The sequence below is a fragment of the Sphaerisporangium dianthi genome (assembly GCF_042654065.1).
Taxonomy (GTDB): domain Bacteria; phylum Actinomycetota; class Actinomycetes; order Streptosporangiales; family Streptosporangiaceae; genus Sphaerisporangium; species Sphaerisporangium dianthi.
In genome coordinates this window covers 1-48113 of record NZ_JBHSFP010000046.1, presented here as the reverse complement: position 1 = coordinate 48113, position 48113 = coordinate 1, and the positions used below count along the sequence as shown (strand labels likewise).

The following is a 48113-nucleotide window of genomic DNA, read 5'->3' as shown; positions in this document are numbered from 1 at the left end:
CCCGGCCAACCAGCGGGGGCACTGTCTTTCGGCAGGACTCGAAGTCCAGGACACGCAAGTGCTCACCCACCGGACGGCTACCAACACCGAGTCTGCCGCAAGGCGACTCGCTAACACTGATTAGGACGCGTGAACGGCTGGAAAGGGGTGGTTCGCCATTGCGATCGACACGGGCGGAACCGTGGGCGGCGCTCTCGTCCGGGCCCCCGGCGTCCTAAGCCGCCGGCTCCCGTCGTCCCCAGCTTCCGCCGTGCTTGAACCCGTTGAGCGCGGGGCGGGCGGCCCGGTGGCCGCCCGCCCCGTCTTACCACGTCCAGTTGCAGGCCGTGTCGTACATGCAGGTGTCCTGACAGGGCCACCGGCCGGTGTCCGGGCGGCTCGCCGGCAGGGCCTGCAGCGCCCGGACGTCGGTCTCCATGGTCACGGTCGTCCTCCTCGGTGCGGGCCACGCCCCAGGTGGGGCGTGTGCCCCGGATGTGTCGTGCCGCGCGTCGTCCTCCGCCTCCGCGGCCGTCGTGATGGCGCCGGACACGGGGCCGGAGGGGCGGGCGCGGGCTCAGGCGTTGGTGTCGCCGGTGACCGAGTAGCAGCAGGGAATGGTCTCCCAGCACGGCCACCGCCCGGAGCGGGGCTGCGACTCCGGCAGCGCCTGCAAGGCGTTCACGTCGATCTCCATCGTTGATCACCTCCTCTCCCGTTCATGAGGGCATGGTCGGTCCGCCGCGCCCCCCGGCCGCACCTGGCCGGGTGATCGGGCGCGGACGATCAGGGAGCGGCCGGGCCGGCGAGGACTTCCGGCAGCCACATGCGGGGCCCGCCGTCGCGCAGCCTCAGCAGCAGGGCCACCACTCCGGACAGGCCGACGTTGAAGTCGGCGAACACCTGGGTGCCCTTGTCCGGGGCGATGACCATGCGCCCGTCCCGCAGGGCGTGGCGCAGATATATCGCGGTGGCCAGGTCGAGGGCCCACCCGCGGTGGCGTTCACCGGCGCCCGCCTGGGCGAGGTCCAGCAGGAACTCCGCGTCGCCTGACAGGCCGTGGCACTGGCCGGTGTCGGCGTGCCACCGGGAGCGATGGATCGCGACCGCGGCGCCGGACACCAGCCGCAGGAGCGTCTCATCGCCCGTCTCCCGCCACATCCGCACCAGGAACGTCCCGACGCCGGAGGATCCGCTGCACCAGTGCGTCAGCAGCCGGTCGTCGCCCTCGCCGCTCGGCCAGTACGCGGCGTCGTCCTCTACGCGCGCGACGCGGGTGAGCGTGCCGGCCGCCTCGGCCGCCAGTTCCCCATAGGCCGGCTCGCCCAGCGCCCGTCCGGCGGCGAGCAGAAAGGCGCCGGTCCCGGCGACGCCGTGGGCGAAGCCGTAGTGCGTGAGGCCCGCCAGGGTGGAGGCGAAGTCCCGCGGGACGGGCCACAGCAGGCGCCCGTCCACGCGCACGGCGGCCTCCGCGACCGACGCGGCGGCCTGCCGCGCCCGGGACAGGAAGACCTCCCGCCCGGTGACCTCCCAGAAGCGCAGCTGGGTCATACCGGCGCCCGCCATGCCATGGCAGATGTCGGGATTGGGCCAGCGCACCGGAACCCGCAGGGCCAGGTCGGCGGCGAGCCGATCCAGCTCCTCGTCGCCGAGCACCCGGCCGGCCTCCAGCAGGGCCCATGCCGTGCCCGAGCGGCCGAAGTACAGCCCGGGCAGCATGCGCGGCTCGCGCAGCACCCGGCGGCCGATCCAGCCGGCCGCGGCGGCCACCGCTTCGCGCAGTTCCGGGTCCGGCCGGGCCTCGTACGCCCGGACCAGCACGCCGAGCACGCCGGCGGCGCCGTGCTGGACGTTGAAGGGGTCGGTGGATCGGCCGAATCCCCCGGTCGGCCACAGCCGTTCCGGATCCGAGGGGTTCATGGACGCGACCAGGTGCGCGAGCCCGTCGTCCAGCAGCCTCCCGAGATCGTCCTCCCCCTGCCCGATGTCCGCCCGACCGGACTCGTCCGGCCCGATGCGCGCGGGCGGAACTGCGGCCCAGGAGGGAACGCCGGACGGCGCGGGAGCAACGAACAAGGCGGGGCCGCCGGCCGAGGCGGAGTCACCGGCCAGGGCGGGGCCACTGGCCGAGGCGGGGCCATCGGCCAGTGGGGGATCAGCGGGTGCCGCGGGGCCGCCGGCCGAGGCGGGCGGGGCGGTGGAGGCGGGCGGGGAGGCTAGGGTGCGCCGGACGAGGCCGAGGGCGGGGCGGCGGCCGGGATCCTCCTCCAGCAGGGCGAGAATGAGCGGGGCCAGGCGGGCGGCGGCGGGGTTGCCGCGGGACATGTGGGCGAGCCAGGCCCCGAGGCGCCCGCGCGAGGTCCGTCCCGGCGGGTCGTCGGCGGGCAGGTGCGGGTCGGCGCCGGTGGCCAGGTGGAACAGCGTCGCGCCCAGCCCGTACAGGTCGGCCGACAGCTCGGGGGCGGGACCGTACCCTGGCCGCGCCCCCTGCTCGGGGGCGCCGTAGCCGGGGGTGCAGGCTCGCATCGCCGGCTCGCCGGGACGGGCGAGCAGTTCGAGGTCGATGAGCCGCAGGCCGCCGTCCTCGGTGACCATCACGTTGTTGGGGTTGAAGTCCTGAAGCACCAGCCCCTGGGCGTGGACGAGCGCCACAAGGCGGGCCAGCTCCGAGGCGAGGCGCTGGGCGTCGGCGGGAGGCGGGCCCCAGAGGCCGTCCTCGCCGAAGGCCGTGTTCGCGTGGACCCATTCGCGCAGGGTGACCCCGGCGATCGACTGCTGCACGAGGAACAGGTCGCCCTGCTGCTCGAACAGGCCTCCGGTCAGCGGCGTGACGCCGGATGGCTCCATCAGCTCCAGCATGGCCGCCTCGTGGCGGAGCGTGTCACGGACGTCCAGGCCGCCGGGGGTCGCTCCCACGTGCCTGCGGGCCTGCTTTACGATCACCGGCGCGCCGGTTCGGTCGTCGACGGCCTCGAACACCCCGCCTTTGAGCGCGTGGCGGATCGCCTTGCGGACGACGTACCGCCCTCCAAGCAGCACCGCCGCGACGGTCCCGCCGTCCCTTTCCGACGGCTCCCCCGCCGGTGCCATGACCGCCGGGGCCGCTGCCGGCGCAGCGGACGCGGGCGCCGGCGGGGCCGGGCGTGCCGGCGGCGTCCTCGGTCCCCCTGGTGCGGTCTGGGAGGGAACGAAGGGGTCGCGGGGCGCCCAGGGCGGCGGGCTGTACCAGGGCTTGCGCTCGTCGAGGACCAGGGATCCGTCCGGGGCGACGAGCATCGCCTCGCGCGAGCCGTCGTTGCCGAGCATCACCAGGCCGCGGAAGGCCCCGTACCGGTAGTGCACCAGGCTCCCGGGACGGTAGGGGCGGTCGGAGAGGATCCCCGGCCCGGGCAGCCCTTCGGTCGCGCGGTGCAGTTCCCCGGCCAGCTCGCGTAATCGCTCGTCGTCCACGTCCGGGTAGGCGGTGATGAACTTGCCGCCCCCGGCGCGGTCGTAGCGCGGCGAGGTCAACTCGGCCACCCGTTCCAGGGTGCCGGCGAACTTGAAGGGGCAGCCGTGCCGCGCCAGCACCGCGGCGGCCCTGCCGAGCACCAGCGGGGCCGACAGCGGGGTGGCGGACAGGTGCAGCTTCCATCCCTGTGCCCGGGAGCCGGCCTCGCGCCGCACCGAACACCAGAACTCGCCGGGCTCGACGCGCCAGCCGCCGGCGCCCTCCCGCGCGAGCACGGCCCGGACGATGTCCGGCAGGATCGTCTCGCCGGTCACGTCGCCGCGTGCTGGTCCGTCGCCCGCTGACGGGCCGGGCAGGACGACACCCGCACCCGCTGACGGGCCAGGCAGAACGGCCCCGGCACCCGCCGACGGGCCGGACAAGACGGTGCCAGCTCCCGCTGACGGGCCGGGCAGAACGACGCCGGCACCCGCCGACGGGCCGGACAAGACGGTGCTGGTGCCCGCCGCTCCGGCCGTCACCGGGCCGGCCCCGTACCCCGGCGATGGACCGGCGGCGTTCACCGGCGGCGGGACGGCCTCGTGCCTCGGCGACGAGCCGGTGCCGTTCACCGGCGGCGGGACGGGCCTGTTCCCCGGCGGCAGGTGCACGGCGTCCGGTGTCCCCTGACGGGCGTTCACGAGGCCTCCCCCGGGACCAGGTGGACCGGCGGGCGGGGACGGCGAGGCGGCGAGCCCCCTGCGACCGGCGCGGCGAGGTCCGGGCGGCGGGCGATGCGCTCGCGCGTCTCAGGCGAGCCGAAGCGGCCGTCGATCCGCCGGGTGGCGCGTGCCCATTCGGCCATGGTGCGCACGCCGGACAGCTCCGCGGTCACGAACGGGTCGTCCCAGCGGGCGACGGCCCGCTCCCACAGCACGGTGACGGGCTCGGTCAGCACGTTGCCGACGGTGCCCTCGTACATCGGCATGGCCCGCACGGCGCCGTCCGGCTCGATCTGCATGGCGGAAAGGACCTTCCCCGCCGCCACCCATTCGGGGTGCATCTGCAGGACGCGGTTGTCGGTCATGGTGACCCGCACCGAGGCCGGGGCGAGGTCGCGCAGGCGGCTCATCAGATCGGGGTCGGACAGCCGGCCGGCCTGGTCGTCGGTGAGCAGCTCATGGACGGCGAACCCGGGCCGGCTGGCGAGCCCCGAGGGCACCGCGGCGCCGAAGGCCAGGAAGTCCATCCGGGGGAAGCGGGGCGCGATGGCCGTGCACAGCTCCTCCATCTGGCCGAAGTTGCTCCGCACGAGCGTGCAGTCGATGCCGAACCGGAACTCTCCACCCGCCCGCGGCCCGCCCGGCCCGGCCCGGCCGGCGCCGTCGACCGTGGCGTCGAGGACGCCCAGGGCGTTCATCGCCCGCTGGAAGGACCCGGCGCGTCCTCGGACCCGGTCGTGCACCGCGGCCGTGGCGCCGTCGAGGCTCACGGTGACCTGGGCGCACACCCGGGCCAGCTCGCGCGCCATCGCCGGCCGCAGCGACCACCCGCCCGTGTAGAGGGTCACCGGCACGCCGGCGCGGGAGAGCCGCTCGGCGACGCGCACGATGCCCCGGACGGCGAGCGGCTCTCCCCCCGCCAGGGCCACCCCCTCGGGTTTCAGCTCCGCGAGCGCGTCCGCGACGCGCAGCATGCCGTCGAGGCCGAGCCGGCGAGACTCCCGCCGCCCCGACTCCGAATAGCAGTGCACGCACCGCAGCGGGCAGGCGTAGGTGACGTCCCAGATGACGTACGCAGGGCAGCAGGAAACGCCCATCATGGATCCCCGTTCGTCAGCGTGCGGCCCTCACGTGCTCCCCAGCACCGTGTCAGGGCCGTCTCGAGAACTCCGCCGGCGTGACCCCCGTGAACCGTGTTCCCCGCACCCGTGGGCCCGCCGCACTCATGGAACGCCCCGCCGCCCTCCCCTGTCTGCGTACTAATACCGGCAACCGCACGGCATCTCCGGCCCGGGTGGCGAAGCGGTCAGGAAGCGGTGACGTGGGGGACGGTGTCGTACAGGGACCAGTCGGTGCTGATGGCGCCGGCGGTCTTCAGCAGCAGGGGCAGGTGCTCCTCGGTGAGCTTGTCCACCGAGGTCTCGGCGGCGTGCGCGTTGACGTTGACCGCGGCGATGACGTTGCCGAGGCCGTCGCGCAACGGCGCGGCCACCGAGCGGATGCCGGGGGCGAGTTGCTCGTCGGTCAGCGCCCACCCGCGGGCGCGCACGGCGCGCAGGGCCGCCTCGCGCTCCTGTGGGGTCGGCTGCCAGCGCGACTGGATGCCCGACCTGCTGGGCTGCGCCAGGACGCGTTCGACCTCGGCGGGCGGCAGCGAGGCGAGCAGCACCTTGCCGAGGGAGGTCTGCAGGGCGGGGAACCGGGTGCCGATCTGCACCGACAGAGCGACGATCTTGGGGACGGCCACCCGCGCGACGTAGACGATGTCGGAGCCGTCGAGCTGGGCGATGGAGGAGGACTCGTGCGTCTGGGCGACCAGCCGTTCGAGGTGGGGCCGGGCGACCTCCCACAGCCCCATCGAGCGCACGTAGGACACGCCGAGCTCCAGCACGCGCGGGGTGAGCGCGAAGCCGCGTTCCTCGACTCTCGCGTACCCGAGCTCGCGCAGGGTGAGCAGGATGCGGCGCGCGGTCGGCCGGGCCAGCCCGGTGGCGGCGGCGACCTCGGTCAGCGACATGACGGGGCGCCCCGGCTGGAAGGCCCTGATGACGTCCAGACCGCGGGCCAGCGCCTCGATGAAGTCCGGTCCGGTGTCGCCACGTGCCATGAAGCGCCCTCTCCTGCTCGGATCCACTGGTCCGACTCTAGACCGCCCGCGTGGCCGTCTGTCCGCCTGGCGGCGATCCCGGGCGTATCGGCCACCCCCGCCGCGGCGGGGGTGGCCGCCGGGTTCACCGGGTGTGCGTCGAGGCGCTGTGGTAGTCGGTGTAGGTGTAGGGATTGTCGAGGATGGTCGTCTCGGGGATGTCGGGGTTCATCCCCTTCTGCCAGGCCTCCTCGCCCATGCTCTCCCGCAGGTGCTCGACCGTCCGCTCGACCTCGCGGCGGGCGGCCGCGAGGTCGACGCCGACCAGCCGGTGCTCGTGCTTGACCACCCGGCCGTCGACCAGGACGGTGTGCACATCCCCGCGCTGCGCCTGGAAGGCGACGTGGCCGAACGGGTTGAGCAGCGGGAAGGAGACGGGCGAGGCGTCGTTCTTGATCAGCACGATGTCGGCCTTCTTGCCGGCTTCGAGGCTGCCGAGGTCGTGGTCGCGGCCGATGGCGCGGGCCCCGCCGCGGGTGGCCCAGCCGACGACGTGCTCGGCGCGCAGGCCCGAATGGGTGACGGTGCCGCCCTTGGCGTGCGCCTGCATGTGCTCGCGGGAGCGGTCGGCGCCGAGCGTGGTGCGCATGGCCGAGAACAGGTCGCCGCTCCACCACACGGAGGTGTCCATCGACAGCGACACCGGGATGCCGTGGGCGCGGATGGCCCAGGTGGGCGGGTAGCCCTGCCCGGCGCTCTGCTCGCTCTCGGTCGACACCGAGATCGAGCCGCCGGTGGCGGCGATGCGGTGGTAGGAGTCGGCCGACAGCGAGGCGGCGTGCACGTACACCGTCTCGGGGGTCATGTGGCCGTGGTCGTACATCAGCCGGATGCCGTCGTCGCCGGTGGCGCCCCAGACGCCGGCGTGGGTGGTGACCGCGACGCCGAGCTCGCGGGCGGCCTCGAAGGCGGGCTTCTCGGGGAAGGCCGGGTCGCCGGTGACGTCGAAGGCGAGCTGGAAGCCCAGCATGTCGTCGCCGGAGATACGGCTCACGAAGTCACGGAACTCCGGCGCGGCGGTCCACTCGGCGGGCGGCCGCTGGATGTTGCCGTAGGCGAGCACGAAGCGCCCGGGCACCGAGCGCAGCGCGTCGACGGCGGCGTCGGCGTGGTCGACGGTCCGCAGGCCGTGCGACCAGTCGACGACGGTGGTCACGCCGGCGTCGATCGCCTCTATGGCGCCGAGCAGGTTGCCGGCGTGGACGTCCTCGGGGCGGAACAGCCTGCCGTGCTCCAGGTAGTACCAGACGAAGTACTGGGTGAGCGTCCAGTCGGCGCCGTAGCCGCGCATGACGGTCTGCCACATGTGCCGGTGGGTGTCGATCATGCCCGGCATGACGATGCCGCCGGTGGCGTCGATCACGGCGGCGTCGCCGGGCACCGCCAGGTCCGGCCCCACCGCGGCGATCCGGTCGCCGGCGACCAGGACGTCCGCGCGTTCGAGCACCTGGTGCGCGCCGTCCATCGGCAGCACCGTGCCGCCGCGCAGGACGACGGGCCGTCCCGGCTCGAACCCGGTCCGCTCGTTCATTGGTGAGCTCCTTACCGACCGAACGCGGGCACGGGCAGATTTTCCGAACCATTGTCCGCTGTACGGTCACCTCGTTTGCTTCGCCACTGTGATGACCGGGAGACCGTGTGTCAAGGGCGTGTTTCACGCGGATTTCGCACCTGTACGGCCAGGCATGGCTATGCCAGAATCACGCCAGCGGACATCTGTCCGTCACATGGGCGGGAGGGTGAGGCCGTATGACACTGGACGCCGCGCAGGAGAGGCCGGCCGGGGGCGGGCCGCTGTCCGGCGTGCTGGTGGCCGACTTCTCCCGCGTCCTCGCCGGCCCCTACGCGACGATGCTGCTGGCCGACATGGGCGCCGACGTCGTCAAGGTCGAGGGGCCGAAGGGCGACGACACGCGCGCCTGGACGCCTCCGGTGCGCGACGGCGTGTCCACCTACTACCTCGGCGTCAACCGGGGGAAGCGGTCGATCGCGCTGGACCTGCGCGACGAGGCCGACGCCCGGGCGGCCCGCGAGCTGGCGCGCCGCGCCGACGTGCTGATCGAGAACTTCAAGCCCGGCGGGCTGGCCAAGTACGGGCTGGACTTCGGCGCCGTCTCGGCCGCCAACCCCGGCATCGTGTACACCTCCATCAGCGGCTTCGGCTCCGGCACCGGCAGGCGGGTGCCGGGCTACGACCTGATGGTCCAGGCGATGTCGGGTCTGATGAGCCTCACCGGCGACCCCGGCGGCCCGCCGTACCGGGCGGGCATCTCGGTGTTCGACGTCATGGCCGGCAACCACGCCGTGATCGGCGTCCTCGCCGCGCTGCGGCACCGCGACGCCACCGGGCGGGGACAGCACGTCGAGGTCAACCTGCTGTCCTCCGCGCTCACCGGCCTGGTCAACCACAGCTCCGCCTACGTCGCCGGCGGGGTCGTCCCCTACCGCATGGGCAACGCCCACCCGAGCGTGTTCCCCTACGAGCCGCTGCCGACCGCCGACAACGACCTCATCGTCACCGCCGGCAACGACGGGCAGTTCCGCAAGCTGTGCGAGGTGCTCGGCATCCCCGAGATCGCCGGCGACCCGCGCTTCGCGACCAACGCCGCCCGTACCGAGAACCGCGAGGAGCTGCGCCCGATCCTCGCCGGGCGGCTCGCCGAGCGCGGCGCGGTCGAATGGTTCGAGCTGCTGGTGGAGGCGGGCGTGCCCAGCGGGCCGATCAACACCATCGACGGCGGCTTCACGATGGCCGAGCGGTTCGGGCTCGACCCGGTCGTCGAGGTCGGCGAGGGCGAACGCGCCGTGCCGACCACGCGGCACCCGATCCGGTTCTCCGAGACCCCCGCGGGCTACCGGCTCCCGCCGCCCGAGCTGGACGAGCACGGCGAGGAACTGCGCGCGTGGCTGGCGACCCCGCAGGAGGACGACCGTGACTGAGCACGACGCGCCCGGGCCGGAGCACGGCGAGGACGGCGGGCGGCCCCGCTACCCCACCGCCCTCGGCGCCTCGTCGCCGACGTCGATCACCCTGCTCGGCCACGACCTGGCGCGGGACGTCATGGGCGAGGTCGGCTTCGGCGAGCTGGCCTTCTGGCTGGCCACCCAGCGCCGGCCCACCCGCGGGGAGACCCGGGTGTTCGAGGCCGTGCTGGCCGCGCTGGCCGACCACGGGTTCACGCCCACCGCGATCGTCACCCGGCTGACGTACCTATCGGCGCCCGACTCGGTCCAGGGCGCGCTGGCCGCCGGGCTGCTCGGCGGCGGGTCGCGCTTCCTGGGCGTCACCGAGGACTGCGGCCGGTTCCTCAACGACGTCCTCACCGCCTGCGAGGGCCCGCTGCCCGCGGACGACGCCGGGTGGGACGCGCTCGCCCTCGCGACGGTGCGGGCCCAGCGGGCGGCGGGGCGGCTCATCCCCGGCCTCGGCCACCACGTGCACAAACAGGGCGACCCCCGCACGCCGCGGCTGCTGAGCATCGCCGAGGAGGAGGGCCTGTACGGCCCGCACCTGTCGCTGTTCGCCGCCATCGGCCGCGTCCACCCCGAAGTGCTGGGCAGGACGCTGCCGCTGAACGGGGCCGGCGTGTGCGGCGCCGCGCTCGCCGACCTCGGCCTGCCGCTGGAGCTGCTGCGCGGCTTCGCCCTGCTGGCCCGCACCGCCGGGCTGATCGGTCAGCTCGCCGAGGAGCTGCGCCGGCCCGTGGGCAACGACATCTTCCTGTCGGTGGACCTCAACAACCGGCCCGTCGCGCCCGAGCCTTACACCCCCGCCTTCGATCCAACTGGAGGTTCGCATGGCTGAGCTGGTCGCGGTGATCGCGTCCACCCACCATCCCTTCTACTACCGGGCCAGCACCTCCACCGGCGAGGACCGCCCGCCGTTCGCCGACGAGTGGGTGCGCAAGGTGGAGGCGTTCCGCGAGACGCTGACCAAGGCGCGCCCGGACGTGCTGGTCATGGTCGGCTCGGACCACTTCCACCAGCTCTGGCTGGACAACATGCCGCAGTTCCTGATCGGCAAGGCCCCGTTCTACGACGCCAACTGGTACAACGAGGAACGCGAGTTCGGCCTGCCGAGAATGCTGTTCACCGGCCAGGAGGACCTGTCGGCGTACATGCTGCGCGAAGGGCTGGACGCCGGTTTCGACCTGGCGTTCTCCAACGAGCTGCGCATCGACCACTCGATCACCTGCCCGATCATCACCCTGCGCCCGCAGAACGACCTGCCGATCGTGCCGGTGTACACCAACATCTTCGCCCCTCCCCTGCCCCGGCCCGGGCGGTTCGTCCAGCTCGGCCGCACGATCAGGGAGATGGTGGAGTCCTGGCCCGAGGACAGGCGGGTGGCCGTGATCGGCACCGGGCACCTGTCGCTGGAGCTCGGCGGGCCGCGCCAGTTCGGCCCGCACGGGCCCGACCCGGAGTTCGACCGCAAGGCCGTCGAGTGGATCTCCTCGGGGGACATCGAGGGCTGCCTGGCCGAGGTGACGCTGGACAGCCTGCACCTGCCGGGCAACGCCACCCACGGCTTCATGGACTTCATGCTGATGATGGGCGTCGCCGGCGAAGGCCGCAAGGCCGACTACGTCGACACCTACGACCTGTTCCACACCATGGAGGCGTACTTCACCTGGTACCCCGAGGGAGGCCCGGCGTGAGCAAGTACCTGCTGAACAAGTTCCTGTTCACCGTCGACCGCGACCCCGAGCTGGTCGAGCGCTACCGGGAGGACCCGGCCGGCACGGTCGCCTGGTGGGAGGGCGAGCACGCGGGCCGCATCCTCAACTCGGTCGACGGCGAACGCTCCACCTGGCCGCGGCTTTCGGACGCCGAGCGGGAGGCGCTGGCCGCCCACGACCACCCCCGGCTGTTCGAGCTGGGCGCGCACCCGTTCCTGACGCTGACCCTGTTCATCGCCATGTTCGAGCGCGACCACGAGCCGATGGGGTTCCAGCTGGAGTACGCCAGGCGGCTGGCGCACATGAACCTGCCCTATCCCGACATCGCCACCTGAGCACGGGCACCCCCGAGACCCCCGGCCACGACGCGCGCGGCCGGGGGCGGACGATCGGCACCCGACGGCGAGCCGGCCGCACGGCGAGGCCGGGACCGGGGCCCGGGGCCGACGACGAGCATCGCGGCGTCTTCGCCCGTGCCGGTCTCACCGGTCCAGCAGGCTGCTGATCGCGTTGTTCAGGCGGGCGGTGCGCCCGGCCGGGGTCCTCGCGTTCAGCAGCGGCAGGATCATCCGGTAGCGGCCGGTCTTGCCGAGCGCCTCGAAGCGGGCGGCTGCCTGCGGATTGGCGGCGAGCGCGGCCGCCAGGTCCGGCGGGACGGTGGCGTCGCGCTGGGCGGCGTAGGCCGCCGCCCAGCGGCCGTCGGCCTGGGCCGCGGCGATCTGCGCCAGGCCGGGCGGGCGCATCCGCCCGGCGGCGGTCAGCGCCTCCACCCGCCGGACGTTCGCCTGCGACCAGGGGCCGCCCTTGCGGCGGCGCGAGTAGCGTTGCAGGAAGCAGTGCTCGTCGAGGGCCTTGCGGTGGCTGTCGATCCAGCCGTAGCACAGCGCGACGTCCAGCGCCTGCTCGATCGTGACCGCGGCGACGGGCGACCCCTTCTTGGCGATCCTCAGCCAGACGCCGTCCTCGCTCTGGTGGTTTCGGGCCAGCCATCGCTCCCAGCCGGCGGCGTCCGCGAAGCGCATCATCGTCGTTCCCTCCCGGATCGGTGACGTGTGACCATCCTCCCGCTTGAAGTGCTCATCAACTGAGCACTTTTCCTGAGAGGCTTGCCGGCATGCGAGCCGACCGTCTTGTGGCCGTCCTGCTGCTCATGCAGGCCCGTGGCAGGGTGACCGCCGCGGAGCTGGCCGCCGAGCTGGAGGTGTCCGTCGCCACCGCCCGCCGCGACCTTGAGGCGCTGTCAGCGGCGGGCATCCCGGTCTATCCGCAGCCCGGACGCGGCGGCGGCTGGTCGCTCGTCGGCGGCGCCCGCACCGACCTCAGCGGCCTGTCGGCGGCCGAGGCGCAGGCGCTGTTCCTCCTCGTCGGCCCGGCCGCGGCCGTCTCCGGCGAGGCCAAAGCCGCGCTGCGCAAACTCGTCCGGGCGCTGCCGCACACTTTCCGCGCCGACGCCGAGGCCGCCGCGGACGCCACGCTGATCGACCCCTCCCGGTGGGGCGAGCGCGACCGCGAGCGGCCGCCGATGGTCGATCTGCTGCAGACCGCCGTGATCCGCCGGCGCAAGGTCCGCCTCACCTACGCCGGCCGCGCGCGGGAGCCCGGCGAACGGCTGGTCGACCCGTGGGGCGTCGTCGGCAAGGACGACGTCTGGTACCTGCTCGCGGGCACCGAACGCGGGCGGAGGACCTTCCGGGTCGACCGGATCGCCGAGGCCGAGCCGACCGGCCTGCCCGCCGAGCGCCCGGACGACTTCGTCCTCGCCGCCGCCTGGGACGAGGTCGTCGGCGAGGTGGAACTGCGGCGTTCGCGCACCTGGGCGACCGTGCTGGTCGAGGCCAGGTTCGTGCCGGTGCTGCGCGACCAGTTCGGACGGCACTGCCACACCGGCGGCGACGCCGGCGACGGGCGTGCCCGGGTCCGCCTCGGCGCGCCGACCCCGCTGGACATCGCCCGCCACCTCGCCGGCTGGGGCGCGATGATCGAAGTCGTCGAACCGCCCTCCGTCCGAGCCGAGCTCGCCCGCATCGGCGCCGAACTCCTCGGCCGCCACACCGGCGGGGACTGACACCATGGCGAGGGCGGCCAGGGGCTTCGAGAAGGCCGGCATGCCGGGTGGCCGCCGGCGGCTCGCTCCCTGGCGGCCGCCATGACCCGCTTGCCCCGATGCGGGGCGTCGCGCCCGTCTGCGACGGGGCCGTCCGCATAGGCGACACCCCAGCTCAGCCCCGCTTTCCCCGGCCCGGAATTGTCGGTGCCGCCCGGCATGATGGACCCATGAGCGACGCGCCCCCGATCACCCTTCTCGCCGACCAGACCGCCTACGCCGAAGCGGTCCAGCTCGCGGTGGACGCCTCCGCGGCCTACTACGGCGACGGCACCTCCACGTTGGACGACGACGCCTACGACCGGCTGGTGCGCGGCATCGCGGCCTACGAGCGGGCCCACCCCGGGCAGGTCCTCCCGAGCTCTCCGACGGGCAAGGTCGCCGGTGGCGCGGTCGCCGGCGACGTCCCGCACACCGTGCCGATGCTCAGCCTGGACAACGTGTTCGGCGCCGGGCAGCTGGCCGACTGGGCCGCCTCCCTTGAGCGCAGGCTCGGCCGCCCGGTCACCGCCTTCAGCGTCGAACCCAAGCTGGACGGCCTGGCGATCTCCGCGCGCTACCGCCGCGGCCGCTTGACCCAGCTGGTCACCAGAGGGGACGGCGTCGCGGGTGAGGACGTCAGCCACGCCATCGGCACCATAGTCGGCCTGCCCGGCCGGCTGGCCGAGCCGGTCACGGTCGAGATGCGCGGCGAGGTGATGATGACCATCGCCCAGTTCGAGGCGGCGTGCGCCAAGCGGACGGCGCACGACGGCACGACGTTCGCCAACCCGCGCAGCGCCGCCGCCGGCACGCTGCGCGCCCAGGACCGGCCCTACGTCTGCGAGCTCACCTTCTTCGGTTATGGGGCGCTCCCCCTCCCCGGCGACGACTCCGAGCTCGCGGCGCGGCTGCGCGAGCTGCCGCACGGCCAGGTCATGCACTGGGTCGCCGAGCAGGGGGTGCAGACCACCGCCGGCACGCCGGTCGCGGGCATGGTGGCCGCCAACGTCGAGGAGGCGCAAGAGCGCGTCGAGCAGATCGCCGCCGCCCGTGCCGGTCTGCCGTTCGGCATCGACGGCATCGTCGTCAAATGCGATCTGGCCGAGGACCAGGCCCAGGCCGGGTCCGGCTCCCGCGCCCCGCGATGGGCGATCGCCTACAAACTGCCGCCCACCGAGAAGATCACCAAACTGGTCGCGGTCGAGTGGAACACCGGCCGCACCGGCGTCATCGCCCCGCGCGCCGTGCTCGAACCGGTCGAGCTGGACGGCAGCATCGTCACCTACGCCACTTTGCACAACGTCGCCGACATCACCCGGCGCGGCCTGATGCTCGGCGACAGCGTGGTCGTCTACAAGGCGGGCGATGTGATCCCGCGTGTGGAGGCCCCGGTGGTGCACCTTCGCACCGGGGCCGAGCAGGCGATCACGTTTCCGCAGGCCTGCCCGACCTGCGGTGACGCGATCGACACCTCCCAAGAGCGATGGAGGTGCGTGCGCGGCCGCGCCTGCCGGGTGATCGCCTCCGTCGGCTACGCCGTCGGCCGCGACCAGCTCGACATCGCGGGCCTGGCCGTCAACCGCATCCAGCAGCTGCTCGCCGCCGGGCTCATCGCCGACTTCGCCGACCTGTTCTTCCTGACCCGCGACCAGCTGCTCGGTCTGGAGCGCATGGGCGAGGTCAGCACCGACAATCTGCTCGCCGCCCTCGAGCGGGCCAAGTCCCAGCCACTGAGCCGGGTGTTCTGCGCGCTGGGCGTACGGGGCACCGGCCGCTCCATGAGCCGCCGCATCGCCCGGCACTTCGGCACGATGGAGGCCATCCGCGCGGCCGACGCCGAGGCCATCCAGGCGGTGGAGGGCATCGGCCCGGAGAAGGCGCCCGTGGTGGTGGCCGAGCTGGCCGAGCTCAGCGACCTCATCGACAAGCTCGTCAGGGCCGGAGTCACCATGACCGAACCCGGCGCCACCCGCCCCTCCGGCGGTGAGCCCGGCGCGACCGGCCCGTCCACCGGTGAGCCGGTCGACTCGGCGGCCCTGCCTCTGGCCGGGATGTCCGTCGTCGTCACCGGCGCGATGACCGGGCCGCTGGAGGCACTGTCGCGTACCCAGATGAACGAGCTGATCGAGCACGCCGGAGGCAAGGCGTCCTCCAGCGTCTCGGCCAAGACCGCCCTCCTGGTCGCCGGCGACAAGGCCGGCTCCAAGCGGGCCAAGGCCGAGAGCCTCGGCGTGAAGATCATCACCCCTGAGCAGTTCGCCGAGCTGCTCGCCGCCACGCCGGAGTCCGGCCGACCGGCGGAAGACCCCCTCCCCTGACGCGGCCGCCGGCCCATCTCCCCCAGCGCCGGCCTGTGGGGCGCGCCAGCTGGTCAGTGGAGAGTTGGCCCGGCCCGCCGGCCTCGGGGCCTCGGCCCAGGCCGTGAACACCACCGCCGCGCCGTACGCCAGGCCGACGGCGACGCCGGACGCCGTCGCGGCGCCGAGTGCCAGCAACAGACCCGCGGTGGTCGACCACATGATCACCCCCATCACCAGGCCGGCGGCGAGCCCGCGCATCAGGCCCGCCGACGGCCTGGCCGCCGGCAGAAGCCGATGATCACGCATGCGCAGGTCGGCGAACCCCGGCGCCTGTTCCGCCCACGAACGCGCGCTGAACGCGACGACGAACCCGGCGATGACGCCGAATGCCATGCCGTAGCCAAGCCCGGGGGCGAGGCCGGCCGCGGCACCATCCGCGATCACGGTCGAGACCGTGGCGGTGAGCACGATCGGCAGCATGACGCAAAGGCCGATGACGAGCCTGATCGTCCGCGTGATGACGTGGCCGTCGGCGGCCAGCCGCCACCAGGCGAGGTCGCGGGTGCGCGGGGAGCCGTCGGGATCGCGGGGGTAGGTGAGCAGTAGGGCCAGACGGGCGAGGCGACGTCGCATCAGTTCCGGGTCGTGGCCGCGGCGAGGCCTGAACAGGTCGGTGGAGCGGGCGCTCGGCGGCCGGCTCTCGATGAGAGCCGGGATGAGCCGGTCGAACAGGTGCGCGCGCAGCGTGGCCGCATCGGGAAAACGGTCCGGGGCCAGCAGCGCCGCGGGGTCGGCGGCCGGGGAGACATAGACGGTGCGCAGCAGCCACAGACCGAGCGGGGTGGCCGTGACCTCGGCCAGCGCGGCGATCGCCCCGGCCGGCCGCGTGGGGGCGGCACGCAGGCAGGCGAGGATCTTCTCCCACTCGGGGCCGGGCCGCGGCGGCAGGCATCGCCGAAGGTATTCCGCCGCGTCGGCCGGCGACAGGGGATCGGGTTCGATCACCAGGCCGGAGGTGAGCACGTCTCCCGCCGCGTGCACCGCGTCGGCGTAGTCGGCGGTGCGACCGGTCACGATCAGCTGGTCGGCGCCGCTCATGGAGCGGTTGAGCGCGACGATGACCTCCGCCCGCGCGGCCGGGGCAGCTCGTCGAGCCCGTCGAGCACCGACAGGATCTTCCCGCGCCCCGCGAGCGTGGCGGGCGCCTCCGGGCCCAGCGCCGTGGCGCGTAACGCGGGATAGTCCTGAGCCAGCCGCTCGGCCAGCCAATCGTGCAGGAGGGGAAAGGCCGCCGTGTCCCAGCCTGCCACCGACAGCAGTACCGGCACCGGCTCGCCGGGGTGCTCGTGCCGGGTGGCCAGCAGCTCGCGCAGCAGCTGGACCGCCAGCGTGGTCTTGCCGGTGCCCGGCCCGCCGAGAACGACCAGCCGGCGACGGCGCATGGCGCGGAACTCTCCCGCGAGGGCGGCGATGTCGCCGCTGGAGGAGTCGAGCAGCAGGGAGGCGGGAGTGAGGTTCCCCGGATGGTCCATCAGACGGTCGTCGCCGGTGAGGCGCCATCGCACCGGGATGGGATCGGGATCGTCCAGCGAGCGCAGTGTCGCCTCGGTCCGCCACTGCTGGTCGACCAGCCCTGCCAGCGTCTCCATGGCCGACGCCAGGACGTCCTGCGTCACCGCCACCGGCGCCCGGCGCCGCCACGGCGAAGGCGTGGTCGCGGCGACCATCGTGGCCTCGGGGTTCGCGCGCCGCAGCCCGGTCACCGTCTCCTCGGACGGCCACCCGGCCGCCGGCCCCTTCGGCGGCCGGGTGGCCTCCGGATCCTTCGGCGGCCGCTCCACCATCGGATCCTTCGGCGGCTCCGCCGCCGCGCGCTCCGGCATCGCCTGTATCCGTCTGGCCGCCTCCGCCGCCAGCCGGTTGTCGCCGCGCACGCCGGCCAGCCGCAGCAGCAGCTCGCGGTAGGCCGCGTCCCACGCTTCGCGCTCACCCAGGCCGCCGGGAAGCGGACGGCCGGACTCCGCCGCGATGCGGAGGCAGGTGTCCACGAAGGCCTCGAAATGCTCCTGCTCCGGACACACCGGCCGGGTTCTGCTCGTCATCCCGGCGATCGTGCTGCGCTTCAGCCGTAGTGGCCGGCGGTCGCCGCGCCGCCGCGGCGTGCGGGCACTGGCGATCTCCAGGTCGCGGAACGAGACGGCGGCGGCGGCCTTCAGCGCCCGGAGCCGCTCGGCGAACTGCGACCGTGGATCCATTTCCTCACGCACCTGAGCACCTCGCCCAAGAAAGCCCCGACCCTCCAGATGCCCGGCGGCGCAGAACATCCCTCGCGATCCGCAGCATAGGCCGCCACCTGCGCGATCACCGGCCGGTTTCCCGAATATGCCCGCCCCCGACCGCCGGACGGGCGCCGGCACACCGGCCGCGCATCCGGCAGGCGATGCGCGGACCGAGCCGGCCATCGCAGAGCGTGGTTCTCACTAGGGAAACTCGGTGAACCGGCGACAAGAAACAATCGGGTGCGGGCGCATCTTCTGCCGCATACTCGGCAGCACGGGGAATTCGTCTGCGAGGAGTCGTCATGGGCTGTGCCTTCGCTGTCGGCGGGCTGGTCGGAGACCGATGGAATGCGCTGGGGGCCGAGAACGGCCCGTTCGGCTGTCCGGTGGGGCCGGAAACGGATCTGCGGGACGGCGCTCGCGGCCGGAGACAGCCGTTCGAGCGCGGGGAGATAGCGTGGATGCCCGGCCAGGAGATGGTCATCAGCGTCTTCCGGCTCGGGAACGAGGCGTGCTTCGAGTGGGCCCTGCTGCCGGAATCAGAATTGCATTACGACTATTTCCGGTTCGACATGCTGTACCGGCGAGACGCGGGAGCGCCGTTCGCGGGGCACGGGCACGCGAACATGAAGATCCATGAATCGAAAAAGGGGCGGCAGTGGCTGTACCTGCCGGCGTTCGGAGAATACGCGTTCCAGGTCAAGGGATGTGACAATCCGCTGGTCGGTTCCGAGCGGAGCCGGCAGGGGTGGACCGGCCCGGTCCACCTGACCGTGGGCGCGGCGAGCACCCCTGCCCCCGGCGACCCGGCCGTCCTGGGCGCGATCGCCGACCGGTGGCAGCTTTTCGGCGGCCTCGAAGGCCCGCTCGGGCGTCCGATCGACACGGAGTCCGACGGCGGCGACGGGGCGCGCACGCAGACCTTCGAGCACGGCGTCATCACGACCTTCCCGCTGATCGGCCCGCAGATGGCGATCGTCGCGCACCAGACCGGCGAGTCCGTCGAAGTGCACTGGGGGCACATCCCGGGCACCATTTCCATGGAGACGCGCTTCGAGGCGACGCCCGCCGACAGCGAGCACCCCGATCCCGAGTTCGGCTCATGGGTCAGGCCGACGGATCTGGACGCCTTCCGCTGGGCCTTCGACGGCTACAGCTCGGGCTACTCCCGGTTCCATCCTGACCGGGGCGGGGTCGGCCCGCGTACTCCGGGGACGCCGCGGCCGTATCGGATCCGGATCACCGACTTCGCCGGCCGCGTCTTCCAGGCGCGGGTCCCGTTCGTCTTTCGCGCCTTGGACGTGTGGCTCGATCCGCCCGCGGTCGACAAAACGCCCCAGCACGCGTTCGCCGCGCATGGCGACCGTCTCGACGCGGTGGCCGAGCACTACCTGCGGACGCGCCCGCTCGACTGGAGGGCGGTGCCGGACGGCGAGGATGTCACGTTCCATCTGCTCGCCCTGTTGCACCGCATGACGCGCGATCCGGCGCATCGCAGCCCCGGACGGCCGCGCAGCGGCATCCTGGTGGCGTTGTGCCTGCGTGCGATCGTCGTCAAGAAGATGGGCACCGACGGCGACTACGACATGACCCTGAAGGGCTTGATGACGGTCGCCGGGCGTTACTCGGCGCTCCTGTCCTCCGGCCAGCTCGCCCACATCATCGACGAACTGGTCCCTGAGGGGCATTACGGCGGCCACGACATCACGACCGAGACCCACCTGGTGACCGGCGGCGGGATGAGTTTCCTCGGCGCGGAGACCGAGAACCACCAGCTGATGATGGAGTCGTGCCGGTTCCTGGTGAACCAGGCGCTGTTCGAGCGCACAGGCGAGCCGATCCACAACAGCCTCGAGAACGGGCTGACCGACTGGCTGCTCACTTTCATGCACAAGATCGCCAAGCATGACTTCATGGAGTTCAATTCGCGCAGCTACCAGCGACTGTCCGTGCACGCGCTGCTGAACCTGTACGAGTTCTCGAAGGACTTCGCCATCAGGACGGGGGCGCGGAACCTGCTCGACTTCGCCGCGGTGAAGTTCGCCGTCTCCAGCAGCCGGCTGCGGCACGTGGGCCCTTTCCGCCGGCAGAAGGAGAATCTCAACCGGCCCGACGTCTGGGATTTCAACGACCTCTACGCGAACAAGGGGCACCCGCAGACCGGTTTCTTCCTCATGTATCTGGGCTTTCCCGAGGCCTCGGGAAAGCCTTCCCAGTGGTTTCCCAACGGCTGGGTCCCCGAGGCGCTCATCGCGGGGACATCCTCCTACCGGCCGCCGGCCGCGGCCTACCTGCTGGCGCTGACGCCCTACCCGGCGAGTCAGCATGTCTTCTTCCAGGGCGGCCGTCCGACATTCACGCTGGGCGAGGAGACCGACCCCGGCGTCGAGATCTACTACAAGTCGCCGTCGTTCGTGGTCAGCGCGGGCGGGATGTTCCTCAACAGCGGTTACGGCAGCGACGAGCACGTCCAAATCGCGACGGGAAGCAACGGCGTCGCCATCGCCCAGTCGACGGCATTGCTCCCGACCCAGGCCGACGTGACGTTCGCCGACCTCATCCGGTTCGACCGCTACCCAGACGTTCAGGACAAGCGCCGTCCGGTCAACACCGGGGTGCACGAGGGGTTCGCCTGCGGGGCCAACCTGCGCATCCCCGACAGGTGGCTGAACGCCACGGGCGTCTCGCCCGCGGGGCCCTGGTACGTGCTCAACCTGAACGCCGACCTGCCGGGCATCGGACCGCTCGGCTTCTACGTGGCCGCCTTCCGGGCGCCGGTCTCCAACGGAATTGACCTGCAGTCCCTGTTCGGCGTGGCCCCCGAGAACGCCGGCTTCTTCTACGCCGTCGAGGCGACCACCGTCGGCATCGACTTCGAGACCTTCCGGCAGCGCACCCTCGGCCAGAACTCCTACCCGGGCGAGCTGGAGTACGGCGAGAAGTACACCTTCCACGCCCCGGACGGGCCGAGATTCACGTTCGTCCTGAGAACCGAAGGCGACAAGTACCAGGCGCGGGTCCTGTCGAAGGACGGCGACGTCCTGCCGGACTTCTCCCAGCGGCTCCGGCTCGTCGACGGGCCGCATCTGCGCTCGCCGAACGGACACGACGGGTACATCGAGATCCTCAACCCCGGCGAGTGCCGGACGCCGCTCGTCCTCGACTACCGCAATCCCGTTCACCCGGTCCGCACCGGCAACTCGGCCGCGTGCCCGCAGTGGGACCTCGACACGATCGCCGCGTTCGGCGAACGGGCCCGTTCCCTGTTCGAGAAGGGCCGCTACGACGACGCCCTGCGGACGACGAAGAACGGCGTCGCCCATTTCCTGGACGTCATCGCGGTCAATCCCGGCATCACCATCGAGCCGTTGCGGACGACGGCCGAGATGTGGCTCGGCATCGCCTCGGCCGCGCATCCCGGAAACGTCCCCGTGCAGCGCGCGGCGGCGGACAACGCCTGGGAGATCCTGCGTTATCTGGCGACCCGGCCGGGCGCGGACGACGCGCAACGCGCGCTCCTGGCCTCGCGCATCGCCGTCCTCACCGGCCTGCTGGCCTTCGGATCACCCACGACGCGCCTGGCGAGCGAGGCCGCCGCGCTGGTCCGCCGCCTCTACGGCGGGCTGACCGACCGCGACCACCGGCTCGACATCGCCGCCTCCTGGACCGGCGAATCCCTCTTCCACCACGAAGTCTCCTTCAACCCGGGCAATCCAGATCCGAAGGCCGAGCAGCTCCTGCAGCGGACGACCGCGGCCGAAGCCGCCGCCGTCGTCTTCCCCATGGCCCGCGGGCTGCCCGACCCGTCGCTGACCGTCCCGGACCTGGAACGCATAGCGGACATGCTGACCCGCCTGCTGGGGCTGCTCACCTTCGGCGGCCCCGACTCGGCCCCCAGCGTCGAGGCGGCCGAGCTGGCCCGGATCGTCTACGCCCACCTGACCGGCCGCGATCACCGCCTGGACACCGCCGCCACCTGGGCCGCTCTGTCCAAGCGCCACCACGAGACCTCCATTCATCCCGACAACCCCGACCCGGGGGCCGAGCAGCTCCTGCAACGCCGAGCGGCGGCCCAGGCCGCCGCCCTCCTCATCCCCCTGGCCGAGGCGCTCCCCGACCCCTCCCTCACCGTCCCCGACCTCACGCGTATGGCCGACATACTCAACGAGCTCACCGGCCTGCTCACCTTCGGCGCCCCCACCCCGCCCGACCCCGAGACCACCACCCTCCAGGCGCTCTCCACCCGGGCGGCCGCCCTCCGCGACCGCATCCGCACCCTCCTCGGCGCCCCCTGAGTCCCTGCGTGGACCGGCCGTTCCAAGAGGCGGCCGGTCACGCCGAAGGCGGTCCGTTCAAGGTCTTCAGCGCGCTGTCGAGACGGAGGGCGTCCGAGGTCTCGACGTCCCAGCCGCGTTCCTTGAGCCGTCGCAGGAGCGGCAGGAGCCGAGGATCGCCGAGCTCCTCCGCCGCCTTCACGTAGAGGTTCCCGACGTCCGGGCCGGCGAGCCTCTCCTCGAGCACGGGAAGCACTCGGGGATCGCCACGTTTCGCGAGCGCCACCGCCGCCTCACCGGCGGTGTCCCCCAGCCGGTCCTCCAGGGCCGCGGCGAGAGCTTCGCGGATCTCGGGAGTGTCGTTCTCGGCCTGGACGCCGAGCGAGAAGGTGGCCCAGTCCCGGACGTCGGGGTTGGTATCGCGCATGAGACCCAGCAGCACCTCGACCGCCTCGTCGGGGAGCAGATCCAGATCGCTCGGCGAGGCTCCGGCGGCCACCTGCCAGCGCACGTCGGAGTCGGGGTCGCGAGCGAAGCGCAGGAGGGGGGCGAGCGCCCGCTCGTCATCGGCGACTCCGAGCGCATGGGCGGCGGACCAGCGGAGATTCTCGCCGGCCGTCCGCAGATCGAGTGCTCCGGCGGCCTCGATGAGCGAGGTGAGCTGCCAGGAGACCTCGGGTGAGCCGATGGCGAGCAGGTCGAAGCCGATCGCTCGCATCTTCTCGTCGGGATCCGTCCACAGCCTCCCGGCCAGGCCGAGGACGGCGGCCGGGCCGTCGAGCGACTCACGCAACCGCCCGATGGCGTCGAAGTACTCGTCGAAGAACTCCTCGCTCCAGGGACCGGGCTGGTCCAGCCGCGTGAGGATCTCCTCCGGGACGAGCGGGAACGTGGGTTCGGACATGACAGAAGTGTCAGCTTCCGAACATCCCACCTACAACAGGTTTACCTCGGGCTTCGTGCCCACACCGGCGTCGCGCTCTCGCCGCCGCGTGACCCCGTGCCGCGCTCGGGTGTGCCGGTGGGGCGCCCCATGCGCCAAAGCAGCCACACGAACCTCCCCGCCCGTAAAAATGACGATCGTTTTCCTTAAAGGGGGATAAAACCACTCACAACGGCATGGCAGCCTGAAGCTCGTGCGTGAACGCAACGTCATCACCGGCATCTGCGGGGCCGTGTTCGCCCTGGTCACAGGGCTCTCCTCCCCCGCGCTCGCCCAGTCCGCGACGGCGACGGCCCACACCGCTCCGGCGACGACCGCCACCGCCCAGGCCGCCATCGCCCAGGCCGGCGTGGCGCGCCCGCAGCCGGAGGTCTACGGGCGCGCCTCGTACCTGCTCGACGCCTCGACGGGCAAGGCCCTGCTCGACGACAACGCCGGCGACCGGCTGCCGATCGCGAGCCTGACCAAGGTGATGACCGCCTACGTCGTCCTGCGCGAGGCCAGGCTGACCGACACGGTCCAGATCACCCGCGCGGACGAGAGCTACGCCGACGACCACGGCGGCACGAGCGCCGACCTGCGCCCCGGTGACCGGGTCCCGGTCGGCGAGTTGCTCTACGGCCTGCTGCTGCCCTCGGGCGCCGACGCCGCCCACGCTCTGGCCCGCACCTACGGCCCTGGGGTCGACGGCTTCGTCGCCAAGATGAACGCCACCGCCAGGCGGCTCGGCCTGCGGGACACCCTGTACGTCAACGCCGACGGGCTGCCCATGCCCGGCGGAGACGGCTACTCCACCGCCCAGGACCAGGCCCGGCTGGCCGCGGCGGCGCTGCGCGACGCGACGTTCACGAAGGTCACCTCGACCGAGAGCCACTCGGTCGGCGAGACGGCCCAGCACCGGGCCTACACCTGGACCAACACCAACCATCTGCTCGGCGAGCCGGGCGTGCTGGGCGTGAAGACGGGGTTCACCAACGCCGCCGGATACTGCCTGACCTTCGCCGCCGACCGCGACGGGCGCCGCCTGGTCGGCGTGATCCTCGGCGAGGACGTCTCCAGCCGCCGCTTCTCCACCGCCGAGTCGCTGCTGGACTGGGGCTCCTCCGCCTCCTGATCCGGCCGCCCGGCGGTGCCCGCCCCAAACGGGGGCGGACGCTCACCGTCGGGCCGCTCGATCGAGGGCGTTCATCAACATATCGCCGCAGTCTCGCGGGACACCTTATGCGATGGCATAACCCCGGAAAAGGAACGCGACCGGTCGGCGACCAGGCCCCTTTTCGACGTCTTCGTGCCGTCCAGCGCCCTGTGACGCGCGGCGGGACGCCGCTATGGACGTCGAAGATCGCCGTCCGAAAGTTTCACTATGTTGGCGCTCACAATTGACTGTCATCGCTGGTCGTGAGGACAAGCGCGCCGGGCGGAACCTGCCCTATTGCCCGCGCATCCACGCACGGATAATTTCGCGGTTCCGTCGTCGCCCTGCTGTGGGCGGGCGGAGTCCGGCGGCCCCGCGCCGTCGAGCGCCCGGAACTCCCGTTCTCCCCACTCACGCGCGAGACCGAAAAAGGAGCGCGAGATGCGCACAAGACGACCATGGCTGGCAGTGCTCACCGGCACGACCACCGCCCTCCTGCTCCTGACGGGGCTCACGGCGATGCGCGCCTCCGCCGCCGCCGGCTGCCAGGTCTCCTACGCGGTGGCATCCCAGTGGGGCGGCGGGTTCGGCGCCAGCATCACGATCACCAACCTGGGCGACCCGCTGACCGCCTGGCAGCTGAAGTGGTCCTTCGACGCCGGGCAGACCGTGACGCAGGGCTGGAACGCCACCTACTCGCAGAGCGGGAGCACCGTCACCGCCGACAACGTCGACTACAACGGCGCCCTGGGCAGCGGCGCGTCCGCCTCGATCGGTTTCAACGGCAGCTGGACCGGCTCCAACCCCGTTCCCTCCTCCTTCACCCTCAACGGAGTGACCTGCAACGGCTCGGTCACCGGCTCGCCGACCCCGAACCCCACGCCGACCTCGACTCCGACGCGCACCCCGACGGCCACGCCGACTCCGACTCCGACGCCCACGCCGACCCCGACGCCCGGCAACCCCACCGGTCTGGTCGGATGGGCGACCCAGGGCGGCGGGACGACCGGCGGCGGCAACGCGGGCGCCACCACGGTGACCAGTTCCTCGGCACTGAGCAGCGCGGCGAGCGGAACCAACGCCGCGGTGATCCGGGTGTCGGGAACCATCTCCTGCTCCGGCATGATCAAGGTCGGCTCCAACAAGACCATCCTCGGCAACTCCGGCGCGACCATCGCCGGCTGCGGGCTGAACGTCGCCAACGCCTCCAATGTGATCATCCGTAACCTGACCTTCCGGAACTGGGACGACGACGCGATCAACGTCCAGTACTCGACCCGGGTGTGGCTGGACCACAACACCCTGTCCAACGGCTACGACGGCGCCATCGACATCAAGCGGGCCAGCGACTACGTGACCGTCTCCTGGAACCGCGTGTTCAGCCACGACAAGACCATGCTGCTCGGCCACAGCGACGACAACGGCGGCGAGGACCGCGGCCACCTGCGCGTCACCTACCACCACAACTACTTCGACGGCACCAACCAGCGCCACCCCCGCGTGCGCTTCGGCAACCCGGTGCACGTCTACAACAACTTCTACCGCAGCGTCGGCTCGTACGGCGTGGCCTCGACGGAGGGCGCGGGCGTGCTGGTCGAGGGCAACTACTTCGAGAACACCAAAGATCCGTTCCACCTCGGCGAGGGCGACTCCGGTCCCGGCACCCTGGTCGCGCGCGACAACTACTTCACCGGCTCCGGCAGCGGCCAGCAGGGCGGCTCCGTCGCGTCGATTCCCTACTCCTACAGCAAGGACCCGGCGGCCAACGTCAAGTCCATCGTGACCGCGGGCGCCGGCGCAGGAAAGATCACCGTCTGAACCGATCGGCGCGTCTCGCCGGACAGGGGCGAAGGGGCGCCCCCGCGCCGTCCATCGGTGCGGGGGCGTTTCTGTCATGCCGCACGGCACCGGCGTCGTGAAGCTTCGGCCCTATTCGATCCTTGTGTGCGGCCGGCGGCGGCGTTCACCTCTGGGACGCGCCGGCCGTCCCCTCACCGCCTCCGGTCGATGACCGGCATCTCACCCGGGGCTGAGGCGCCGCTCCGCGCGCGCCGGCGCCGCCGGTCCTGCCTCGCATCGGTGACCGGACGCCGCAAATCTCGATACACCTCCGGGGCGCCCGGCCGCTCCGGCCGACGGCAGGCCGCAATTTTCGAGGCGGAATCTCGATGAATTCGGGCCATCGGCGGCGACCACGCCCCATTCTCCATCCAGGGGCGAGAGCGAGGACGGCGTCCTTTCTGTACATGCGGGACCGCCGGGCCTTCGATCGTCTTCTCCTATCGAAGATCCGGCGAAATCGATTCGGCGTGATCCTTGAGTTTCGGCAACCAGCCGATACTTTCATCGTGTCTCCGCTTCGGAGGAGAGCGATCCTCGCCCCCTCTACCAGGCATCCTGCGCGCGGACACCGGGCCTCCACAGGGACCGGCCCGGTGCTCCGCGCCACGCGCATCGAGTCCGGGATACGGGGCCTGAAACATTTCTGCGTCCCGACGCGAGCCCGGATCGTGCGACGGCGGGCCGAACTCCCCTGCCGCCCGCAAAAATCGGCGGTTCGCCGTGATCGGTTGCATCTACATTCAGCGGGCGCCGACCGATGACCAGCGAGAAGAATCCGCCACACCGAAGCGGTGTTGACACTCAGCAAGATCATTCTTGACTCTGGGACGTACTCGACATCCGTGATCATCGATCGAGGATCGTCGCTTCCGTCATCCTCCCCGGAAGGAGAGCCCCAGTGGTCATCAACTCGGGCCGCTCTAGGATGCGCTCGGCGGTCGTCGCGCTGGCGGTGACGGCGTCGCTCGCGATCGCTGGAGCGGGGACGATGGTCGCCGCCGAGGCCGCCGTGCCCCCGGCGGCCGTACCCGCCGCGGCCGTGCCCGCGGCCGTCGCGGCGGCCGCGAACGGAGTCGAAGACGAGGGCGCCGACTGCCCGGTCCCCGCTCTTCCCGACACCGGATCGTTGCCCACCGTCTCCCGGCTCCCCGACCCCTTCACCAAACTGAACGGCACGCGCATCTCCACCAAGGGCGATTGGCGCTGCCGTCGCGAGGAGATCAAGAAGCTGTCGGAGAAGTTCGTCTACGGTGAGAAGCCCGGCAAGCCCGCCAGCGTCACCGGCACCGTCTCCGGCAGCACCATCACCGTCAACGTCTCGCACAACGGCAAGAGCTCCAGTTTCTCGGCCGGTGTCCAGCTGCCCAGCGGCACCGGCCCCTTCCCCGCCGTCGTCGTCCTTGGCGGATTCGGCGCCGACACCGCCTCCATCCGCGCGGCCGGCGCCGCCACCATCACCTACGACCCCTACGCCGTCGGCAAGGAAGGCACCCCCAGAAACAACAAACAGGGCGCCTTCTACAGCATCTACGGTTCCAACAGCAGCACCGGACTGCTCATGGCGTGGGCCTGGGGCGTCAGCCGCATCATCGACGTCATCGAACAGTCCGGCGGCACCATCCTGCGCGCCGACATCGGCGTCACCGGCTGCTCCCGATTCGGCAAAGGCGCCTTCGTCGTCGGCGTGTTCGACCAGCGCATCGGCCTGACCATGCCGATCGAGTCAGGCAGCGCCGGCGTGCCCATCTTCCGCGGCATCCCCGGCGAAGGCGCCCAGAGCCTCAGCAGCGCCTACGGCGAGCAGCCCTGGCTGGGCGACGCGTTCGGCTCCTTCACCAGCAGCCCCACACGCCTGCCGGTCGACACCCATGAAATGGTCGCCATGGTCGCCCCCCGTGGCCTGTTCATCATGGACAACCCGCACATCGTCAACCTCGGCCCCAAATCAGCCGGCGTCGCCGCCCTGGGCGGAGCCGAGGTCTACAAAGCCCTCGGCGCCGGGGCCAACATCACCTACTGGTCCGACGTCACCGACGGCAACCACTGCGCCAACCGGACCGAGTGGCGCACTCCCCTGCAGCAGAACATCCAGAAATACCTGCTGAAGACCGGCAGCGCCGCCGGCACCATCAGAATGCACTCCAAGGCCCAGGGCAACCTGGCCGAATGGCGCGACTGGACCACCCCCACCCTCACCGACACCAACCCCACTCCCACCCCGACGCCCACACCCACGCCGACCCCGACCCCGACCCCCACGCCGACCCCGACCCCCACACCCACACCCACACCCACGCCGACCCCGACCCCCACCCCGACGCCGACTCCCACGCCGACGCCGGTGCCGGGTGGTTGCGCGGCGACGATCACCACGGTGAACTCCTGGGGCGGCGGCTTCCAGTCGTCGGTCACGGTGCGGGCCGGCAGCAGCGCGATCAACGGGTGGACGGTGACCTGGAGCTGGCCGGGTTCCCAGTCGATCACCCAGGTGTGGGGCGGCGTGCGCTCGGGTTCCGGAGCCAATGTCTCGGTCAAGAACGAGAGCTGGAACGGCAAGCTCGCCGCCGGCGCCACGGCCGAGTTCGGCTTCATCGCCAACGGCACTGCCGCCACGCCGGCGCTGACCTGCGGCGCTTCTTGACCGGCGGCCTCGCGCCGGCACGCCGCTGATCGCGGCGGAAGGCGACAGGACCGGGCACTCTCGTCACGAACGGGAGTGCCCGATTTCCGTTGGTCACGGCCGGGCTCTCAGCGGCCGGTCCCTCAGCGTTCCGCCCACTGGGCGGCCAGCGCCACGAGGTCGGGCGCGGAGACGTGCGGGGCGGTCATCACCTTCGGGTAGGGCACACCGCGCCGGTCCAGCCAGGCCCCGGTCAGCCCGGCTCGCTGGGCGCCGTCGACGTCCCAGGGGTGCACGGCCACCAAGGCCGCCTGGTCCGGCCGCACCCCTGCCTTGCCGACCGCGTAGTGGTAAGCGCCGCGGGCCGGTTTCCACACCCGGGGACCGCTCACGTCGAGCGTCGCCTCCACCAGGTCGAGCAACCCCTCACGAGCCAGGATGCTCCCGGTCATCGCCGCGGCGCCGTTGGTCATGGTGAACAGCCGGATGCCGCTCTCGCGGAGCAGCCGCATCCCGCCGGGGATGTCGGGATGAACGCGCAGCTCGGCGAAGGCGCCCAGCACGTGGCCGACCGACGCGTCGGTGCCGGAATCACTGCCTGCCAGCAGGTCCCTCAGCACGTCGGCGGCGATGGAGGCGAAGTCGGCATAAGCGCCGGCCGCGGTGAGCGCGAACCCGTCACGCAGCACGCCGGCGAACCAGGTGCTCATCGCCTCACCGGGAAGGCCGATCTCCTCGAACCGGCCGCGCAACGGCTCCATGTCGATGAGCGTCTCGTTCACATCGAAGATCACGACGTGCGGTCGGGTGACGGAGGCCTCGGTCATGTTCTCTCCTCGGGTCGCAGGAGCCGCCTCCGATCGTAGAACACCCCTCGCGGCGCGGCGCCGGGCCGTTTCAGCGCCCGCCTCGCCGGCTCCAGGCGCGCACCGGCCGTCCGCCGTCCCGATCTTCGGCCCGCTCGGCCGCCCGGCTCCTGAGCCGGGCGGCCGCCATGGCCGCGGCGGCGGCGACCGCGATCACGGCCAGGACGAGCAGCAGGTTGCGCCCGTAGTCCAGCGGCAGCACAGAAAGGTCGTCGGCCCGCCGTCCGATGCCCAGCACCATGGGCGCCGCCACCAGCGAGAGCACGGCCGCCACGCCGAGCGCCGCGCGGACCCAGAACCGGTACGGCTCGCGCACCGCGCCCGCGAGCACGGCGGCCGTCATGACGAGCGGCACCACGACACCGTCGTGCGCGGCGATCAGCCCGCCGAACCACAGGGCCCAGCCGAGCGGATCGGTGCGCCGGGCGTCCACGGCCAGGCCGGCGAGCCCGACGGCGACCAGTGCGCCACCGGCCCCGTACCCCGCCCATCGCCACCGGCCCGGACCGGTGCGGGAGGCCCGTGCCGGCTCGCCGGCGACGTCACGGGAGGTTCCGTCCGGCGCGCTCGCCGCACCACGGGAGTTTCCGTCCGGCTCGTTCATGAGACCACCACCTTCGTGACCCATTTGGTCTGCAGCACTCCCGGCCGGTTGGGCGCTATGAGGCGGAGCGGGTAGCCGTGGTCGGGGGCGAGCGGTGCGCCGCCCAGCCGCAGGGCCAGCAGGGTGAGCGGGTCGCTCCAGTGCGGCGAGCGCACCTGGCTGGACCGGTAGGCGCCGCCCCGCTCCAGCGACTCGACCATGACCACGGCGTCCGGGGCCACGCCCGCCCGGGCGAGCAGGTCGCGCAGGCGTACGCCGGTCCAGTCGGCCTCGGCGCTCCAGCCCTCCACGCAGGAGATCGGCAGCCGCACGGTGTGCTGCGGTAGTCGCACCAGGTCGGCGTAGGTCAGCGACAGCTCGGCGCGGACCGCGCCGGTCACCGTGAGCCGGTACGCCGGATCGCCGATGACCTCGGTCACGCGCGCGGCGGCGGCCGACCTGTTCACCGGGATGCCCTGCGGGCCGATGTGCGGGGCGCGCGGGGCGAGCACGGCCAACGGGGCCAGCGGCGCGTAGGTCTCGCCCACCGTGACCAGGACGGTGACCCCGGACGCGGCGGCCACCGTGGCCAGGAACCGGCGCCTGCCCGGCGCGTCCGGTTCGACCCGTTCCCGCGTCCACAGCCGCGCGCGGACCTTCGCCCACTCGTTGACCACGTGGATGACCAGGGCGCCGTAGACGAGGTAGGCCGTCCAGTAGTGCGCCGCGGTGAAGGAGAACGGCCACAGATACGCGTAGGAGATGTTCAGCAGCCCGGTGACCAGCTGGAACAGCGAACCGCCGACCAGGACGAGCACGAGGACGCGTTCCACGGCGTGGGACGCCGACCGGAAGGGCGGCCACTGGAACAGCTTCGGGTAGACGGTCCACAGCTTGGCGAGCAGCAGCGGGATCGTCGCCAGCCCGCCGATGACGTGCAGGCCCTGCGTGACCCGGTACAGGTTGACCGGCCGGGACGGCCACAGCAGCCAGGCCGGCGGATGCTGCGTGAAATGGCTCATCAGCCCGGTGGCGAAGGCGACCGTGAAGGCGGCTCCGAGCCACACCCCCAGCTGGGCGGCCACTCGCTCGGAGTGCAGGCCGCTGGTGAAACGCCGGGAAACGCCCCGCACGACGTTTTCGGCCCGGCTGTTCAGACCGCTCAGATCAGGACGGGAAAGCATCGTCCCGCCTCGTTCCCGTGGCCGGCGGACGGGAAGCCGCGGCGCCGTGTCCGGCGCTCACCGGTTCCGGCGGCCGGAGAGCCGGCGCGGCCGAGGCTCTTCCGTTTCCCGTGCGCCCGTCCGCCAGGGAGGGAGAATTCCGCCGGGCGATCGTTCACGTCGGAGTTTTCGATCACTCCGCGACCCTACAGCGGCGCGCGTTCATTGATTCTTACGGATCTGTGACGTGACGCCCAGGCGCTCTGCCACGCTGACCTGGGATGTTACGCCGCCTTTGACCCGGCCGGCTCGGGATGACGCCGCGTTCGGGGAACGCGTCGGCGGGCCGGTCCCGAAGGACGGCCCGCCGAAAGCGGTTCGAAGGGGAGACCCCGGCGCCCGCGGGGGCGGGCGCCGGGGCGTGGGTCAGCCGACCTGAGTGAACTTCCACTGCTGGTTGGTGCCGGTGTTACAGGCCCACTGGACGAGCTGGACGTCGTTCGCCGTGGAGGCGTTGGGGACGTCCAGGCACTTGCCGCCGTTCGCCGAGATGACGCGGTAGACACCTGTCGTTCCGGTGGATTCGAAGCGCCACTTCTGGTTGGCGGCGCCCGAGCAGCCCCACTGCTGGATCAGGGCGCCGTCGGCGGTCGAGGCGTTCGCGACCTGCATGCACTTGTTGCTGTGCACGGCGGCCAGGGTGAACGTCCCGCTACCGGCGTCGGTCACCTTCCACTGCTGGTTGGCGCCACCGCCGGCCGTCCACTGGATGACGGCGCCGCCGTCGGCGGTCGACTGGCCTCTGACGTCGGCGACCTTGTTGCTGTGCCCGGCGGTCAGCGTGTAGGTGCGCCCGCTCTGCGGGCCGCCGGTGTTGCCGCCGCCCTGCCCGACGCCCGCGCCGTTGAAGGTGATCGAGTCGACGTCGAAGGCGTTCGCCGTCGGTGCCCGGAACACCATGTAGACGTTATGGGTGCCACCGGGGTTGGTGACCGCCACCGCCGGCAGGGACTGGTAGGTGTTCGAGCCGCCGGTGCTCGGCACCGAACTGGACGCGATGAGCGCCCCGGTCGGCGAGTCCGAGCGCAGCTCGATCGAGCCGCCGGTGGCGGACTGCGCCGCTACGCGGAAGGACACCGAGTCGATCCCGGTCAGGTTCATCGGAGTGAAGGAGACCCAGTCGCCGCCCGAGATCTGGCCGACGCGCCTGCCGCCCTCCGCTCCGCTCTGGTCGACGACCGAGACACCCGACGAGCCCGTGAAGAACTCGGCCTGCTTGTGCTTGGGCTGCAGCGTGATCCCGGTGCTGGTCTTCAGGCCGCTCGCGTCGGTGTACTCGGCGATCAGGACGTAGTAGACGTTGGACGCCTCGTCGTGACCGGACGCGGTGGTCGTGAGGGTCCCGGAACAGCCGTTGAACTGGCCGGTGTCATGGCTGTGCGAGTCATGGCCGAGCGCGGTGATCACGGTCACCCTCGAGCAGTCGACCGTGCCGTCCTCGGGATCGGTGACGTTCACCGTGTAGGCGACGGTGTCACCGAAGTTGATGAACCCGCCTTCCGCCGGGGCCCCGAAGGTGACCGTCGGACGGGTGTTGCCGACGACCACGGCCACCGTGATGGTGCCCGTCTTCCCGCCGGTGTCCCGTACGGTCAGCCTGGCGTTGTAGGTGCCGTTGGCGGTGTAGGTGTGGGACGGGCTGGCGCTGGTGGAGGTTCCTCCGTCGCCGAAGTCCCACGCGTAGGTGATCGCGTCGCCGTCCGGGTCGGACGAGCCGGTGGAGGAGAACGTGACGGTCAGCGGGGCGCTGCCCGAGTCCGGGTTGACGGTCGCCCTGGCGATGGGGGCGCGGTTGCCTCCGGTGCCTCCGAGGTAGTCGACCCGGTAAACGCCGTCGTCGGTGTTGCTGTGACCGAAGCCGTTGCCCCAATCGGCGTAGTACAGGGCGCCGTCCGGGCCGAACTTCATGTCGATGGGCGCGTGCGGGGCGAGCTGCGCCACGAAGGGGTTGATCTTCAGGAGGTTGCCCGAGGAGTCCAGGCGCAGCTCCTTGACGAAGTTGCGGCTCCAGTCGTAGAAGAACGGCGTCTTGTCGAAGTACTCCGGGAACTTGCGGTCGGAGGCGCTGTTGGCGTCGTAGTGGTAGAACGGGCCGCCCATCGGGGCCGCGCCGCCGCAGCAGTTGATCTCGGGGAACTCGGCGGAGGCGTGGTAGTTGTACCAGATGGTCGCGGACTTGGCCGCGGGCAGGTTGGTCAGCCCGGTGTTGTTGGGCGAGTTGTTGACCGGCGCCGAGCAGTTGAACTTCGAGCCGGAGGTGTTGGTGGAGAAGTTGAAGTCGTTGAACGGGATGTTGTTGCCGACGCAGTAGGGCCAGCCGAAGTTGCCCGGCTCCTTGATCAGGTTCCACTCGACGGTGCCCTCGGGCCCGCGGTTGGAGTTCGCCGAACCCGCGTCGGGACCGTAGTCACCCACCGAGATCCAGCCGGTGTCCCTGTCGACGGAGAAGCGGAACGGGTTGCGGAAGCCCATCGCGTAGATCTCGGGACGCGTCTTGGCGGTCCCGGGCGCGAACAGGTTGCCGGAGGGGACGGTGTAGGTGCCGTCGGACTCGGGGTGGATGCGCAGGATCTTGCCGCGCAGGTCGTTGGTGTTGGCGGCGGAACGCTGGGCGTCGTAGTGCTCGCGGCCGGACCGTTCGTCGATGGGCGCGTAACCGCTGGAGCCGTTGGGGTTGGTGTCGTCACCGGGGCCGATGTAGAGGTTGCCGTTCGGGCCGAACGCCAGGTAGCCGCCGGTGTGACCGGGCTCGTCGACGTTGCGATACGCCGGGACCTCGATGATCTTCTTCTCGCTCGACATGTCGAGTGACGTGCCGTTGAGCGTGAACCGGGACACCCGGTTGACCTCGCCGCCATTCGAGGGCGAGTAGTTGAGGTAGATCCAGCGGTTGGTGGCGAAGTTCGGATCGAGCGCGATGCCGATGCCGCCGTCCTCGCCGCCGTCGTACACCGACAGGGTGCCGATCGTGCGCGGCGACCCGCCGGAGGGAATCGCGTTCACCTTGCCCGAACGGGAGATGTAGTAGACGGTGCCGTCGGCGGCCACGTCGAGCTCCATGGGCTGGTCGGGGGCGCCGTCCAGGGTCACCTTCTGGAACCGGGACGCGATGGTGCCGCCGCAGTTGCCGGGCGCGACGCCCGCCGCCCACTGCACGCCGCCGAGCACGTGCTGCTTGAACAACGGCTCGGAGTAGGAGGAGGCGTTGTGGCCCATCGCGGTGGCCCACACCCGGGCGGTCTCAGGGTTGTGACACCAGGAGATCGGGTGGTCTGCGCCCATCTTGCTCGACCCGGCGTCGTAGGTCGTCTCGTCCGCGGTGACCAGGACGTGGACGCTGCCGCGCATGTTCTTGTCGAAGTTGTACCACTCCTCGGTGCGCGTCCACCGGTCCGGCAACCCCTTGGTCGAGGGGTGCGCCTTGTCGGCGACCTTGGCGGTGCCCTGCACGATCGAGGAGTGCGCGGTCATGTGGGCGCCGGCCAGCACCGTCTGGTCCCACCAGGGGAACGACGACTCGATGTTCATGTCGGTGGCGTTGTGGATCGCGACGATGCCGTGGCCCGAGCGCACGTACGCCTGCGCGGCCGCGCGCTGCGAGTCGTTGTCCCAGACCATGCCGGAGGTCTGGAGCATGATCACGGCGTCGTAGGTGTTCAGCGTCGCCGTATTGAAGACGCTGGAGTCCTCGCTGCGGTCAAGCTGGAAGTTGTTGTCGGCGGCCAGCTGCTGGAACATCGTGATGCCGGCGGAGATGGAGTCGTGCCGGTACGCGCCGGACGCCGTCTTGCTGAACAGCAGCACTTTGAACAGCGGGGCCGCGGCCTGCGCCGGCACCGCTGTGAACGAAAATAACAGCAGAAAAGCGGTGAGGATGTGGAGTAGTCGTCGTGGTCGTTGCATGAGGGGTCTCCAGACGGGGGCACCGGTTCCGGGCCGGTGCTACGGGGTGGGGAGCGGGGACATCGATGGCGGGTCGTCGGGGACAGCGGGGTCGGAGTCGTCCGGCCGTTTCCAGAAGGTGCGCAGGAAGGCCAGTCCGTCGGTGGCGAGGGCGTCCTGGGACGGGGCGAGCGGACGCCATATGGACGCGGCGGTGGCGATGGTCTTGTTGTCGGCGGTGAAGGACTCGATCACGAGCGGGCCGGTGTAGCCCACGTCGCGGACGGCCTCGGCGAAGCCGGGCCAGTCGAAGTGGTCGGCGCCCGGGGCGCCGCGGTCGGTCCCGCACACCTGGATGTGCGCGATCCGGTCGCCGGCCAGCCGGACTGCCCGCAGCGGGTCCTTCTCCTCGATGTTCAGGTGGTAGGTGTCCAGGGCGAGACCGCATTCGTCGGGGAGGGCTTCGAGTGCCTGTTCGACGGTGTTGATGACACTGGTCTCGTACCGGTTGAGCGGTTCGACGCCGATCCGGACCCCGCGCTCGGCCGCGTGCGCGAGGACCGGCTTCAGGTTCTCCCTCAGCTCGGAGTAGACGGCGCGGCGCTCGTCCGGGCCCATCCGCCAGGCCCGGCCCACCGAGGCGTAGGCGGGTCCGCTGATCGCGGGCGCGCCGACGGCCACCGCGACGTCCACGCAGTGCCGCAGGTAGTCCTGGGTCTCCTGGACGGTCTCGGGCGGAGCGTCGACCAGCTCACGCCCCGGCGGCATCGTGAGCACGACCGACGCGCCGAGCCCGAGTCCGGCCAGCAGGTCCGCCGCCCTGCGGGGGTCCCACTCGCCGGGCCGCTCCACCGGAAGCTCGACGACGTCGAACCCCCACGCCGCGATCCGCGGCGCGAGGGCGGCCAGGGAATCGTCGGTGAGCGGCGATACCCAGACCCAGGTGTTGACGCCGATCACCGCTTGCCGCCCCACTTCTCGGGGTAGCCGGGCAGGTCCTCGCAGCCGCACAGCGCGTAGTGCAGCGGCGGCATGCCGGGCTTGAGGTAGGTGGCGAGGGTCTCCTGGGTCACCGTCGGCTGCGGCAGGTTCCAGACCTTCGGCACCTGCTCGCCCTTGAGGATCTTGAGCGCCGCGATCACCGGGGTGCGCCACTGGTACGTCGGGTAGGTCGGGGCGATCGCGGTCAGCTTCGCGTCGCTCCACTTCTGCAGGAAGTCCTCCTGGTCCTCTCCGTTGATCGGCGGGACGGGCTGGCCGGCGTCCTCGAACGCCTCGACCGCCGCGACGGCGGTGGCGCCGGCGTCCATCCAGACACCGTCGATCTTGCCGTGGCGCTGGATGTAGTCGCCGACGATGCTCTTGGTCTTGGCGGCGTCGCCGTCGGTGAACTCCACGCCGACGACGTCGAGGCCGCTCTTGTCGAAGGCGATCTTCGCCGCCGACCAGCGGGTCTCCAGGACGTCCACGCCGGGCAGGATGCGCAGCGCGAGGATCTTCCCGCCGGCGGGCACCTTGGTGGTGAGGAACTCGGCGGCCTCGGCGCCGAAGGCGTAGCCGCCGATCGGCTTGATGAAGGTGACCGGGCAGTCGGTCTGCACTCCCCGGTCGAACACGATCACGGGAAGCTTCGGACACGCCCCGGCGATCGCGGGGGTCAGCGTCGCGGTGGTGTTGGGCGAGACGATCAGCGCGTCACAGCCCTTGCCCTGCAACTCGGCGATGTCGGAGATCTGCTTGTCGTCCTTGCCCTCGGCGTCGAGCATGGTGAACTTCGTGATCTCCTTGTGCAGGCCGACCTCCGCCTGCATGGTCTTCAACCCGACCTGCCGCCAGGGGTTGTTGACCGCGGCGTTGGAGAAGCACAGGTGGTAGGGCCCGCCCTTCTTGTACTTGGCCGTGTCGATGAGCTGCGGGTCGATGGTCTGCTCCCACGGCTTGCCGTCCGGGCCGGTCGGCTGGGTCGACCGCATCGCCATCTGGGCGTCGTAGTCGGTCTGTACGAAGAACTTCGACTGTGCTCCGGTGCCCGAGCCGGACGATTCCGCCGCCGCCGGGGCCGAGGCCGAGGTCGTCGCGGGCGCGGCGGAGGGGGCGGGGCTGTCGGTGGTGCACGCGGCCATCGGCGCCACCAGTCCGGCCAGTGCCACGCCGGCGAGCGTTCGCCGCGAGAAATATCGCAAGGTCGTTCCTTTCGTTTCGCGTAAAAAGGTCAGGTCGTCGCGGCTCTTCTGCGCGGGAAGCTCACGGCTCCCAGCGCCACCGCCGCGATGATGATGACCCCCTGCACGGCCGGCTCCAGGGCCCCCGAGATGCCGTACAGGTTGAGCAGGGTGAACAGGGCCTCCAGGGTGAAGGCGCCCGCCATCGCGGCGACCACGGATCCGCGGCCGCCCCCGAGGGCCACGCCGCCGAGCACGACCGCTGTGATGGCTTGGAACTCAAGGCCGACGCCGACCTGCGCGGACACGCCGGCGAAGCCGCCGAGCAGGATGGCCGCGACCGCCGCGGAGAGCCCGGAGATCATGAACGCCACCGTCCGGACCCGCGCGACCCGGACGCCGGACAGGGCAGCGGCCCGGTCGTTGTCGCCGACCGCGACGAGCGTGCGGCCGAAGTCGGCGCGCATCGCCCGCATCGCGGCGGCCCCGGCCACCACGAGGATCAGGACCGACCAGGGCACCGGGCCGAGGCCTCCGCGGCCGAACTCGCGGAACTGCGCGGACAGGGCGCCGCGGGGCGCGCCGCCGGTCCACAGGAAGACCGCCCCGGACAGGATCAGCAGCATGCCGAGCGTGGTGATGAACGACGGCACCCGCAGCGCCGTGGTGACGACCCCGTTGACCAGCCCGGCCAGCAGCCCGAGAGCGATCAGCAGGGCCAGCACGGGCCAGGTCGCCGACGCAGAGCCGTCGATGAGCCGGGCGGCGATCACCACCTCGGCGGTGATCAGCGAGCCGACCGACAGGTCGTACTCACCGGACACGATCACGAAGTACTGCCCGGCCGCGAGGATCACCAGCGGCGCGGCGCGCTTGACGAAGGCGAGGAAGGCCGGCGGTTCCAAAAAGTACGGGTTGACGACCGCGATCGCGACCAGCAGCCCGGCCAGCACGATGAAGATCGGCAGAGCTCGTCTCATGCCGCACGCCTCCTTCGGGCGTAGATCGCGAGGGCGGCCACCAGGACCACGCCGCGCACGACGTCCTTGGCGAAGGAGTTGATCTCCATCTGGTTGAAGACGCTGTCGAGGACGGCCAGGAGCAGGACTCCGCCGACGGTGCCGGCCACCCCGCCGCGGCCGCCGGCCAGAGCCGTACCGCCGAGCACGACCGCGGCGATCGACTCCAGGTCATAACCGCCGTCGGTCCCCACCGTCGGGGCCCCCGCCCCCAGCCGGGAGGCGAGCAACAGCCCGGCGATCCCCGCGCAGAGCGAGCACAGCACATGGGCGATGACCACGACCCGGCCGGTCCGCACGCCGGAAAGCCGCGCGACCTCGGCGTCCCCGCCCACGGCGTAGATCCGGTGGCCCAGGCGCGTCCTGCTCAGCAGGAACCACACCGCCGCCGCGACCGCGGCCCACAGCAGCGCCGACACCGGCAGCGGGCCGATGCGGTCGTACCCGAGATGCTGGAACGAGGCGGGCACGCTCCCGGCCGGCCCGTCGTACCGCCAGTCCAGCACTCCCCTGATCACCAGCGCCACCCCGAGCGTGGCGATGAAGGGGTGCACCTTGAGCCGGGTGACGACCAGCCCGTTCACCAGCCCCACCATCGCGCTCACGGCCAGCACCGCGGCGACCGCGGGCAGCACCCCGGCGTCCGCGCCCGCCATGGTCTCGGCCGCGACCAGGGAGGTCAGGCTGATCAGGTAGGCGACCGACAGGTCCAGGCTTCCGGCCAGGATCGCGACGGTCTGACCCACCGCGACGATTCCCAGCGCCGCCGACCGCTGCTGGATCCCGACGATGTTCGAAAGGCCGAGGAACCCGCCGCCGTCCAGTTCGAACAGCAGCCAGCCCAGCACGATCAGCAGGGCCAGCGCCACGTAGACGGCGCGCGCGGGCCGGTCGGCCGAGATCCGCCCGAGGTCCGCCACCCGTGCCGGGACGCGCCGCGGTTTCACGTGCTCGGTCATGACGCGGCCGCCAGGCGCATGACGTCCTCCTCGGACGGACCGGCCGGCAGTTCCCCGGCGACGCGGCCCTCGCGGAGCACCACGATGCGGTCGCTCATGCCGATGAGCTCGGGAAGCTCGGAGGAGATCATGAGGATCGCCATGCCGCCGCGCGCGAGCTCGCGCATCAGGTCGTGGATGGCGGCCTTGGCGCCGACGTCGACGCCGCGGGTCGGTTCGTCGAACAGCAGGACACGCGGCGCGACCGCCATCCACTTGGCCAGCACGACCTTCTGCTGGTTGCCTCCGGACAGGAGCCTGACCTCCTGCGCGGGGCGGGGCGGGCTGAGCCGTACGCGCTCCAGCAGCCGCTCGACCCCCTCCGGGCGCCGCCCGGTGGCCCGGGCGACCAGCAGGGCGTTGTCGCGCACTCGCTGGTCGAGGAGCAGTCCCTCGGACTTGCGGTCCTCGGTGACCAGCCCGATTCCGGCCGCGATGCCCTCCCGGGGCGTGCGGGGGCGGCGGGGGGTCATCTCGCCGCTGGTGAAGGGCTCGGCGCCGAACAGCGCTTTGGCGAGTTCGGTGCGGCCCGAGCCCTGCAGCCCGCCCAGCCCGACGATCTCGCCCGCCCTGAGGTCGAGGTCGATGCCGCGCAGCCTGGCGTTGCCGCCGCCGCGCACGCGCAGCACCACCTCGCCGGGCGGCTCCTCGGCCCGGGGCGGGAAGTAGGAGTCCAGCTCTCGCCCGACCATCAGGCGGACCAACTCGGCGGTGGTCAGGGTGGACGCGGCGGCGGTGGTGACCAGGGCGCCGTCCTTGAGCACCGTGATCCGGTCCGCGAGCTCGAAGACCTCGCGGAGCCGGTGCGAGATGTACAGGACGGCGATGCCGCGCTCGGTGAGCCGCCGCACCAGTGTGTAGAGCAACTCGACCTCGTGGCCGGCGAGGGCGGCGGTCGGCTCGTCCATCACCACGATCCGCGCGTTCAGCGACAGCGCTTTGGCGATCTCGACGACCTGCTGCCGCGCGACCGAGAGCCGGCGGACGAGATCGCGCGGGCCGAACGACTCCTCGCCGAGCGAGCGCAGCAGCTCACCGGTCGCCGACTCCATCGCCGCCCGGTCGACCAGCCCCCACCGGCCCGGTTCCCGGCCGAGGAACACGTTCTCGGCGACCGTCCGCTCCGGCAGCAGGGTGAACTCCTGGTGGATGATCGCCACCCCGGACCGCTGCGCCTCGACCGGATGCCCGAAGGCCACGTGCCGGCCGTCGATCTCGATCGTCCCCTCGTCCGGGGTGTGCACCCCGGCGAGGATCTTCATGAGCGTGGACTTGCCCGCGCCGTTCTCCCCCACCACGGCGTGCACCTCTCCGGCGGCCGCCTCCAGGTCCACGTCCCGCAGGACCCGGACGCCCAGGAAGCTCTTGCCGATGCCGGTCATCTTCAGCACGCGGCCCGCCCGGCGGGCCAGGCGCCGGCACCGGCGGGCGCGGGAACGGCGCATGGTGTCCTGGCCGGGAAACCGGCCACGACGGTTCTGCATACCGCGTATGACGCGGATTGGGGCATGTGCTCTCCTAGCCGTACAGGGGGTGCCGGCGGAGGACACCGTGGAAGGGTGCCCTCCGCCGTGGTACAACGGCCGGTCTCAGACCCGGGCCCACTTCTGGCCCGATGAGCCGTTGCAGGTCCAGATCTGCGCCCTGGTGCCGTTGGCGGTGCCGTTGCTCGCCAGGCTCAGGCACTTGTTCGCGCCGACGGCGGTGATGGTGCCGTCGCTGTTGAAGCGCCACTTCTGGTTGTTCTGGTTGTTGCAGTCCCAGATGAGGACGGCGGTGCCGTCGGCGGTGCCGGCGCCGTTGACGTCCAGGCACTTGTTGCCGTAGACCCGCAGCTCACTCGCGGCGGTCGACGTCCATCTCTGGTTGTTCTGGCCGTTGCAGTCCCAGATCTGGGCCAGTGCCCCGTTGGACTGGGAGGCGCCGCTGACGTCCAGGCACCGGTTCGAGGCCACTCCCCGGATCGTGGTGGTGGTGCTGGGGGTGGGCGTCGGGGTCGGGGTGGGCGTCGGGGTCGGGGTCGGCGTCGGCGTGGGGGTGGGGCCGCTCAGTTCCTTGACGCGGATGTTGCGGTAGGCGACCGTATTGCCGCTCCCGTGGTTCTGGATACCGATGTATCCCTGCTGCAGGGAACGCGCCGAGTTGGTGTTGGTGAAGTCGTTGATCTTGACTCCGTTGAGGAACACCTGCAGGCGCTCCCCTTCGACGAGGAGCTCGTAGGTGTTGAACTGGCCCGGCGGGTTCAGCGCCGCGTCGCGGGCGGCGATGTCGGCGGACTGGACCCCGTAGACGGCGCCGGTGGTCTTGTCCGCGGAGTCGGTGGCGTCGATCTGGACCTCGTAGCCGGTGTCCAGCGCGGTCTGGGGGTCGGTGGTGGGGGGGAATCCGACGATCACTCCGGAGTTGGAGTCACCGGTCAGCTTCCAGTCCAGCTTGAGGGAGAAGGAGCGGTACTCCTTGGCGCTGTACCAGAGCATCCCCATGCCGCCCTGGGAGGTCAGCGTGGCGTCGGAGTTGGTGAACGACCCGGGACCGGCCTGGGTCCAGCCGTTGGTGGAGCCGTTGTAGATCGCGGTGTAGCCGGTCTCCGGGCGGCAGTCGGCCTTGACGGCCCCGGCGGCGTAGCGGATGCCGCCGAGCAGCAGGGTGCGGAAGGCGGACTCGGAGTACGACGCCTGGCTGTGGCCGAGGCCGGTGTAGAACGATCGGCCGCCGGACTGCGGGTGGCACCAGGTGATGGGATGGTCGCCCATGTTGCCGCCGCTGTAGCTCGACTCGTCCAGAGTCTGCAGGACGTGCACGTTCGAGCGGGGGTTGGCGCGGTAGTTGTACCACTCGTCACTGCGCGACCACGTCGGACCCAGATGGGCGGTGGCCGCGTGCGCGCGGTCCTCGGTGCGCACGGTGGCCTGCTGGATCGCCGGGTGGTTGTTGAACCAGGCGCCGACGAGCTGGCCGTAGTAGGGCCAGTCGTACTCGGTGTCGGCGGCGGAGTGCACGCCCACGTACCCGCCCCCGCCGTCGACGTAGGACTGGAAGGCCGACTGCTGGGTGGAGTTCAGCACGTCTCCGGTGGTGCTGAGGAACACCACCGCCTTGTACTGCGCGAGATTGCTCGTGGTGAACGCGTTCGCGTCCTCGGTGGCGTCCACCCCGAAGTCGTTGGCGGAGCCCAGGTCGCGGATGGCCTGGATCCCGGTGGGGATGGAGTCGTGCCGGAACCCCGCGGTCTTGGAGAAGACCAGCACCTTGAAGGCCGCGGCTTGGGCGGGGAGCGCGGTGACCACCGCGCCGGCCGCGACGGCCGCGGCGGCGGTGGCCAGCGCCACCGCGGCGAGTGTCACGCGTCGCAGCGCGGAGGTCCCTCGGGCGGGCCTTGTGCTGGGCGCGGGTGCGGCGCTGGTCGGATGTCGCAGCATGGGATGTCCTTCCGTCGTGGCGCCCGGCCCGGCCCGCGGGCCGGGCCGGGCGCCACATCACGTGGTGATGAATCCGCCGATGGAACGGGTCCGTCAGGCGCGGGCCCACTTCTGGCCGGAGGCGCCGTTGCAGGTGGAGATCTGCGCCTTCGTCCCGTTGGCGGTGCCGTTGCTCGCCAGGCTCAGGCACTTGTTCGCGCCGACGGCGGTGATGGTGCCGTCGCTGTTGAAGCGCCACTTCTGGTTGTTCTGGCCGTTGCAGTCCCAGATGAGAACCGAGGTGCCGTCGGCGGTGCCGGCGCCGTTGACGTCCAGGCACTTGTTGCCGTAGACCCGCAGCTCACTCGCGGTGGTGGAGCTCCACGTCTGGTTGGCGCCGTTGTTGCAGTCCCAGATCTGGGCCAGCGCCCCGTTGGTCTGCGAGGCGCCGTTGACGTCCAGGCAGCGGCCGGAGGCCACTCCCTTGATCGCGCCCGTGGTGCCGGGCGTGGGCGTCGGGGTGGGGGTCGGGGTCGGGGTGGGCGTGGGCGTGCTGCCCGTGTCGAAGGTGAAGGCGTCCAGGTCGAACAGGCTGGTCGAGCCGCTTGTGCCACGGAAGACGAAGTACAGCGTCGTGGGCGTGGTCGGCGCGCCGCTCAGTGTGGCGGTGGCATCGACGAAGGTCTCCCAGTTTCCGGTGACCGGCGCGGTCACCGTGCCCAGCAGAGTGCCGGTCGCCGAGCCGGCCCGCACCTCGATCCGGCCGCCGGCCCCGGCCGACGAGACCCGTGCGGTGATCTTGGTGGCGTTGCCGAGGTTGTAGGGCGTGAAGGAGATCCAGTCGCCGTCTTCGATGTAGCCGACGGTCTTGCCGCCCTCGGCATTGGTGTGGTCGGTCACCGTGACGCCCTGCTGGGCGGCGAAGTGCTCGGCCTGACGGTGCCGCGGCTGCAGGGTGCGGGTGCTGGTGGTGGTCAGGCCGCCGTTGTCGGTGTAGGACGCCACGAAGAGGCCGTAGAGGTTGGCCGCGGCGTCGTGCTCACCGTCGGACGGCACGGTGAGGGTCCCGCTGCAGCCGGTCTTCTCGGTGATCTGGTGGCTGTGGCTGTCGTGGCCGAGGAAGTAGGTGACCGTGACCTTCGAGCAGTCCAGCGCGCCGTCCTCGGCGTCGCTTCCGGTCACCGTGAACGGCACGGAGTCACCGAAGGAGAACAGCTGTCCGTCGCCGGGCGGGGACAGGGTGATCGAGGGCGCGGTGTTGCCGACGCTCACGATGACGCTCGCGCTGCCGGTCAGCCCCTGGGGGTCCTTCACGGTGAGCGTGGCGGTGTAGGTGCCGTTGGTGGTGTAGGTCTTGCTCGGGTTCGCGGACGTGGAGGAGGTGCCGTCGCCGAAGTTCCACGAGTAGGTCAGCGCGCCGCCCTCGGGGTCGGAGCTGCCGGAGGAGGAGAAGTTCACCGTCAGCGGGCTCGCGCCGGAGGTCTTGTCCGCCGCCGCCTTGGCGATCGGGTTGCGGTTGGCCTTGCCGATGTACTCGACGCGGACCAGCGCCTGGTTGTTGCTCCCGGTGCCGTAGTCCAGCACGTACAACGCGCCGTCTGGGCCGAAGGCCATGTCCATCACCTGCGTGCCCGACCAGGGGAACGCCGAGATCTCACCGTAGCCGCCGTCGGACTTGACCTCGATCGCCTTGATCCAGCGGCGGCCGTACTCACCGGCGAAGAACCGCCCGTCCAGCACCTGGGGGAACTTGACCGCGGAGCTGCTGTTCGGGTCGAAGCGGTAGACCGGGCCGCCCATCGGCGACTCGGAGCCGCTGCCGAACTCCGACGGGGATCCGGAGTCGCCGGCGTACTTGATCCACGCCGGTCTGGCCGCCGGCAGCGTGGTCAGGCCGGTGTTACGGAAGGAGTTGTTGGTCGGGCCACCGGAGCAGTTGTACTTGGACTGGGAGGGGCCGCTGGGGAAGGTGTACTCGTTGTAGGTCTCGTTCGTGGTGTTGCTGCCGGTGCAGTACGGCCAGCCGTAGTTTCCGGCCGAGGTGATCCGGTTGAACTCCACCTGCCCGCTCGGGCCGCGGCTGGAGTTGGTCGAACCGGAGTCGGGGCCGTAGTCACCCAGATAGACGACGCCCGTCGCCTTGTCCACGCTCATCCGGAACGGGTTGCGGAACCCCATGCCGTAGATCTCGGGGCGGGTCTTGGCCGTCCCCGGCGGGAACAGGTTGCCCGACGGGATGGTGTAGGTGCCGTCGGCCTGCGGCTTGATGCGCAGCAGCTTGCCCCGCAGGTCATTGCTGTTGGCCGCAGTACGCTGCGCGTCGAACTGCGGGTTGCGGTCGGTGCGCTCGTCGAGCGGGGAGTAGCCGCTCGACTCGAACGGGTTGCTGTCGTCACCCGTGGTCAGGTACAGGTTCCCCTGCGCGTCGAAGTCGATGTCACCGCCGACGTGGCAGCACTGGCCCCGGTCGTTGGCGACCTCCAGCACGACCTTCTCACTGGACAGGTTGAGCGTCTCATCCGAGTTCAGCGTGAACCGGGACAGGTTCAGGTGTCCCTTCCACGAGTCGAACGTGCTCGACGAGCCGCTGGTGGGAGCGTCGCCGCTGGGAGTGGACAGCCGCGGCGAGTAGTACAGCCAGACGTACCGGTTCGACGCGAAGTTCGGGTCCACCGCCACACCCTGCAGGCCCTCCTCGTCATGGCTGTAGACGTTGAGCTTGGCCGCCACCTTGGTGTTTCCGCTTGCGTCGGTGACCCGCAGTGTGCCGTCACGCGCCGTGTGCAGGACCGACCGGTTCGGCAGCACCGCCAGCGACATCGCCTCACCCAGCTCGCCGCCACCGCTGGCCAGATTGATCGCCTGGTAATCGGACGCCGGAATGGTCAGAGCGTTGGCCGCCGGAGCGGTGACCACCAACGTTCCGGGGACGACCAGCGCGACCGTGGCCAGCATCGCGCGCCACGAATGTCGTGACATGAGCAGGTATTCCTTCCTGATGAAGAACTCGGGCCGGGGCAAAGGCGCGCGCCGTCGCGCTGTTGCCGGTGGCGTTGGGGCAGAGAGTGCCGTCTCTGCTCCCGGTGCCGGGACGGTCGGCCGCCCTGGCACCGGTGTGGAACGGGGGGTGGTCCCGGCCGCGGGTCCACCTTTGGCCGGTGTCGCCGCGCCGTGTCCGGATGCGCGGCCTCGCGGTGAGGTCGTGCCGATCGACCTCGTCCGCGGGTGGCGAGCACCGTTGACATGGAACCGCCGGGTGCCGGTTCCGGACGGGAGAGGGGTGAGGTCGCCTCGCGCCCTCTCCGGGACAGGTCGGGCCGTCGCATGGGGACATGCGGCGATGACCTGCCCACGGATCCGCGCCTGGGCGGGCCGTGATGCGGGGCGGCACGGTGACCGGAACGACCTGGCCGGGCGATCCCCTGCGCCGTCAGGGTGACGAACCCGCGGATGTGGTCGTGTGCTCCAGCTCCCTGGTGACGCACGGATCGGGAGCCGCCGATCCCCAGGGCGCGGGGTGATACCCGCCCCCGGTGGTGCGAGGCCCTACGTGGCCTTCAGGCGGCCGGACAGGCGCGCCTCTCCACCGGCTCCGGTGGAAGCCGGGAGACGAGGCGCTTCCTCTGCCTGGCCCGGCAGAGCGGCTCGGGTCAGGTATCCCGCGACCACGGTGGCGAGCACCGCGCCGTACCCGGCGTGGCCGGTCGGCCCCTTCGAGGATCGCCTCGTGCGCAAAGCTCGTTTCGATCGGTCACGTGCTTCTCCAAGTTGAGCGCGGCCCCGCGGGCATCACATGGGATGTCTCTGAAGCGAGGCAGTGGAAGCCGACGTGGCCGACCACGATGCGGAGGAGCCACGAAGCGCCTCCACACCCGCCGATGTGGTCCAGCCGTACAAGGCCCCGAAAGTAGTGTCACCCGAGGTCTTGGCTACCAATTACGTTCCGATCGACCTCGGCGCGTCAAGACCTTAGGTATGCCTATTTTCCGGACTCGGTGCGCCGGCCTCCGGCGCGGCCGGCGCCATCTCCCTGCTCACCAGCCCGAACAGCCGCGTGCCGCGCCCCGGAGACCTATCTCTCGATCTTGCTCGGTCGCGTATCTTTCATACTCATAGATGGGATGTATCGACCGCTCCCCCTGGTCTGTCACCTCATCGGGGTGATCGTCCTCACATCCGCAGAGGCGAGAGGTTGTGAATGTTTCATCCCTCGCACGCCCGCAGGCCGGGCGAGCGTCGCTGGCAAGGGACCGGTTGGCGCTCCCGGCGAATCGAGGGGGCGGACCGGACCCTTGACAGGTGCCATGAGGGTCGTGTGTGCTTCGCTGGCCTGGCGTCACCTCCAACCGCCGATGGTGGGAGCGCCGGGTCTGCCAGACAGTAGTTAGCGTTAACAATGTGGTCGTCCCCGTCTTCGGGTGTGCGGCGAGGCCGGGCACGGCCGCGCGCATATGCGAATCGGTTCGACGGCCACCGCTGAGGGCGTTTCGGGAGCGGCCGTTCGCGGCCCGGTCCCGCGGCGATCCTCGCGCGGGACCGGGCCGACACCCGTCGGCTTCTCCTGGCCGCGTTCCATGGGCGCGGCCGTCGCGTCGCCTCCACCTCGTCAAGGAGTACGGCAATGAGGTCGAAGAGACCGGCAGCGGGAGCACAACGCGAGGCTCGCCCGCCTGTACGTGGGTTTCATTCCTTCGCCGGTCCCCGCTCGGCGCATAAGACCAGGCCTGCGAGGCGCGCACTCCTTTCCGCCATGGCGGGATGAGCGTTTCGGCCCGGCGAAACCACGCCGGTGTTGACCAGGCTGGAGGGCTGTGGCCTTATTCGCTGTAAAGAGGAGTCGCAGCCGCAGGAGAGGGCGCCATGGTCACCAGGAGATCGGTCCGGCGAGCGCTGGCGCTCGGTTCGGCACTGGTCACGAGCAGCGCGCTGCTCGTGATGTCCGCACAGCAACCCGCCGCCGCCGCCACCATCACGGTGAGGGGCACGATCGACTGCCTCAACAACAACTACTACGGGGACACCAGGGACTGGTACGCCTACGAGGCGAGGGGGATCGCCTCGCCCTCGGGTACGTCGATGTCGCTGAACTCCATGACCGCGATTCCGGCCACGCACGCGTGGCAGTTCGAGCTGACGCTGCCGAGCAGTGACACCTCCGTGGGGGTCTCCGCTCTGTGCAGCAGCGGCCATCAGTACGGCGACTACGGCTGGTCGGGCGGGTGGACGAGCATCCCCGCGGGAACCACCGTCGTGACCGCCGCATGGGGCTGCTCCACCGCCCCGGTCTCCCCTGGCCCGTGGGTCACCACCTGCGCCCTGCAGTCCGTCACGTACAGCTGAGCGCCTCGACCACGGTGCGGGCCGGCACTATCGTCGTGTCCGCCCGGCGCGAGAGGCTGAACGCGTGACAGATCCCTTCATGAACGTCGCCGATCTGGTCGCGATCGACGTGCACACCCACGCCGAGGTCTCCGCGGACGGCCACGAGTCGCTGAGCCCCGAGTTGTCCGCCGCCTCGGCGAAGTACTTCAAGGCGCACCCGCG

The 48113-nt window shown here is 71.4% G+C and carries 33 protein-coding genes; 14 read left to right on the top strand and 19 right to left on the bottom strand.

What is annotated here, in order from left to right; genetic code table 11:
• Nucleotides 1-556 precede the first annotated feature (556 nt).
• The gene (locus ACFO60_RS37360; RefSeq protein WP_380850990.1) at nucleotides 557-676 is read right to left on the bottom strand and encodes an ALQxL family class IV lanthipeptide; all 120 of its coding nucleotides are present in this window, start codon (nucleotides 674-676) and stop codon (nucleotides 557-559) included.
• 89 nt (nucleotides 677-765) lie between these two features.
• Complete coding sequence (lanL, locus tag ACFO60_RS37355) at nucleotides 766-3744, bottom strand: class IV lanthionine synthetase LanL (protein WP_380850987.1); 2979 nt, start codon at nucleotides 3742-3744, stop codon at nucleotides 766-768.
• 112 nt (nucleotides 3745-3856) lie between these two features.
• Here lanL and ACFO60_RS37350 point away from each other — a divergent pair, with 112 nt between their 5' ends.
• The gene (locus ACFO60_RS37350) at nucleotides 3857-4099 is read left to right on the top strand and encodes a hypothetical protein (protein WP_380850984.1); all 243 of its coding nucleotides are present in this window, start codon (nucleotides 3857-3859) and stop codon (nucleotides 4097-4099) included.
• A 7-nt stretch (nucleotides 4100-4106) separates the two neighbouring features.
• Here ACFO60_RS37350 and ACFO60_RS37345 read toward each other — a convergent pair whose 3' ends face one another.
• The 3 genes from ACFO60_RS37345 to ACFO60_RS37335 form a co-directional block, all read right to left on the bottom strand.
• The gene (locus ACFO60_RS37345; protein WP_380850981.1) at nucleotides 4107-5231 is read right to left on the bottom strand and encodes a radical SAM protein; all 1125 of its coding nucleotides are present in this window, start codon (nucleotides 5229-5231) and stop codon (nucleotides 4107-4109) included.
• Between the two features lie 206 nt (nucleotides 5232-5437).
• Nucleotides 5438-6238, bottom strand: coding sequence for an IclR family transcriptional regulator domain-containing protein (locus tag ACFO60_RS37340; protein ID WP_380850978.1), 801 nt, complete (start codon nucleotides 6236-6238; stop codon nucleotides 5438-5440).
• Nucleotides 6239-6362: 124 nt separating this feature from the next.
• Nucleotides 6363-7808 (bottom strand): amidohydrolase family protein, encoded by a 1446-nt coding sequence (locus tag ACFO60_RS37335; RefSeq protein WP_380850975.1) that lies wholly within the window; start codon nucleotides 7806-7808, stop codon nucleotides 6363-6365.
• Between the two features lie 218 nt (nucleotides 7809-8026).
• On the opposite strand from ACFO60_RS37335, the gene ACFO60_RS37330 reads away from it, so the two are divergent.
• Genes ACFO60_RS37330 through ACFO60_RS37315 form a run of 4 tightly spaced genes read left to right on the top strand, consistent with a single transcriptional unit; the run spans nucleotide 8027 to nucleotide 11294 of the window.
• Entirely contained in the window at nucleotides 8027-9217 is a 1191-nt protein-coding gene (locus ACFO60_RS37330) for a CaiB/BaiF CoA transferase family protein (protein ID WP_380850972.1), read from the top strand.
• A complete protein-coding gene (locus ACFO60_RS37325; protein ID WP_380850969.1) occupies nucleotides 9210-10082 on the top strand; it encodes a citryl-CoA lyase in 873 nt (290 codons plus the stop codon). The genes ACFO60_RS37330 and ACFO60_RS37325 overlap by 8 nt, the downstream gene beginning before the upstream one ends.
• On the top strand, nucleotides 10075-10938 hold the full coding sequence (locus ACFO60_RS37320) for a DODA-type extradiol aromatic ring-opening family dioxygenase (RefSeq protein ID WP_380850967.1): 864 nt from the start codon (nucleotides 10075-10077) through the stop codon (nucleotides 10936-10938). Before ACFO60_RS37325 ends, ACFO60_RS37320 begins: the two co-directional genes overlap by 8 nt.
• The gene (locus ACFO60_RS37315) at nucleotides 10935-11294 is read left to right on the top strand and encodes a hypothetical protein (RefSeq protein WP_380850965.1); all 360 of its coding nucleotides are present in this window, start codon (nucleotides 10935-10937) and stop codon (nucleotides 11292-11294) included. Before ACFO60_RS37320 ends, ACFO60_RS37315 begins: the two co-directional genes overlap by 4 nt.
• 147 nt (nucleotides 11295-11441) lie before the next feature.
• On the opposite strand, the gene ACFO60_RS37310 is transcribed toward ACFO60_RS37315, so the two are convergent.
• Nucleotides 11442-11984: a YdeI/OmpD-associated family protein gene (locus ACFO60_RS37310; RefSeq protein ID WP_380850963.1), complete on the bottom strand. Its 543-nt coding sequence runs from the start codon at nucleotides 11982-11984 to the stop codon at nucleotides 11442-11444.
• 89 nt (nucleotides 11985-12073) lie between these two features.
• Here ACFO60_RS37310 and ACFO60_RS37305 point away from each other — a divergent pair, with 89 nt between their 5' ends.
• The 4 genes from ACFO60_RS37305 (at nucleotide 12074) to ACFO60_RS37290 (ending at nucleotide 15951) form a co-directional block, all read left to right on the top strand.
• Complete coding sequence (locus ACFO60_RS37305) at nucleotides 12074-13024, top strand: helix-turn-helix transcriptional regulator (RefSeq protein WP_380850961.1); 951 nt, start codon at nucleotides 12074-12076, stop codon at nucleotides 13022-13024.
• A 209-nt stretch (nucleotides 13025-13233) separates the two neighbouring features.
• Nucleotides 13234-15363 carry an NAD-dependent DNA ligase LigA gene (gene ligA / locus ACFO60_RS37300; protein ID WP_380850959.1) on the top strand — a complete coding sequence of 710 codons (2130 nt, stop codon included), beginning with the start codon at nucleotides 13234-13236 and terminating at the stop codon, nucleotides 15361-15363.
• A 64-nt stretch (nucleotides 15364-15427) separates the two neighbouring features.
• The gene (locus tag ACFO60_RS37295; RefSeq protein ID WP_380850956.1) at nucleotides 15428-15643 is read left to right on the top strand and encodes a hypothetical protein; all 216 of its coding nucleotides are present in this window, start codon (nucleotides 15428-15430) and stop codon (nucleotides 15641-15643) included.
• On the top strand, nucleotides 15640-15951 hold the full coding sequence (locus tag ACFO60_RS37290) for a hypothetical protein (protein ID WP_380850953.1): 312 nt from the start codon (nucleotides 15640-15642) through the stop codon (nucleotides 15949-15951). Before ACFO60_RS37295 ends, ACFO60_RS37290 begins: the two co-directional genes overlap by 4 nt.
• Before the next feature lie 488 nt (nucleotides 15952-16439).
• Here the strand turns inward: ACFO60_RS37290 and ACFO60_RS37285 are convergent, their stop codons facing one another.
• The gene (locus tag ACFO60_RS37285; RefSeq protein WP_380850951.1) at nucleotides 16440-17612 is read right to left on the bottom strand and encodes a hypothetical protein; all 1173 of its coding nucleotides are present in this window, start codon (nucleotides 17610-17612) and stop codon (nucleotides 16440-16442) included.
• Nucleotides 17613-18085: 473 nt separating this feature from the next.
• Between ACFO60_RS37285 and ACFO60_RS37280 the strand changes: the two genes are divergently transcribed.
• Nucleotides 18086-21919, top strand: coding sequence for an LGFP repeat-containing protein (locus ACFO60_RS37280; protein WP_380850948.1), 3834 nt, complete (start codon nucleotides 18086-18088; stop codon nucleotides 21917-21919).
• Between the two features lie 37 nt (nucleotides 21920-21956).
• On the opposite strand, the gene ACFO60_RS37275 is transcribed toward ACFO60_RS37280, so the two are convergent.
• Nucleotides 21957-22802 (bottom strand): HEAT repeat domain-containing protein, encoded by an 846-nt coding sequence (locus tag ACFO60_RS37275; protein ID WP_380850945.1) that lies wholly within the window; start codon nucleotides 22800-22802, stop codon nucleotides 21957-21959.
• 232 nt (nucleotides 22803-23034) lie between these two features.
• On the opposite strand from ACFO60_RS37275, the gene ACFO60_RS37270 reads away from it, so the two are divergent.
• The 3 genes from ACFO60_RS37270 (at nucleotide 23035) to ACFO60_RS37260 (ending at nucleotide 28459) form a co-directional block, all read left to right on the top strand.
• Nucleotides 23035-23955 carry a D-alanyl-D-alanine carboxypeptidase family protein gene (locus ACFO60_RS37270; protein WP_380850942.1) on the top strand — a complete coding sequence of 307 codons (921 nt, stop codon included), beginning with the start codon at nucleotides 23035-23037 and terminating at the stop codon, nucleotides 23953-23955.
• Nucleotides 23956-24417: 462 nt separating this feature from the next.
• Nucleotides 24418-25794 (top strand): pectate lyase family protein, encoded by a 1377-nt coding sequence (locus ACFO60_RS37265; protein WP_380850939.1) that lies wholly within the window; start codon nucleotides 24418-24420, stop codon nucleotides 25792-25794.
• A 922-nt stretch (nucleotides 25795-26716) separates the two neighbouring features.
• The gene (locus ACFO60_RS37260; RefSeq protein ID WP_380850936.1) at nucleotides 26717-28459 is read left to right on the top strand and encodes a glucuronyl esterase domain-containing protein; all 1743 of its coding nucleotides are present in this window, start codon (nucleotides 26717-26719) and stop codon (nucleotides 28457-28459) included.
• 122 nt (nucleotides 28460-28581) lie between these two features.
• Here the strand turns inward: ACFO60_RS37260 and ACFO60_RS37255 are convergent, their stop codons facing one another.
• The 11 genes from ACFO60_RS37255 to ACFO60_RS37205 all read right to left on the bottom strand — a co-directional run bounded on the left by ACFO60_RS37255 (nucleotide 28582) and on the right by ACFO60_RS37205 (nucleotide 45548).
• Complete coding sequence (locus tag ACFO60_RS37255) at nucleotides 28582-29265, bottom strand: haloacid dehalogenase type II (protein WP_380850933.1); 684 nt, start codon at nucleotides 29263-29265, stop codon at nucleotides 28582-28584.
• Nucleotides 29266-29335: 70 nt separating this feature from the next.
• Nucleotides 29336-29908 carry a hypothetical protein gene (locus ACFO60_RS37250; RefSeq protein ID WP_380850930.1) on the bottom strand — a complete coding sequence of 191 codons (573 nt, stop codon included), beginning with the start codon at nucleotides 29906-29908 and terminating at the stop codon, nucleotides 29336-29338.
• Nucleotides 29905-31071 (bottom strand): molybdopterin-dependent oxidoreductase, encoded by a 1167-nt coding sequence (locus ACFO60_RS37245; protein WP_380850927.1) that lies wholly within the window; start codon nucleotides 31069-31071, stop codon nucleotides 29905-29907. The genes ACFO60_RS37250 and ACFO60_RS37245 overlap by 4 nt, the downstream gene beginning before the upstream one ends.
• Before the next feature lie 405 nt (nucleotides 31072-31476).
• The gene (locus ACFO60_RS37240) at nucleotides 31477-34947 is read right to left on the bottom strand and encodes a ThuA domain-containing protein (RefSeq protein WP_380850924.1); all 3471 of its coding nucleotides are present in this window, start codon (nucleotides 34945-34947) and stop codon (nucleotides 31477-31479) included.
• A 105-nt stretch (nucleotides 34948-35052) separates the two neighbouring features.
• Nucleotides 35053-35952, bottom strand: coding sequence for a sugar phosphate isomerase/epimerase family protein (locus ACFO60_RS37235; protein WP_380850921.1), 900 nt, complete (start codon nucleotides 35950-35952; stop codon nucleotides 35053-35055).
• Nucleotides 35949-37115: a substrate-binding domain-containing protein gene (locus ACFO60_RS37230; RefSeq protein WP_380850993.1), complete on the bottom strand. Its 1167-nt coding sequence runs from the start codon at nucleotides 37113-37115 to the stop codon at nucleotides 35949-35951. Before ACFO60_RS37230 ends, ACFO60_RS37235 begins: the two co-directional genes overlap by 4 nt.
• 89 nt (nucleotides 37116-37204) lie before the next feature.
• Nucleotides 37205-38134 carry an ABC transporter permease gene (locus ACFO60_RS37225; protein WP_380850918.1) on the bottom strand — a complete coding sequence of 310 codons (930 nt, stop codon included), beginning with the start codon at nucleotides 38132-38134 and terminating at the stop codon, nucleotides 37205-37207.
• Entirely contained in the window at nucleotides 38131-39132 is a 1002-nt protein-coding gene (locus ACFO60_RS37220; RefSeq protein ID WP_380850915.1) for an ABC transporter permease, read from the bottom strand. Before ACFO60_RS37220 ends, ACFO60_RS37225 begins: the two co-directional genes overlap by 4 nt.
• Entirely contained in the window at nucleotides 39129-40655 is a 1527-nt protein-coding gene (locus ACFO60_RS37215; RefSeq protein ID WP_380850912.1) for a sugar ABC transporter ATP-binding protein, read from the bottom strand. The genes ACFO60_RS37220 and ACFO60_RS37215 overlap by 4 nt, the downstream gene beginning before the upstream one ends.
• A 105-nt stretch (nucleotides 40656-40760) precedes the next feature.
• The gene (locus ACFO60_RS37210; RefSeq protein ID WP_380850909.1) at nucleotides 40761-42590 is read right to left on the bottom strand and encodes a ThuA domain-containing protein; all 1830 of its coding nucleotides are present in this window, start codon (nucleotides 42588-42590) and stop codon (nucleotides 40761-40763) included.
• A 93-nt stretch (nucleotides 42591-42683) separates the two neighbouring features.
• Nucleotides 42684-45548 (bottom strand): PQQ-dependent sugar dehydrogenase, encoded by a 2865-nt coding sequence (locus ACFO60_RS37205; RefSeq protein ID WP_380850906.1) that lies wholly within the window; start codon nucleotides 45546-45548, stop codon nucleotides 42684-42686.
• 1881 nt (nucleotides 45549-47429) lie between these two features.
• On the opposite strand from ACFO60_RS37205, the gene ACFO60_RS37200 reads away from it, so the two are divergent.
• Nucleotides 47430-47909: a hypothetical protein gene (locus tag ACFO60_RS37200; protein ID WP_380850903.1), complete on the top strand. Its 480-nt coding sequence runs from the start codon at nucleotides 47430-47432 to the stop codon at nucleotides 47907-47909.
• Nucleotides 47910-48113: the final 204 nt, after the last annotated feature.

Excerpts from the sequence above, each read along its gene's own strand:
- ACFO60_RS37360 (WP_380850990.1), bottom strand. The coding sequence starts at position 676 with ATGGAGATCGACGTGAACGCCTTGCAGGCGCTGCCGGAGTCGCAGCCC.
- ACFO60_RS37345 (WP_380850981.1), bottom strand. The coding sequence starts at position 5,231 with ATGATGGGCGTTTCCTGCTGCCCTGCGTACGTCATCTGGGACGTCACC.
- ACFO60_RS37340 (WP_380850978.1), bottom strand. The coding sequence starts at position 6,238 with ATGGCACGTGGCGACACCGGACCGGACTTCATCGAGGCGCTGGCCCGC.
- ACFO60_RS37335 (WP_380850975.1), bottom strand. The coding sequence starts at position 7,808 with ATGAACGAGCGGACCGGGTTCGAGCCGGGACGGCCCGTCGTCCTGCGC.
- ACFO60_RS37330 (WP_380850972.1), top strand. The coding sequence starts at position 8,027 with ATGACACTGGACGCCGCGCAGGAGAGGCCGGCCGGGGGCGGGCCGCTG.
- ACFO60_RS37320 (WP_380850967.1), top strand. The coding sequence starts at position 10,075 with ATGGCTGAGCTGGTCGCGGTGATCGCGTCCACCCACCATCCCTTCTAC.
- ACFO60_RS37310 (WP_380850963.1), bottom strand. The coding sequence starts at position 11,984 with ATGATGCGCTTCGCGGACGCCGCCGGCTGGGAGCGATGGCTGGCCCGA.
- ACFO60_RS37305 (WP_380850961.1), top strand. The coding sequence starts at position 12,074 with ATGCGAGCCGACCGTCTTGTGGCCGTCCTGCTGCTCATGCAGGCCCGT.
- ligA (WP_380850959.1), top strand. The coding sequence starts at position 13,234 with ATGAGCGACGCGCCCCCGATCACCCTTCTCGCCGACCAGACCGCCTAC.
- ACFO60_RS37290 (WP_380850953.1), top strand. The coding sequence starts at position 15,640 with ATGATCACGCATGCGCAGGTCGGCGAACCCCGGCGCCTGTTCCGCCCA.
- ACFO60_RS37280 (WP_380850948.1), top strand. The coding sequence starts at position 18,086 with ATGCCCGGCCAGGAGATGGTCATCAGCGTCTTCCGGCTCGGGAACGAG.
- ACFO60_RS37275 (WP_380850945.1), bottom strand. The coding sequence starts at position 22,802 with ATGTCCGAACCCACGTTCCCGCTCGTCCCGGAGGAGATCCTCACGCGG.
- ACFO60_RS37265 (WP_380850939.1), top strand. The coding sequence starts at position 24,418 with ATGCGCACAAGACGACCATGGCTGGCAGTGCTCACCGGCACGACCACC.
- ACFO60_RS37255 (WP_380850933.1), bottom strand. The coding sequence starts at position 29,265 with ATGACCGAGGCCTCCGTCACCCGACCGCACGTCGTGATCTTCGATGTG.
- ACFO60_RS37250 (WP_380850930.1), bottom strand. The coding sequence starts at position 29,908 with ATGAACGAGCCGGACGGAAACTCCCGTGGTGCGGCGAGCGCGCCGGAC.
- ACFO60_RS37245 (WP_380850927.1), bottom strand. The coding sequence starts at position 31,071 with ATGCTTTCCCGTCCTGATCTGAGCGGTCTGAACAGCCGGGCCGAAAAC.
- ACFO60_RS37230 (WP_380850993.1), bottom strand. The coding sequence starts at position 37,115 with ATGGCCGCGTGCACCACCGACAGCCCCGCCCCCTCCGCCGCGCCCGCG.
- ACFO60_RS37225 (WP_380850918.1), bottom strand. The coding sequence starts at position 38,134 with ATGAGACGAGCTCTGCCGATCTTCATCGTGCTGGCCGGGCTGCTGGTC.
- ACFO60_RS37220 (WP_380850915.1), bottom strand. The coding sequence starts at position 39,132 with ATGACCGAGCACGTGAAACCGCGGCGCGTCCCGGCACGGGTGGCGGAC.
- ACFO60_RS37215 (WP_380850912.1), bottom strand. The coding sequence starts at position 40,655 with ATGCAGAACCGTCGTGGCCGGTTTCCCGGCCAGGACACCATGCGCCGT.
- ACFO60_RS37210 (WP_380850909.1), bottom strand. The coding sequence starts at position 42,590 with ATGCTGCGACATCCGACCAGCGCCGCACCCGCGCCCAGCACAAGGCCC.
- ACFO60_RS37205 (WP_380850906.1), bottom strand. The coding sequence starts at position 45,548 with ATGTCACGACATTCGTGGCGCGCGATGCTGGCCACGGTCGCGCTGGTC.
- ACFO60_RS37200 (WP_380850903.1), top strand. The coding sequence starts at position 47,430 with ATGGTCACCAGGAGATCGGTCCGGCGAGCGCTGGCGCTCGGTTCGGCA.